Source organism: Bacteroides sp. ET489, from assembly GCF_030518095.1.
Taxonomy (GTDB): domain Bacteria; phylum Bacteroidota; class Bacteroidia; order Bacteroidales; family Bacteroidaceae; genus Bacteroides; species Bacteroides ndongoniae.
Map to the genome: position 1 here is coordinate 1 of NZ_JAULLJ010000030.1, position 48,392 is coordinate 48,392.

42 protein-coding genes and 1 riboswitch are annotated in these 48,392 nt (G+C 47.8%); of the genes, 15 read left to right on the forward strand and 27 right to left on the reverse strand.

Going from position 1 to position 48,392, the window contains the following annotated elements:
- The 8 genes from Q3C19_RS14150 to Q3C19_RS14185 form a co-directional block, all read right to left on the reverse strand.
- The coding region (locus Q3C19_RS14150; protein ID WP_302730197.1) for a site-specific integrase at nucleotides 1–1,054 on the reverse strand (1,054 nt) is incomplete at its 3' end.
- Between the two features lie 99 nt (nucleotides 1,055–1,153).
- A complete protein-coding gene (locus Q3C19_RS14155) occupies nucleotides 1,154–2,059 on the reverse strand; it encodes a helix-turn-helix domain-containing protein (protein WP_277120865.1) in 906 nt (301 codons plus the stop codon).
- Between the two features lie 251 nt (nucleotides 2,060–2,310).
- Nucleotides 2,311–3,711, reverse strand: coding sequence for a tRNA uridine-5-carboxymethylaminomethyl(34) synthesis GTPase MnmE (mnmE, locus tag Q3C19_RS14160; RefSeq protein WP_277120882.1), 1,401 nt, complete (start codon nucleotides 3,709–3,711; stop codon nucleotides 2,311–2,313).
- An 87-nt stretch (nucleotides 3,712–3,798) separates the two neighbouring features.
- On the reverse strand, nucleotides 3,799–4,293 hold the full coding sequence (locus Q3C19_RS14165; protein WP_071149455.1) for a GAF domain-containing protein: 495 nt from the start codon (nucleotides 4,291–4,293) through the stop codon (nucleotides 3,799–3,801).
- A 22-nt stretch (nucleotides 4,294–4,315) separates the two neighbouring features.
- On the reverse strand, nucleotides 4,316–5,194 hold the full coding sequence (locus tag Q3C19_RS14170) for a nucleoside phosphorylase (RefSeq protein WP_022162499.1): 879 nt from the start codon (nucleotides 5,192–5,194) through the stop codon (nucleotides 4,316–4,318).
- A gap of 167 nt (nucleotides 5,195–5,361) precedes the next feature.
- Nucleotides 5,362–6,363 carry a flotillin-like protein FloA gene (floA, locus tag Q3C19_RS14175; protein ID WP_022162500.1) on the reverse strand — a complete coding sequence of 334 codons (1,002 nt, stop codon included), beginning with the start codon at nucleotides 6,361–6,363 and terminating at the stop codon, nucleotides 5,362–5,364.
- Between the two features lie 52 nt (nucleotides 6,364–6,415).
- Entirely contained in the window at nucleotides 6,416–6,883 is a 468-nt protein-coding gene (locus Q3C19_RS14180) for an NfeD family protein (RefSeq protein WP_022162501.1), read from the reverse strand.
- A 25-nt stretch (nucleotides 6,884–6,908) separates the two neighbouring features.
- Entirely contained in the window at nucleotides 6,909–8,339 is a 1,431-nt protein-coding gene (locus Q3C19_RS14185) for a tetratricopeptide repeat protein (RefSeq protein WP_302730161.1), read from the reverse strand.
- 141 nt (nucleotides 8,340–8,480) lie between these two features.
- Here Q3C19_RS14185 and Q3C19_RS14190 point away from each other — a divergent pair, with 141 nt between their 5' ends.
- From Q3C19_RS14190 to Q3C19_RS14215, 6 genes are all read left to right on the forward strand, one after another.
- Entirely contained in the window at nucleotides 8,481–9,236 is a 756-nt protein-coding gene (locus Q3C19_RS14190; protein WP_302730163.1) for an ATP-binding protein, read from the forward strand.
- A gap of 63 nt (nucleotides 9,237–9,299) precedes the next feature.
- The gene (locus Q3C19_RS14195; protein WP_022162504.1) at nucleotides 9,300–9,668 is read left to right on the forward strand and encodes a DMT family protein; all 369 of its coding nucleotides are present in this window, start codon (nucleotides 9,300–9,302) and stop codon (nucleotides 9,666–9,668) included.
- Nucleotides 9,669–9,714: 46 nt separating this feature from the next.
- Nucleotides 9,715–10,887 carry an iron-containing alcohol dehydrogenase gene (locus Q3C19_RS14200; RefSeq protein WP_071149458.1) on the forward strand — a complete coding sequence of 391 codons (1,173 nt, stop codon included), beginning with the start codon at nucleotides 9,715–9,717 and terminating at the stop codon, nucleotides 10,885–10,887.
- A gap of 13 nt (nucleotides 10,888–10,900) precedes the next feature.
- The gene (locus Q3C19_RS14205; protein ID WP_022162506.1) at nucleotides 10,901–11,341 is read left to right on the forward strand and encodes a DUF6078 family protein; all 441 of its coding nucleotides are present in this window, start codon (nucleotides 10,901–10,903) and stop codon (nucleotides 11,339–11,341) included.
- A 534-nt stretch (nucleotides 11,342–11,875) separates the two neighbouring features.
- Nucleotides 11,876–13,804 (forward strand): site-specific DNA-methyltransferase, encoded by a 1,929-nt coding sequence (locus Q3C19_RS14210; protein ID WP_302730167.1) that lies wholly within the window; start codon nucleotides 11,876–11,878, stop codon nucleotides 13,802–13,804.
- Between the two features lie 20 nt (nucleotides 13,805–13,824).
- Nucleotides 13,825–16,710 carry a DEAD/DEAH box helicase family protein gene (locus tag Q3C19_RS14215; protein WP_302730169.1) on the forward strand — a complete coding sequence of 962 codons (2,886 nt, stop codon included), beginning with the start codon at nucleotides 13,825–13,827 and terminating at the stop codon, nucleotides 16,708–16,710.
- A gap of 53 nt (nucleotides 16,711–16,763) precedes the next feature.
- Here the strand turns inward: Q3C19_RS14215 and Q3C19_RS14220 are convergent, their stop codons facing one another.
- Nucleotides 16,764–18,338, reverse strand: coding sequence for an Rne/Rng family ribonuclease (locus tag Q3C19_RS14220; protein WP_022162507.1), 1,575 nt, complete (start codon nucleotides 18,336–18,338; stop codon nucleotides 16,764–16,766).
- 330 nt (nucleotides 18,339–18,668) lie between these two features.
- Nucleotides 18,669–18,944, reverse strand: coding sequence for an HU family DNA-binding protein (locus Q3C19_RS14225; protein WP_022162508.1), 276 nt, complete (start codon nucleotides 18,942–18,944; stop codon nucleotides 18,669–18,671).
- Between the two features lie 152 nt (nucleotides 18,945–19,096).
- On the opposite strand from Q3C19_RS14225, the gene mutY reads away from it, so the two are divergent.
- The 4 genes from mutY (at nucleotide 19,097) to Q3C19_RS14245 (ending at nucleotide 22,657) form a co-directional block, all read left to right on the forward strand.
- A complete protein-coding gene (gene mutY / locus Q3C19_RS14230; RefSeq protein WP_302730171.1) occupies nucleotides 19,097–20,137 on the forward strand; it encodes an A/G-specific adenine glycosylase in 1,041 nt (346 codons plus the stop codon).
- Between the two features lie 74 nt (nucleotides 20,138–20,211).
- Nucleotides 20,212–20,643: a single-stranded DNA-binding protein gene (locus tag Q3C19_RS14235; RefSeq protein WP_277120889.1), complete on the forward strand. Its 432-nt coding sequence runs from the start codon at nucleotides 20,212–20,214 to the stop codon at nucleotides 20,641–20,643.
- Nucleotides 20,644–20,666: 23 nt separating this feature from the next.
- Nucleotides 20,667–22,016, forward strand: coding sequence for a gliding motility-associated protein GldE (locus tag Q3C19_RS14240; protein WP_302730174.1), 1,350 nt, complete (start codon nucleotides 20,667–20,669; stop codon nucleotides 22,014–22,016).
- 14 nt (nucleotides 22,017–22,030) lie between these two features.
- Nucleotides 22,031–22,657, forward strand: a complete 627-nt coding sequence (locus Q3C19_RS14245) for a 4'-phosphopantetheinyl transferase superfamily protein (protein WP_302730176.1) — start codon at nucleotides 22,031–22,033, stop codon at nucleotides 22,655–22,657.
- 86 nt (nucleotides 22,658–22,743) lie between these two features.
- Here Q3C19_RS14245 and Q3C19_RS14250 read toward each other — a convergent pair whose 3' ends face one another.
- From Q3C19_RS14250 to Q3C19_RS14305, 12 genes are all read right to left on the reverse strand, one after another.
- A complete protein-coding gene (locus tag Q3C19_RS14250) occupies nucleotides 22,744–24,117 on the reverse strand; it encodes a tryptophanase (protein ID WP_302730178.1) in 1,374 nt (457 codons plus the stop codon).
- 285 nt (nucleotides 24,118–24,402) lie between these two features.
- A riboswitch (cobalamin riboswitch) is annotated at nucleotides 24,403–24,602 on the reverse strand.
- Nucleotides 24,603–24,666: 64 nt separating this feature from the next.
- Nucleotides 24,667–26,460 (reverse strand): cell wall metabolism sensor histidine kinase WalK, encoded by a 1,794-nt coding sequence (locus tag Q3C19_RS14255; RefSeq protein ID WP_071149463.1) that lies wholly within the window; start codon nucleotides 26,458–26,460, stop codon nucleotides 24,667–24,669.
- Nucleotides 26,435–27,124 (reverse strand): response regulator transcription factor, encoded by a 690-nt coding sequence (locus Q3C19_RS14260; protein WP_022162516.1) that lies wholly within the window; start codon nucleotides 27,122–27,124, stop codon nucleotides 26,435–26,437. The genes Q3C19_RS14255 and Q3C19_RS14260 overlap by 26 nt, the downstream gene beginning before the upstream one ends.
- Before the next feature lie 279 nt (nucleotides 27,125–27,403).
- Nucleotides 27,404–28,501: a GDP-L-fucose synthase gene (locus Q3C19_RS14265; RefSeq protein WP_022162517.1), complete on the reverse strand. Its 1,098-nt coding sequence runs from the start codon at nucleotides 28,499–28,501 to the stop codon at nucleotides 27,404–27,406.
- 45 nt (nucleotides 28,502–28,546) lie between these two features.
- Nucleotides 28,547–29,644 carry a GDP-mannose 4,6-dehydratase gene (gene gmd / locus Q3C19_RS14270; RefSeq protein WP_071149464.1) on the reverse strand — a complete coding sequence of 366 codons (1,098 nt, stop codon included), beginning with the start codon at nucleotides 29,642–29,644 and terminating at the stop codon, nucleotides 28,547–28,549.
- 48 nt (nucleotides 29,645–29,692) lie between these two features.
- Nucleotides 29,693–31,021: a nucleotide sugar dehydrogenase gene (locus tag Q3C19_RS14275; protein ID WP_277120892.1), complete on the reverse strand. Its 1,329-nt coding sequence runs from the start codon at nucleotides 31,019–31,021 to the stop codon at nucleotides 29,693–29,695.
- 1,046 nt (nucleotides 31,022–32,067) lie between these two features.
- Nucleotides 32,068–32,523, reverse strand: a complete 456-nt coding sequence (locus Q3C19_RS14280; RefSeq protein WP_071149467.1) for an arsenate reductase ArsC — start codon at nucleotides 32,521–32,523, stop codon at nucleotides 32,068–32,070.
- Nucleotides 32,524–32,606: 83 nt separating this feature from the next.
- A complete protein-coding gene (locus Q3C19_RS14285) occupies nucleotides 32,607–33,575 on the reverse strand; it encodes a permease (RefSeq protein ID WP_302730183.1) in 969 nt (322 codons plus the stop codon).
- Between the two features lie 108 nt (nucleotides 33,576–33,683).
- Nucleotides 33,684–33,917 (reverse strand): thioredoxin family protein, encoded by a 234-nt coding sequence (locus Q3C19_RS14290; protein WP_022164237.1) that lies wholly within the window; start codon nucleotides 33,915–33,917, stop codon nucleotides 33,684–33,686.
- Nucleotides 33,918–33,954: 37 nt separating this feature from the next.
- On the reverse strand, nucleotides 33,955–34,662 hold the full coding sequence (locus tag Q3C19_RS14295; protein WP_277120894.1) for an aromatic aminobenezylarsenical efflux permease ArsG family transporter: 708 nt from the start codon (nucleotides 34,660–34,662) through the stop codon (nucleotides 33,955–33,957).
- Between the two features lie 5 nt (nucleotides 34,663–34,667).
- Nucleotides 34,668–35,108, reverse strand: coding sequence for a nitrophenyl compound nitroreductase subunit ArsF family protein (locus Q3C19_RS14300; RefSeq protein WP_277120895.1), 441 nt, complete (start codon nucleotides 35,106–35,108; stop codon nucleotides 34,668–34,670).
- A gap of 62 nt (nucleotides 35,109–35,170) precedes the next feature.
- The gene (locus Q3C19_RS14305) at nucleotides 35,171–35,497 is read right to left on the reverse strand and encodes a helix-turn-helix transcriptional regulator (RefSeq protein WP_022164234.1); all 327 of its coding nucleotides are present in this window, start codon (nucleotides 35,495–35,497) and stop codon (nucleotides 35,171–35,173) included.
- 142 nt (nucleotides 35,498–35,639) lie between these two features.
- On the opposite strand from Q3C19_RS14305, the gene Q3C19_RS14310 reads away from it, so the two are divergent.
- From Q3C19_RS14310 to Q3C19_RS14325, 4 genes are all read left to right on the forward strand, one after another.
- The gene (locus Q3C19_RS14310; protein ID WP_302730186.1) at nucleotides 35,640–36,851 is read left to right on the forward strand and encodes a hypothetical protein; all 1,212 of its coding nucleotides are present in this window, start codon (nucleotides 35,640–35,642) and stop codon (nucleotides 36,849–36,851) included.
- An 80-nt stretch (nucleotides 36,852–36,931) separates the two neighbouring features.
- Nucleotides 36,932–37,738: a DUF3805 domain-containing protein gene (locus Q3C19_RS14315; RefSeq protein ID WP_277120896.1), complete on the forward strand. Its 807-nt coding sequence runs from the start codon at nucleotides 36,932–36,934 to the stop codon at nucleotides 37,736–37,738.
- A 27-nt stretch (nucleotides 37,739–37,765) separates the two neighbouring features.
- Nucleotides 37,766–39,637, forward strand: a complete 1,872-nt coding sequence (gene abc-f, locus Q3C19_RS14320) for a ribosomal protection-like ABC-F family protein (protein ID WP_277120897.1) — start codon at nucleotides 37,766–37,768, stop codon at nucleotides 39,635–39,637.
- A 77-nt stretch (nucleotides 39,638–39,714) separates the two neighbouring features.
- On the forward strand, nucleotides 39,715–40,614 hold the full coding sequence (locus Q3C19_RS14325) for a histidinol-phosphatase (RefSeq protein WP_302730188.1): 900 nt from the start codon (nucleotides 39,715–39,717) through the stop codon (nucleotides 40,612–40,614).
- Nucleotides 40,615–40,627: 13 nt separating this feature from the next.
- On the opposite strand, the gene Q3C19_RS14330 is transcribed toward Q3C19_RS14325, so the two are convergent.
- The 5 genes from Q3C19_RS14330 to Q3C19_RS14350 all read right to left on the reverse strand — a co-directional run bounded on the left by Q3C19_RS14330 (nucleotide 40,628) and on the right by Q3C19_RS14350 (nucleotide 47,335).
- The gene (locus Q3C19_RS14330) at nucleotides 40,628–41,047 is read right to left on the reverse strand and encodes a co-chaperone YbbN (RefSeq protein WP_302730190.1); all 420 of its coding nucleotides are present in this window, start codon (nucleotides 41,045–41,047) and stop codon (nucleotides 40,628–40,630) included.
- Nucleotides 41,048–41,205: 158 nt separating this feature from the next.
- Nucleotides 41,206–41,505 carry a thioredoxin gene (gene trxA / locus Q3C19_RS14335; RefSeq protein WP_022164228.1) on the reverse strand — a complete coding sequence of 100 codons (300 nt, stop codon included), beginning with the start codon at nucleotides 41,503–41,505 and terminating at the stop codon, nucleotides 41,206–41,208.
- A gap of 68 nt (nucleotides 41,506–41,573) precedes the next feature.
- Nucleotides 41,574–43,736, reverse strand: a complete 2,163-nt coding sequence (locus Q3C19_RS14340; RefSeq protein ID WP_302730192.1) for a S46 family peptidase — start codon at nucleotides 43,734–43,736, stop codon at nucleotides 41,574–41,576.
- A gap of 103 nt (nucleotides 43,737–43,839) precedes the next feature.
- The gene (locus Q3C19_RS14345) at nucleotides 43,840–45,999 is read right to left on the reverse strand and encodes a S46 family peptidase (protein ID WP_277120900.1); all 2,160 of its coding nucleotides are present in this window, start codon (nucleotides 45,997–45,999) and stop codon (nucleotides 43,840–43,842) included.
- 103 nt (nucleotides 46,000–46,102) lie between these two features.
- Nucleotides 46,103–47,335 (reverse strand): anaerobic sulfatase-maturation protein, encoded by a 1,233-nt coding sequence (locus Q3C19_RS14350; protein WP_071149478.1) that lies wholly within the window; start codon nucleotides 47,333–47,335, stop codon nucleotides 46,103–46,105.
- A 132-nt stretch (nucleotides 47,336–47,467) separates the two neighbouring features.
- On the opposite strand from Q3C19_RS14350, the gene Q3C19_RS14355 reads away from it, so the two are divergent.
- Nucleotides 47,468–48,214, forward strand: a complete 747-nt coding sequence (locus Q3C19_RS14355) for a DUF4369 domain-containing protein (protein WP_071149479.1) — start codon at nucleotides 47,468–47,470, stop codon at nucleotides 48,212–48,214.
- Nucleotides 48,215–48,392 lie beyond the last annotated feature (178 nt).

Sequence of the window (48,392 nt, forward strand, 5' to 3'; positions counted from 1 at the left end):
CAGCATAAATCTGTGTGGTCGAAACATTTTTGTGAGTAAGCATTTTCGATACTGTATAAATATCTGTGCCTAAAGAGATTTGTATGACGGCGTACGAATGACGGAAACAGTGGAAGGTTATGTGTTTTTTGATTCCGGCTTCCGAAATCCATTGCTTGAGAGGCTGATTCGTCATAGCTCTGGTCAGTCCTTTGAATACGCGGCCTGAACCAGGGATACCACATAGTTCCAATGCTTCGTTACTAATGGGGAGAGTGGCTTCAGTTTCTGTCTTTTCCGTACAAATTCTGATGTAATAACCATTGTCAGGACCGACTTCAATATTATCCCATGTAAGCTGTAAAATATCGCTGATACGAAGACCGGTCATACAGGAGAATAATGAAGCTTGTTTCAGTACAGGAATCTTGCATGGTGTAGCCGCCAGTTTCTTAACTTCTGCTAATGTGAGATACTGCTTTTTGACTTCTTTCCATTCAATCTTGTCTATGAAGTCATTCAGATTTTCACGTAGCATTTTCTCTTGATAAGCTATTTTCAGTAATGCACGGAAAGTCGAAAAATAGCCAGCTGCCGAATTCCTCGAAACACTGATATTAGGATGACGGATCTGTTTACAGTTCAGTAGATACTGCCTAAACTTCTGGCAAAGCTCCACCGTTACATCGCCGAAAGTGCAATAGCCGTTTACAAACTTTTCAAAATGCTGGTAAACGCAGTCCCATTTGTGATACTTCAGTTTTGCTTTTTCACGAAAATAGGCAAGGAAGTCAGCTTTCATTTTGTGCTTGTCAAGAAATCCAAACTCCTCATTGACGATTGCCTGTACTCTGATACAACGAATGGCTTCAGCCTTACTCAGCATCTCATTGTTGAAATCACGTTCAATCTCATTTTTAGGACGGGCATAGATATAAATGCCAAGATATTCCCTGCGACTCATTTTCATTGTGTACGGATTGCGAATAGCCGGATAATAGTCCAGGTAGAGAGAAATTCTGCTGTTACTGATAACTCTTTGTCTCAATGTTACGTTAGTACATGTAAGTGCCATAAGATTAATGTTTTTGGTTGATAAATTATTATTATCGGTACAAATTAAACTGGTGTTTTCTTGGTGAATACTCACACCGGGAAATAACTTATACCGGGATTATTCAATGATAGGATCTTCGAACAAATTATCGAGCTCAGGTTTGGATATAAGAGTATATTTTCCCTTTTTAATCTTGGGAATTTGATGATACTTGGTATAATGGTATAACTGGTCTCTTGTTATTTTGAATTTTTCCATAGCCTCTCGAACTGTATAGTATTTGGGTTCTTCAGCCTGACGTATTCCCTTTGCTATATCGAAGTGCTTTTTTGAATAGTATACAGTAATACCAACCTTCTTTTTCGGAATGGCATTTTTATAAACAAAAGAGTATATAGCATTAAGACTCATTTGAAATTTGTCCTGTACTTCTTGCACACTATACCATTCTGTAATGTCTGCATCTGGAGCCTTCGAGGAAAAATAAGCATCAACATGCTTTTTACTCCAGTAAGTCTTACCACGATTGAACGTTTTGGGAATTTTATTTTTCCTAGCCATCACAAATATCCATGATTCGCTAACATTGAATTTTTCTATAATTTCAGCTGTAGTATAAAATTCTGTGATTGCTTGTTTTTCCTTAGGTGGCAACTTAAAATCTGCAGGATGGTTAAACATATTGTTTATGTCATCTTTGCTTAAAAGAAATTTAGTTCCTATACGTGTTGCTTTTAGATCGCCTCGTTTAAGGTAACCATATATTGTTGGTCTTGTTACTCCAAGGTAAATTGCAGTTTCTGTAATAGTCAGAAAAGGTTTGTCTTTAATCTTCTCAATAGGTTTTTCTGTAACAATTTTTTCAGTTAAATTATTATTGGCAATTATTGCTGCATCACGCTTACGTTTCTTATATAATGCGTTTCCACACTTATGGGAACAACAATTTGTCGTCGTTTTGTAGGCAATAAATTCTTTACCGCACCAGGCACAAATTCTTTTAATTTCAATTCTACTTTTCATTTTATTTCGCTTTATTTCACCCAATAATCTGTATAATCCCGTAAAATTCTGTAAAATGGCGTAAACTCACTCCACAATCTGTCCAGCGTAAAATGCCGGAATTTTGCTTCGTGGTACAAAAACGGTACAAAAAGATGATGTACAAAGCTTATAAATGACTAATATTGACAGTAGAGCAACAAAAAAGGCGCCCTGTAAAGAGCGCCATATTAATCGATTATAATCAATTTAATTCATTGATAATCATATAGTTACTTGCCGATGCAGAAATTTCTAAATATATTCCCCAGCACCTCATCCGTCTCAATAGTTCCTCCCACAATTTCGCCAAGGTGGTATAGGCATTCGCGTAGATCCTGACTGACGAAGTCACCGGAGAGGCCGATGGAGAGTCCGTCTTGTACGCGGTGGATGGCTGCGAGGGCGTGGGTCAGGGCTTCGTAGTGTCGGATGTTGCTTACAACGACGTCGGTTTGCGAGAGGTCGGGTAGGGCGGCAAAACCGATGAGTAACTGCTGGAGGGCGTCAAGGCCCTCTTTCTGTTTAGCAGCAAGGGTAAGGATGTGGGTATCTTGGGGCAATCTGTCGAAGGTGATGGAGGAAGCCTGAGGTGCGAGATCGGCTTTGTTTATCACTAACACAAGGTGTTTACCTTCGCATCGGGGCAGTATCTTTTCGGCTAGTTGCTGGTATTGTTCGTGGGCACAGGTAGCATCGATCACCCACAGGACGATATCGGCCTGCTCCAGCTTTTGGAAGGTACGTTCGATACCTAGGCTTTCAATGGTGTCGTGGGTGTCGCGTATACCGGCCGTGTCGATAAAGCGGAAAGTGATACCGCCCAGGTTCAGGGTATCTTCGATAACATCGCGCGTGGTACCGTGGATGTCACTAACGATGGCACGTTCTTCGTTTAGCAAGGCATTCAGCAAGGTAGACTTGCCGGCATTGGTTTCGCCTACAATAGCTACAGGGATACCATTTTTCAACGCATTGCCTACACTGAACGAGTCGGCCAGGCGGCTGATAACCGTTTCTATTTGGGAGGCGATGGCTTGCAGTTCCGAACGGTCGGCAAACTCCAACTCTTCGTGGTCGCTGAAGTCCAGTTCCAGTTCCATAAGAGAGGTGAGGTGCAGAAGCTTATCACGTAACAGGGAGAGTTCGTGGCTGAATCCTCCCCGCATCTGGTTCATAGCCATGCGGTGGGTGGCAGCCGAGGTCGAAGCGATAAGGTCGGCTACAGCTTCTGCCTGACTCAGATCCATTTTACCGTTCAGGAAAGCCCGTTGGGTGTATTCTCCCGGGCCTGCAGCACGGCATCCGTTTTTAAGGAGGAGTTGCATTACCTGCTGAAGAATATATGACGAACCGTGGCATGAAATCTCTACGGAATCTTCTCCTGTATACGAATGGGGAGCACGGAATAGGCTGATTAGTACTTCGTCTATAATTTCGCCTGTATTCGTGCGGATCTGGCCGAAAGCCAATGTATAAGCAGGACGTTCGCTCAGGGACTTCCCTGTGGCAGGTGTGAAGATCTTATTGGTGATGCTGATGGCTTGTGGCCCGGACACACGGATGATGCCGATAGCACCGCCTTGGGCAGTGGCTATGGCACAGATGGTATCGTTGGATAGTTGTATGTTCACGTTGTTTATCTCTCTGAAAAATCTGTTCTTTTTATGGCTTGCAAAGATACGTCATTCGGATTACATCGCGAAATGTAGTTTGGAGAATTATGATTGCGGATAGAGGACTTGGGTAAGAATGAGTACTGTTTGCTCCAGATATTTTCGGTCGGTTTCGTCGAAAGTGTTCAGCTGGTCGCTGTCGATATCAAGCACACCTTTTACTTCGCCGTTGGCGATGATGGGCACTACTATTTCAGATCGTGAGAGCGAACTGCATGCGATGTGTCCGGGGAAAAGGTCGACATCAGCCACGACCTGAGTCTTTGCTTCGGCCCATGCGGTGCCGCATACCCCGCGTCCTTTCCTGATGCGGTAACAGGCTACGCTTCCCTGAAAGGGACCTAAATGCAGTTCGTTGTCATTTACCATATAAAATCCTACCCAAAAGAAACCGAAAGCTTCTTTTAAGGCTGCTGATGTGTTGGCCAGTATGCTTACAGCATTGGTCTCGCCTTCAATCAGCGGCGCATATTGGGTGAGGAACGCCTGATAGCGTTCCTCTTTACTCATATTTTCATTCGTTTTGAAACTTGCTTCCATTTGATCTGTTTTAAGGAAACTGTTAGATGCGGTCTAATACTGTTTTGATCAGGTCGTCTATCTGATTTTTGTAGCCCGTATTGGCTTCCTTGATCAGTCGGTTGGCTATAACCATACATACGGTAGTAGCCTTGTGCCCCATCAGGCGGCTCAGTCCAGCCAGGGCTGAACTTTCCATTTCGAAGTTGGTGATGCGGTGTCCCTGATATTCGAAACATTCAATTTTCTCGTTCTGATGCGGGTCGGCCAAAGGAATACGGAGTTGGCGTCCTTGCGGACCGAAAAATCCGCCGCATGCCACCGTTACCCCGCGTACCATGTCCTGACGGGCAATGCGTTCTACCAGTTCCTCGTCAGCATGGATAACGTATGGAGCAGGTGCGCAAAGGTTGCCGCTCCATCCCAGGTGGTTCAGCAAGGCGCGTTCCATGGGCAGGTCGCATACGGCATTACGTCCGGCATAGAAATTGAGCAGGCCATCGAAGCCGACAGAGATTGCAGAACAGATGAAAGTACCTACGGGAGTATAGGGTTGCAGACCGCCGCATGTGCCGATACGTACGATTTCAAGCTGGCGGAAGTGGTCGTTCTCCTCGCGCGTTTGGAAATTGATATTAGCCAGTGCGTCAAGTTCGTTCATTACGATGTCTACATTGTCGCATCCGATACCGGTAGACACTACAGTGATACGCTTGCCCTGATAACTGCCGGTAATAGTACGGAATTCACGGCTCTCAACTTCGCACTCTTTATTTTCAAAATGCGAAGCAACGAGGGCTACGCGGCCAGGGTCGCCTACAAGGATTACTTTGTCTGCCAGCCATTCAGGCTTTACATGCAAGTGGAAAACGGAACCGTCTTCGTTGATAATCAGTTCGGAAGAAGGAAAATACTTTTTCATAAGCGTAGGTGTTTTTTAGCTGCGAGTTATAAGCTCCGAGCTGTTAGTTTTTAGATTATGAGTTTTTGAGTCTTGGATGACGAGCCATAAGCTATAAGTTCAGATTTTAGTAATTTGTTGGTGAAGAAAGGGGGATGAACTTACAACTTATGACTTGTCATTTCGCCTTATTTATTCATTGGCTGACTGCTTCCGCCAGCAGTGGGACGGGCGATGGTTTCGCGCATGTCGGTATCAGCCTGAATATTTTTCATGCGGTAGTAATCCATGATACCCAGATTGCCGTTTCGGAAAGCTTCGGCCATGGCTTTAGGCACTTCGGCTTCAGCTTCTATCACCTTGGCGCGGGCTTCCTGAGCCTTGGCTTTCATTTCCTGTTCGCTGGCTACGGCCATGGCACGGCGCTCTTCGGCCTTGGCTTGGGCGATGTTCTTGTCGGCGTTGGCCTGATCCATCTGAAGGGCGGCACCGATGTTCTTACCTATGTCGATATCGGCGATGTCGATGGAGAGAATCTCGAAAGCGGTGCCTGCATCCAGTCCTTTGCGGAGTACGAGTTTAGAGATGGAGTCGGGGTTTTCGAGCACCGACTTGTGGCTTTCGCTCGAACCGATGGACGATACGATACCTTCGCCTACACGGGCCAGTACGGTGTCTTCGCCGGCACCACCTACCAGCTGGCGGATGTTGGCACGAACGGTGACGCGTGCCTTGGCGATGAGCTGGATACCGTCCTTGGCTACGGCGGTGACAGGCGGAGTGTCGATCACCTTGGGATTTACGGACATCTGTACAGCTTCGAATACGTCACGTCCGGCCAGGTCGATGGCAGTAGCCATCTGGAAGGGCAGGTCGATGTTGGCTTTGGCTGCCGATACCAGTGCGTGAACAACTTTTTCTACGTGTCCGCCTGCCAGGTAGTGGGCTTCGAGTCCGTCGCGGGTAATGTTGTTCAGTCCGGCTTTGTGGGCCTCGATCAGTCCGGGCACGATGACATAAGGCGGTACGTTACGGATGCGCATCAGGAAGAGTTGCACTAACGAAATGTTCACTCCTGACACCTTGGCCGAAAGCCAGAGGAAGAAGGGTACGTAATGGAAGAAAAGTACCAGAAAGATGATGCCTCCTACCACGAGGAAAGCAGTCAGATACAGAGAGCTTGTGTCCATTGCTTTAGGTTTTAAGTTATTGAGTTTTTAAGTTTTTGAATCTTTTGTAATTTCATTTTTGTTTTTCCACCAGTATGACGCCGTCGGTGATGCGGGTCACTACGATGGGAGTCTTCTCGTCCAGCAGACCGTCGGCCGACTTTACTTCGACGATGTCGCCTCCTATTTCGGCATATCCGATCAGGGCCAGACGGGTGGTGCAAATGCCCGTATCGCCTACCTTGACTTTCGCTTCGGCCGTACGGTCGATTTTCGACGAGATGTCTTCCTTCAAGGCCAGCTTGTCGAGGGTTTTCGATCGCATGAACAGTATCAGCGACCCTATACATCCCAGTGCTGAAATAACCAGGGTGATGAAGCCGGCCATCGTTCCCATGTGGGCAAAGGCGTAGTAGTTGGCAAAGACGATGCAGCCTCCTGCCAGAATGCCTGCGATACTGATGCCGGGTACGACAAACAGTTCCACCAGAAAAAGGATAATCGCGGCGACAATAAGTACGGCAATGATAAGTATGTCCATAGTGTTTTTCGTAATATAGTTTTTGTTATTTGATTCCTTTCTCCTGCTGGCGTACCAAGATGGCCGTCTGGTCTATTTCATTGGCAAGCTGTTCGATACGCTTTTCCAGATCGAGCATGCCCGGAGCCATTTTTCCTCTTTCAGCTTGTGGAGCCGACGCGTAGCGTTTACGCAGATCGTCCAGTTTATTGCTCTGCTGGGCATAGCTGTTCTCCAGCTGACGGTATTTCTGGAATGTCTTTTTAGCCTGTGGCGAACGGAAGTCGGCCATCTTATAGTATACAGTCTGGTCGTCGATGATGAATTCGAAATCGTGCTTCTGTTTTACTTCCTTCTTCTCGGTAGAAACATCTTTGAGCCGTTGCAGGGCTTCGGTGACGAGGTCGTTGTCTGCCCAGGTCTGTTTGATAGAGCTCAGGCGTGCCAGGGCGAGGAGCTTTTCGTGTTCCATGTTTTCGTAGCTGTACACCTGTTTGGAGGTGTTGGGGATGAAGACATAGACGCATACCTTGCCTTCGGGCTGGTGGCGGTCGGAAGCAAACCATCCCAGATTGTTGTATTCGTCGACAACGTACATGTAGTCGTTATAAGGCGAGTTGAAAGGCATACCGACGTTTTGCGGATTCAGATAGGTTCCGTTCTGAGTGTTGTAACGGGTGACGAAGATGTCGTATCCGCCTATTGACTCAGGGCCGTCGGCTGCATAGTAAATGGTAACTCCGTCGGACATGACGTAGGGATAGTTGGCATTTACCTCTCCGTTGATAGAGCCGGGCAGGGGAGTGCCTTTGCTCCATCCGTCCTGACGTTTGTTGCTGGCCAGAATATTCAGGGTACTGTTGGCCGGCTGGTATTCGGAATAGTAGATTTTGGTGCCGAGTTCGGTTTCGTAAACCGTTGTTTCGCTGGGCTGCCGGTCTTTGAAATATTCGTTGTACATGAACAGCTTGCCGGCTTCCGAACCTATTTTATAGGCTTTCAGGAAGTCTTTCTTGTCTACGACGAAGCTGTCGACGATGCACACTTCTTCTACACCCCTTAGCTGGCGTAATCCGATTCTGCTTTGTTGAAGCAGGCTTTCGGCCTGAACGGTCGAGCGTTTGCGCTTCTGCAGTTCGGCAATGTATTCTTCGTACACTTCGACGGCCTCTTCGAAACGGTACACCTGATGGTAGGCTTGCCCCAGATAGAGCTGGCCGCTGGGGGTGCGCCGCTTCACAGCCATCTCCAGAGGCTTCACAGCCTTTTCAGCCTCGCCGGTCTTCAGGCAGCACACGCCGTACCACAGATTGTAGTTACCGTTCGAGGGGTTCGACTTGACAAGGCGTTGGAATGCCGGTTTGGCCTGTTCGTATTCGCCTTTCTCGTACAATTCTTTGGCCTTGGCCAGTGTCTGTGCGTAGGCACCGGTGCCCAGCAGGCAGGAGAAAAGCAACAGGATATATTTCTTTTTCATATTTTTATTGTATTCTTTATGCTATCAAAAGTTCAAAAATACAAATTAATCGCGAATAAAGCCCTTTTCGCTGATTCTATTATGTTAATTCTTCTTTAAATCATTCTTTTGCGTTATTTTTGTGCCCGATTTTCACAGGTTATGGCAAAGTATACAGAAGAAGAAAAAATGCTCCGCCGCATCGAGAAACGGTTTGCCAAAGGAGTGGTGGAATACGGGCTGATTGAAGAGGGAGACAAGATTCTCATCGGTCTCTCGGGCGGGAAAGATTCGTTGGCACTGGTCGAGCTGCTGGCGCGCCGTGCACGCATCTACAAGCCAAGGTTTTCGGTTGTGGCTGCCCACGTGGTGATGAAAAACATTGCTTACGAAAGCGATACCGACTACCTGCGCCGCTATGCCGAGTCGTGGGGCGTGCCTCTGGTGATATATGAAACAGAGTTTGACGCTTCGACCGATGCCCGCAAGTCGCCCTGTTTTCTTTGTTCGTGGAACAGGCGCAAGGCGCTCTTCACCGTGGCCAAGGAGCAGGGATGCAACAAGATTGCCCTGGGGCATCACATGGATGACATTCTGGAAACGCTGCTGATGAATATCACCTTTCAAGGGGCGTTCGGTACGATGCCGCCCCGGTTGGTGATGAAGAAGTTCGATATGACCATCATCCGTCCGATGTGTCTGGTTCACGAGTCCGACCTGGAAGAACTGGCCTCTGCGCGCGGTTTCAGAAAGCAGGTGAAGAATTGTCCTTACGAGCATGACTCCCACCGCAGCTCGATGAAAGACGTGCTGAAGCAATTGGAAGCAATGAACCCCGAAGCACGCTACAGTCTTTGGGGGAGTATGTCCAATGTTCAGGACGAGCTTCTGCCCCGCAAGGAGCAGCCGATGCCTTGATGAGGCTTTCCCATACCCAATGCAGAAATCAAAGAAAAATCGAAATAAAATAAGGAAAACAACATGAAAGGATTTTACACTATTCTACTTCTGGTCGTGTCTAACATCTTCATGACCTTTGCCTGGTACGGGCACCTGAAGTTGCAGGAGACGAAAATCATCTCCAACTGGCCGCTCTATGCGGTGATTCTGTTTTCGTGGGGCATTGCACTGGCCGAATACTCGTGTCAGGTGCCGGCCAACCGTATCGGCTTTGTAGGCAACGGCGGACCTTTTTCGTTGATGCAGCTCAAGGTCATTCAGGAAGCCATTACGCTCATCGTGTTCACGGTCTTTACCACGGTGCTGTTCAAGGGCGAGGCTTTACACTGGAATCACTTTGTGGCATTCATCTGCCTGGTGCTGGCCGTTTATTTTGTATTCTATAAGTAAGTTGCATGCTTTCTTTTACTAAAACTAATACCATATTATTTCAGCTATGAACAATTTTGTTTTTTATAGTCCTACCGAATTTGTGTTTGGCAAGGATACGGAAGCGCAGACAGGTAGTCTGGTGCGCAAGTACGGTGGCACCCGTGTGATGATAGTCTATGGCGGCGGCTCGGTGCAACGTAGCGGCTTGCTTGCCCGTGTTGAAGAGTCGTTGCAGGCAGCCGGTGTAGCCTATTGCGAACTGGGAGGCGTGCAGCCCAATCCTACCGAACCCAAAGTGTACGAAGGCATCCGCCTTTGTCGCGAACAGGGAGTGGACATGCTGCTTGCCGTAGGCGGCGGTTCGGTGATTGATACAGCCAAGTCCATTGCAGTAGGTGCGCTTTACGAGGGTGACTTTTGGGATTTCTACATCGGCAAGGCCAGCATCACCAAGGCTTTGAAGGTGGGCGTGGTCCTCACCATTCCTGCTGCCGGAAGCGAAGGCTCGGGCAATGCGGTCATCACCCATTCGGTTACCCTGCAGAAGCTGGGTATACGTGCCCCCGAAGTGCTTCGTCCGGTGTTTGCCGTTATGAATCCCGAGCTGACCTATACGCTGCCTGCTTATCAGACAGCCAGTGGCATTGCCGACATGATGGTGCACATCATGGAGCGTTACTTCACCAATACCGAAGGTGTTGAGGTGAGCGACCGCCTGTGCGAAGGCACCCTGGTGGCCATCATCAAGGAAGCTTATCGGCTGAAAGCCAATCCGAACGATTACGATGCGCGCGCCAACATCATGTGGTGTGGCACCATTGCCCATAACGGTACGTGCGGAGTGGGACGCGAGGAAGACTGGGCTTCGCACTTCCTGGAGCACGAAGTCAGTGCCCTTTACGACGTCACTCACGGTGCCGGTCTGGCAGTGATCGTACCTGCCTGGATGGCTTTTGTGGCCGAACGCAACCCGAAGAAGGTGGCTCAGTTTGCCCACCGCGTATTTGGTGTGCCCCAGTCGGACGATTTGCTGGAGATGGCGTTGAGCGGCGTGTCGCAGCTGAAGTTCTTCTTCCGCTACATCGGACTGCCCGTCAGCTTCAAGGAGCTGGGCATCGAACAGCCCGACATTGATACGCTGGTGGCCAATCTGCACCGCAACAAAGGCCTCACTGTAGGTAGTTATGTGAAGCTGACTTCGGCCGATACGGAAGAAATCTATCGCATGGCCTTATAAAAAAAGAAAGATTATGAGCGACGATTCTTTCGACTATACCAAAGTGCCTCATGGCTTTCTGCATTGCGGCGCTTCGCACTGTGCCAAGTCGGCGACGTGTTTGCGCCATTTGGCCTATTGTCACCTGCCGTCGCGGTTGGAGTCTTTCCGGATGCTGAACCCTTGCCGGACGGTCGAGGGCGAAGCAGCGTGCAAGTACTTTTTGCCCGACGAGCCCGTGCGCTATGCCCGTGGCTTTATGCGTACGGTGAAGGCGTTGACATTGGGCGTGGCAGGAACTTTCCGCAACCGTGCCATCAGTTGCCTGGGACGGAAAAACTATTACCTGACTCGCCGCGGAGAACGTCTGCTGTCTCCGTCGGAGCAACAGCAGATTGTACATATAGCCCGTTCGCTGGGTGTGGAGCTTGACGAGTATTTCGACGATTATGTCTTCGAACACCGTTGGGCGTAGATGCTTATCCGTTTAGCCCGATAACGGTCGATTTTATATTCAGGTTAAGTCTTTGTAAATCAGATAACGGCAGTTTCCTCCTGTTTCTATAAGAGGAAACTGCCGTTTCCTCATTAGGGAACGCGCGTTTCCTGCTGAGGGAATTCCCGTTCCCTTTAATGGTTACGGCCGTTTCCACGGGAGGAAACGGAGAGGATATCTTTTTCTGTATTTATTGTTCTTTTTTTGATGTAGAAAAGCAAAATACTCTTATATTTGCAAGCAAGGAAACTGGTCACGGTGGTGACAGTCTCCTGATAGTTTTATTGAATTATTAATCAGCGTTTGCTGTTTGTTCTTAGTTAAAGTGAAACGTAGGAAATTTCATAATGCAAACCGAGAGCAGATGTGCGAATGCTCGCGTATATGCGTGGGCGTTCTTGTCTGTTTGCATCGGTTTCCTACGACCGCACTTTAGGGGCAAGAATTAGCCCACGCAGTGTGTTCGTAGGGATTAGGGCGATGGCACAACGCATTAAAAACAGAGGAGAGCGTATGCCAAAGTCCTTGATTTTTGAATTGCCCAAAATCGTTGAGGAAGGCCGAAGAGAAGCACAACGGGTATTGGAGCGGATTGGTAGCGGCACGCACATCGGGCTGCAGACCAACGAACTGGTGCTGCCTTCCAAAGACGTCAGCGGTCTGTGGAAGGGACAAACGGCACAACTGAATTTTGGAAAAGAGTGGATTAACCGATTAATTTATGGTGATAACCTGCTGGCCATGCAGGCGCTTATTGCCGGCGACGAGGCCACGGGACTACCGTCGATGCGCGGCAAAGTAGATCTGATATACATAGACCCGCCGTTTGATAGCAAAGCCGATTATCGGACTAGAATCAATCTGCCGGGGGTGGATATAGAACAGAAGCCTACTACAATCGAACAGTTTGCTTATGCAGATACTTGGAAGGATGGAACGGTGTCTTATTTGAAGATGCTTTACCCACGGTTGGTTTTGATGCGCGAATTGCTTTCCGATAAGGGGAGTATCTATGTGCATATTGATTGGCATGTAGGGCATTATGTGAAGGTGTTGATGGATGACATCTTCGGGAAGGAAAATTTAGTTAATGAAATAGTATGGCATTATCAAAGTGGGGGAATTCCACAAAAATGTTTTGCGAGGAAACATGATATAATATTTTTCTATTCGAAAGGGAATAATTCTCACTTTAATTTGAATGAGGCAAATTATCCAAGAAACAAATGTCAAGCTTGTGGGCATGTGATTGAAAAATGGAATAATCTTAAAAAGGAGATAGATGTAAATGGGCGCATTTATCGTACCATAAAATCGAATGGGCGCATTTATCGTTATTACGACGATGAGCCTGTTTTGTTGCCTGATGTATGGTTTGATATTAGCCATATTCAACAAAAGGATCCTCAAAGAACCGGTTACGCTACTCAAAAGCCCGAAGCCCTTCTTGAACGTATCATCAAAGCATCTTCCAATGAAGGTGACCTCGTTTGTGATTTCTTTGGCGGTAGCGGTACTGCGGCCGCGGTGGCAGAACGTTTGGGACGCCGCTGGATAACGACTGATATTGGTAAACCTGCTACGCTTGTCATGCGCAAACGATTTATCGACCAAAAGGTTAAGCCATTTCTTTATCAGTCTATCGGAGATTATCAGAAGGAAGTATTCGGTTCCAACAGACTTTACAGACGGATCGGTGACTTAAGTCGTATTGTCATGCAGCTTTATGGTGCCATCCCTTTTACGGAAGAACAACTGAACGACCGGAATTGGGGACATGTAAAGGCCGAACGTGCACTGGTGCTGGTTGACAGCCCGAACAAACTTACCGGTATGGCTACTGTCCGTCGGGCTTACGAAGCCCGGAATACCCTGCTGGGTGGCGGTTGGCGTAAGGCAGTCGTATTGGGGTGGAACTTTGCTTTTGATGTAAGCCGTGCCATCGTACAGTACAAGAATGAGGTGGATGTGCTTGTCATTCCACCCGACTTGCTCGATAAGCTCTCGAAGAAAGGTTATGAAAAACTGGTGCGCGAAGGTTCCGTGCGGTTCAGTACATTGCAATACCTGGTTTGCAAGCCTATACAGATACGTTCTTTTTCGGAGGAATTGGACGAATTGCATGTAACTCTTGACAACTACATCCTGCTTTCGCCCGATAACATCCCGTTGGACGAGAAAGACAAGGTAAAGCTGCAGCAGGTAATCCGTCTCGACCCTCTGGCCCTGATAGAATACTGGAGCATTGACCCCGATTACGACGGTATAACCTTCCGGAGCCTTTGGCAGGATTATCGTGAAAATACAGCTAACGACGATGATCCTTTGCATTGTGTTTATCGGACCATACTTCGTGTGCCGCATAAAAAAGGGCAGAGGACAGTTTGCGTCAAGGCCGTTGACGTCTTTGGCTTCGAAAGCATGGTAACCGAAACTTTATAAATCAGGAAAAGCGAATCAACATGAAAACAGATATTTCTCTTGATTTGGCAGCACGACTCTCGGAACGGGTGATCCGGGCTTTCGAAAGCGGCGAGATGTTGCAGGCAGTATCGCCTGTTACGGCAGACTTACTGAAATATTGGTTTATGGAACCTTATGTCAGCGAGCGGCTCTACAATTTCCATTCAGGCCAGCGGCAGGCTATTCTGAATATCATCTATTTGCATGAGGTCTTGAAAATCGATTCAGTGACAGACATCTATCAGAAAGTGGCTCCTGATTTGTTGGCTCAGGCTGACCTGCATCTACTGGCAGCTGACAAATATGACCTGCCCAAGTATGCTGTAAAGATGGCTACCGGTACGGGCAAAACCTGGGTGATGCACGCCCTTCTGCTTTGGCAGCTGCTCAATGCCCGGCACGAAAGCGACCCTCTCGGGCGATATACCCGCAATTTTTTGATAGTGGCTCCCGGTCTGGTGGTGTACGACCGTCTGCTCGATGCCTACATGGGGCGTCTGGATCCGGAAACCGGTACACGCGATTTTGAAACCAACGATTTGTATCGCAACAGCGATTTGTTTCTTCCTTCTGCCTATCGGGATGAGGTATTCAGCTTCTTGCGCAACAATGTGGTGAGCAAAGAAGAAGGGATCGGGCGGAAGACAACAGCCGACGGCCTGGTTGCCTTGACTAATTGGCACCTGTTCCTTTCGCAGGAGGAGGAAGCGGAAGAATGTGATGAGGCATCTCCGGCAGCAATTGTTCAGAGCCTGTTGCCTTTGCGGCCGGGAGTTAGTGCGGGCAATTCGCTCGACACACTCGACCGTAAATTCTTGCGGGGAGAAGAGATGGACTATTTGGCTTCTTTGCCCGGTCTGCTAGTCATCAATGACGAGGCGCACCACATTCACGAAAATAAGGTGGGCGGCGAGATACAGGAGGTAGAATGGCAGAAAGGGTTGGATTATATTGCCCATGACAAGGAAGGAACCTTTTTCCAAATTGACTTCTCGGCAACTCCTTACGATACCAGTGGAAGCGGTAGCAGGAAGGTGAAGCATTACTTTCCTCACATCGTGACCGATTTTCCTTTGGCTGAGGCTATGAAGCTGGGGTTGGTGAAAACACTGTTGTTGGACCGGCGTCAGGAACTGACCGAGTTGGAGGGACTTGACTACAAAGCTGTACGTGACGAGCGTAATAAGGTGGTTTCGCTGAGTGAAGGACAACGTCTGATGCTTCGTGCCGGCTTGGCCAAGCTTCGCATCCTTGAGAAGGATTTTGTGAAACTGGATGCCGACAAGCATCCTAAAATGCTGGTTGTGTGCGAAGATACATCGGTAACACCTTTTGTTGAACAGTTTCTATATGAAGAAGGGCTGTCGGCAGAAGATGTGTTGCGCATCGACAGCAACCAGAAAGGAGACATGAAAGATAGTGAATGGTCACGTGTGAAAGAGCGGTTGTTCAATGTAGACCGTTATGCCTCGCCCAAAATTATCGTGTCGGTGCTGATGCTTCGTGAGGGATTCGATGTTAACAATATCTGTGTCATAGTTCCGCTCCGTTCGTCGCAGGCTTCCATTTTGTTGGAGCAGACGGTAGGGCGCGGACTCCGGCTGATGTGGCGGGAACCTGTTTATTGGGAAAAGAAAGAAGAAGATCGGCGGAGGGTGTTGGTAAAGAAATTGCAACCGACGTCGTATATCGACATGCTTTCCATCATTGAGCATCCGGCTTTCTGTGCATTTTATCGTGAGTTGATGGACGAGGGGCTGGCCGGCATGGATGAAGGTGAGATGCTTTCCTGTGGTAGTTCAGTTGGCGATTTTATAAAGGTGAATCTGAAAGAAAACTACAAAGAATACGATCTCTTTTGGCCGATAGTGATGCGTGATGCCGAGGAAGAAATTACTCCGACTCAGATAGATACAGCTTCTCTTTATCCATATACTGATTTTACGTTGGAGCATTTGCGTAGTTTTCTGGCTACTACCAGTGAGGCTTTTGTGTCGGAAACTGTTATGACAGAAACACGTTTCGGCAAGTATGAAGTGAAAGCCGACTTGTTTACAGCAACGAGTTATAATGAATATTTGCAGAAGTTGTTGCGTGTTGTGACAACTCGTATGGATAGGGTGGGAATACGCTCGACCCGTCCATTTCCTACTCTGCAAATCAATCAGCCGTCCATTATCCGTGTTTTGGATGACTATATCCGTACAAGCTTGTTCGGTCAGCCGTTCAACCCCTTCGAAGGTAACGATTGGAAAATTTTGTTGGCGAAAAATGGAGTTGTGACTTCGCATATCATCCGCGAAATGAGCGTTGCCATTCATAGGATGCAGGAAAACGTGATGGTCAGCGAGGCGGTGGTCGAAAAAGTCTGGTTTTCGTCCGTGCAGTTTTTGCGTATCCGCGAGAGTTATAGTATGGCGTTGCAAAAAGTGATTTATGAGAAAGTGGGTTATCCCAGCAACCGGGGTGGTTTTGAAAAGGCCTTTTCTGAATTTCTGGATAGAGACGGAGAAGTGGAGTGTTTCCTGAAGATCAATGAAAATCAGCATGCTTTCGCGTCGTTGTTTTACTTACGCAAGGATGGTTTGTTGGCTTCTTATCATCCCGATTTCATCGTGCGTACCGCTACACATCTTTATATTATAGAGACGAAAGCAGATGATCGTATGGCCGATGCCAATGTCAGGCAGAAACAGAAAGCTGCGGTGGAGTGGTGTAGGAAGATAAATACGTTGAATGCTACAGACCGAATGGATAAGGAGTGGGAGTACGTTCTTCTACCGGAATCATTTTTCTATGCTTTGGCACGAAACGGGGCAACATTGGAAGAAATGTGTCAGCTGAATAAAATTACGTCAGCGAATGTCAATGGGGAATTGTTCTAATAAAGACCGAAAAGCGGCTATGTCCTTTTTGGGGAGAGACATAGCCGCTTGTTTCATTTGATTTCTACTTCCTCTTTCATATCTATCTCTTCGCCTTGCGGGTCGTAGAAGATATATTGCAGAAACGCGAGTTTCTGGTTGGGAATGATTTTAATGCCAAATCCGTATTTCATCTGCCATTTCCGTTTCAGGGACATCAGCCCTTGGTTGACGTAGGCGGCGATGTACGGGTGGATGTGTAACGAGAATTTCTTTATCTTCAGCTTGTTTACCAGATAGTCTATTTTACTTTCCAGGGCATCGGTAAAGAGGATGGACGACTTGATGGTGCCTTTCCCGAAGCATGTGGGGCAGGTTTCTGTCGTATTCACGTCCATGGCGGGGCGTACCCGCTGGCGTGTGATTTGCATCAGCCCGAATTTGCTCAGGGGCAGGATGTTGTGGCGTGCCCTGTCTTTTTGCATGTTCTGGCACATGCGCTCGTAGAGTTTCTGCCGGTTCTCGGCTTCGTTCATGTCGATAAAGTCCACGACGATGATGCCTCCCATATCGCGAAGTCTCAGTTGGCGTGCCAGTTCGTCGGCAGCTCCCAGATTCACTTCCAGTGCGTTGGCCTCCTGCCCGTTGGCATTCTTGGTGCGGTTACCGCTGTTCACGTCTACTACGTGAAGCGCCTCAGTATGCTCAATAATCAGGTAGGCACCACTTTTGTATGAAACGGTCTTACCAAAAGAGGATTTAATCTGCTTGGTGATGCCAAAATTGTCGTAGATGGGGAGAGGGCCTTTATACAGTTTCACGATTCCTGCCCGTTCAGGGGCAATGAGAGTTACGTAATCCTTGATTTCGTGGAACACGGCTTCGTTGTTCACATAGATGTTCTCGAACGATGGATTGAACAAGTCGCGCAACAGTCCTACGGCGCGGCTGGTTTCTTCGTAAATCAGAGTGGGGAATTTGGTGGCTTTCTGTATTTTTACTACGGCGTCTTCCCAGTGTTTCAGCAATACTTTAAGTTCTCCGTCGAGTTCGGCTACCCGTTTGCCTTCGGCTACGGTGCGGACGATAACGCCGAAGTTTTTCGGCTTGATGCTCATCAGCAGTTGCTTAAGGCGGGCCCGTTCTTCGCTCGATTTAATTTTTTGCGATACGGAAACCTTATCGTTGAAAGGTATCAGTACGAGGTATCTTCCGGCAAAAGACAGTTCGGACGTCAGTCGGGGGCCTTTGGTCGAAATAGGCTCCTTGACAATCTGAACCACAACTTCCTGTCCTACCTTGAGGGTATTGGCTATGGTGCCGTCTTTTTCAAGGTCGGGGAGTATGGTTGCCTTGGTGATAGGGTTGATTTTCTTCTTGTCGCTTAAAGTTTGCTTTACGTATTTTTCTAACGAGTTGAATTGCGGACCTAAGTCCAGATAGTGAAGAAAAGCGTCTTTCTCGTAACCCACGTCCACGAAGCAGGCATTCAGGCCGGGCATCAGTTTCCTGACACGCCCCAAATACATATTGCCCACGGAGAAAGAAATGTTTCTTCCTTCGCTCTGAAGTTCCACCAGTTGCTTGTCTTCGAGCAGGGCGATGGAGACTTCTTTGGGCTGTACGTCTACAACGAGTTCGCTGGTCACAGTCGTTACTTTTGTTTTTGTTTGATAATACAGGGTTTCATTGTGGACAAGCTGGCAGGAAACAAGTCGGGAGATGTATATATGCTCCGTTTTTTCTTGCCGGCTTGTTGCTGGCACAATACATTACTTAAACAAAGAACAAACCCGCGAGACCTTTTGTTTCACAAGTTTGTTCTTTTGTCTTGTCTTTCAGACTAAGATTTACTTTTTGCTTTTATGTCTGTTCTTTCTTAGTCTTTTTTTACGCTTGTGCGTAGACATTTTATGTCTTTTTTTCTTCTTTCCGCTTGGCATAGCTTCTAAAATTTTATGGGTTAATACTATTGTTTATTATTTTTTCACTGAAAGAGTGAATGTCTTTGCAGGCTTAAACGCCGGAATATTGTGTTCCGGAATGATAATCGTTGTATTCTTAGAGATATTACGGGCAGTTTTCTGTGCTCTCTTCTTTACAACAAAACTACCAAACCCGCGGAGGTAAACATTTTCCTCTCTTGACAAGGATGCCTTTACTGCTTCCATGAATGCTTCAACGGTTGTAAGTACGGTGGTCTTATCAACTCCGGTGTTTTTTGCAATTTCGTTTACAATGTCAGCTTTAGTCATTTTTTCTACAAATATGGTTATTACTGTTTCTTAATTTTTTGGACTGCAAATATATAGCTTTTCCGCGTCTCTGAAAAATATATTTCGGACTATTTTTTGAAAAAGTCGCTGCATTAGGCTTTATCGGGCGGGAAATGTACTATTTTTGCGGCATGAATATTTTTAGCGAAACATTGCTTGGGTGGTACGCGGATAATGCTCGCGAACTGCCATGGAGGAATACAAAGGACCCTTATCTGATCTGGGTTTCGGAAATTATTTTGCAACAGACCAGGGTGGCGCAGGGGTACGATTATTTTTTGCGCTTTGTGCAGCGCTTTCCCGACGTACACGCTTTGGCCGAAGCCTCCGAAGACGAAGTCATGAAGTACTGGCAAGGGCTGGGCTATTACTCGCGTGCACGCAATCTGCACGAGGCGGCACGTAGCATGAACGGAGTATTCCCCAGTACGTACGAGGGAGTACGGGCTCTGAAGGGAGTAGGGGATTATACGGCTGCCGCCATCTGTTCGATAGCTTATGGCATGCCTTATGCTGTGGTTGACGGAAATGTCTATCGTGTCTTGTCGCGTTATTGGGGCATTGAAGTTCCGATTGATTCGACCGAAGGTAAGAAACTGTTTGCGGCTTTGGCACAGGAGATGCTTCCAGTCTCCCGACCGGCGGAGTACAATCAGGCCATCATGGATTTCGGAGCCATACAATGTACGCCGCAATCGCCTTTGTGCATGTATTGTCCTTTGTGCGATACGTGCGCAGCACTGGCACAGGGAAGGGTGGACCAATTGCCGGTGAAACAGCATAAGACGAAGACTACCGATCGTTTTTTCAATTATATATATGTACGTGCAGGCGCGTACACGTATATAAATAAACGTACCGGGAATGACATCTGGAAGAATTTGTTCGAACTTCCGCTGGTCGAGACCGAACGCGATATGCCGGAAGCTGAGTTTGTGCAGTTGCCCCAATTCCGTGACTTGTTTGCTGCAGAGGATAAGCCGCAGTTGCGTTGTTTGCGTCGTGGGGTGAAGCATGTATTGTCCCACCGTGTGATCTATGCCAGTTTCTATGAAGTGGTGTTGCCGGAAGAAACGCGTTCGTTTTCAGCTTATCGGCGGGTGTCCCAGGAAGAGCTTGGACAATATGCAGTGCCCAGGCTGATACATGCGTTCCTGGAAAAATACGAGTGAAAAGTAGGTGCCGATTCTTGCATTGTGTAATTATTCTTGTTACTTTTGGCGGCGAATTGATAAAATAGAAGTCTATGTCGGTAAATAAGGTAATATTGTTGGGCAATGTCGGACAGGATCCGAAGGTGACATACTACGACGGTGGCGCATGTGTGGCGCAAGTATCTTTTGCAACTTCCGAGAAAGGATATACCTTGCAGAATGGTACGCAGATACCCGACCGTACGGAGTGGCATAATCTGGTATTCCGTAACCGTCTGGCCGAGATTGTGGACCAGTATGTACATAAAGGCGACAAGCTTTATGTGGAAGGAAAAATCCGCAGCCGTTCGTATGATGACCAGGCAGGCATCAAGCGCTATGTGACCGAGATTTTTGTGGACAACATGGAGATGCTTTCGCCCCGAAACACCTCAGCGGCTCCAACTCCACAACAGCCCCAGCAACCAGCTTCATCTCCGACAGCTTCTGTTCAGAATAACCAGGCGGATGATTTGCCGTTCTAATTGTTTAACTAAAACCCGATTCTTTGGACCCAGACGCTTTTTTATGCCAGTTGGCAGACGTATTTAACGGAATTTCCGTACATACACCTTCTGTTTCGGCTATTATAGCCATTGTTTTGGCAGGACTGCTCCTGCTTGTTTCCGGATTTGCATCTGCATCCGAAATAGCTTTCTTTTCGCTTTCTCCGGCAGACTTGAGTGCCATTGCCGAGAAGAAGAACCCTTCCGATGAAAAAATCAGCCGATTGCTGGATGATACCGAGCGGTTGCTGGCTACGATTTTGATTACAAACAACTTTGTGAATGTGACCATTATCATGCTTTGCAACTTCTTCTTTATGACTGTCTTCGAATTTCACTCGCCTGTTGCCGAGTTTCTGGTGCTGACAGTCATACTTACTTTCTTGCTGTTGCTGTTTGGCGAGATTATGCCTAAGATTTATTCTGCTCAGAAGACCTTGGCATTCTGCCGTTTTGCAGCTCCGGGCATTACGATGTTCCGTTCGTTCTTCTATCCGCTGGCTTCTGTTCTGGTACATTCCACGGCGTTTCTGAACAGGCATGTTACCCGTAAGAACCACAACATTTCTGTCAATGAACTGTCGCATGCGTTGGAACTGACGGACAAAGCTGAGTTGAAAGAAGAAAGCAATATACTCGAAGGCATTATCCGTTTCGGTGGCGAGACGGTGAAAGAAGTTATGACTTCCCGTCTGGATGTGGTCGACCTTGAAATACGTACCCCATTTAAAGATGTGCTGAAGTGCATTGTCGAGAATGTATATTCTCGCATTCCTGTATATGCCGAAACGCGTGATAACATCAAGGGAGTACTCTATATCAAGGATTTGCTTCCGCATCTGAATAAAGGTGACAATTTCCGTTGGCAGTCGCTGATCCGTCCGGCTTATTTTGTGCCCGAGACAAAGATGATTGATGATCTGCTGCGTGACTTCCAGGCTAATAAAATACACATTGCCATCGTTGTAGACGAGTTTGGAGGTACGTCGGGCATTGTGACAATGGAAGACATCATTGAGGAAATTGTAGGTGAAATACGTGATGAGTACGATGACGAAGAACGTACATACACGATATTGAATGACCATACATGGGTATTCGAAGCCAAAACACAGCTGACCGATTTCTATAAGGTAACTCACATTGACGATACTGCTTTTGACGAGGTAGCCGGCGATGCCGATACGGTAGCCGGGCTGTTGCTGGAGCTGAAAGGCGAGTTCCCGGCTTTGCATGAAAAGGTTAGTTATGAGCGTTATGAATTCGAAGTGCTCGAAATGGATAACCGACGCATTCTGAAAGTCAAGTTCACAGTCAATCCCCCTACGGACGAGGCCGAAGGTAATGCATAAACGGAGGGGGTGTCTTGAGTCTTTTTATACAGCATAAGGAGGACGGATTTCTGCTGGGAGTATGGCGGATGGATGAATCGTACGAGGAATTGTGCCGTCAGTTGGCCGACACGGATCTTTGCCGTCAGGCGTCCGAACGTTTCCATGCAGTGCAGCGTAGGCATGAATGGCTGTCGGTCCGGCTTCTGCTGCGTACTCTGTTGGGAGCCGACAAAGAGATTGCTTATTTACCTTCCGGCAAGCCCTATCTGGCTGACGGCAGCTTTCACATCAGTATTTCGCATACACGGGGTTATGTGGCTTTGTTGCTGGCATCGACACCTGCAGGTATCGATATTGAGCAATATGCTACTCGCGTGCATCGGATTTCGTCGAAGTTCATGCGTGCCGACGAACAGCCGGTTCCTTATCAGGGCGATGACACGTGGAGCTTGCTGCTTCACTGGTCGGCTAAGGAAGTGATGTTTAAATGCATGGACTGTTCCGAAGTCGATTTGCGCGATCATTTGCAGGTACTGCCGTTTGTTCCGCAAGAAAGGGGAGAGTTTCGTGCTTGTGAATATAAGACGGAGCAGCAACGAACGTTTCTCATCCGTTATCTGCTCCATCCTGATTTTGTATTGACGTGGACGGTGTACTGATTCCGTCCCTCCCCAAGTGCTTGTCTTATTCTTCAAAGCCAGTAGACTCTGGCTGATACGTTTACTTACTTCAAACAATAAGTTGTTTACAGTCTTTCTAATTGCACGGTGAAATGCCGCATCAATGGTGCTTCCCATGCAATGCGTACGCCTCGTGTCACGCTTTCGCGTCGGTCGTATACATTCTTCAGTGCAGCTGCTACTACGTTCATGTGGTTGTCTGTGTACACTCTGCGTGGTATGGCAAGGCGCAGGAGATCCAGGCCGGTGAATCGGTTTTCGCGCGTCACAGGATCACGGTCGGCCAGCAGATAACCTATCTCGCATCCCCGTATGCCAGCCTCCAGATATAACTCTACTGTGAGTGTCTGGGCCGGAAATTCTTCTTTAGGAACGTGAGTCAGCACTTTGGGGGCATCGATGAAGATGGCATGTCCGCCAGCTGGACGTTGGTAGGGAATACCGTATTCGTCCAGTTTGTAGGCCAGATATTGCACTTGCCGGATGCGGGTTTCCAGATTGTCGAATTCGGTATTTTCGTCCAGGCCGATGGCCAGTGCGTTCATGTCGCGTCCGTTCATGCCTCCATAGGTCAGGTAACCTTCGAACTGTACGCAGAAGCCTTTGGCGCCTTCGTACCAATCCTTCCGATTGGTTGCGATGAAACCACCCATGTTGACAATGCCATCTTTTTTCGCACTCATGGTCATGCCGTCGGCCAGGCTGAACATCTCACGGGTAATTTGTTTGATGGTCTTGTCCTGGTAGCCCTTTTCGCGTGTCTTGATGAAATAGGCGTTTTCGGCAAAACGGGCCGAGTCGAACAGAACGGGTTTGCCGTATTTGTCAGCTATGGCACGTACTTCACGCAGGTTCTGCATGGATACGGGTTGTCCTCCTGCCGTATTGTTGGTGATGGTGACGATGATGAAAGGAATCCGGTCGGCGTGTTCCTGCAAGGCTTTCTCCAGTTTGGCAGGATCGACGTTTCCCTTGAAAGGAACCTCAAGCTGTGTTTGCTTAGCCTCGTCGACAGTACAGTCCAGTGCGAAAGCTTTGCGTCCTTCAATGTGTCCTTTGGTCGTATCAAAGTGTGAGTTGCCAGGCACGATGTCTCCTTCATGCACCAGATAGGAGAAGAGTACGTTTTCGGCGGCTCGTCCCTGATGGGTGGGGATGATGTATTCGAATCCGGTCAGTCTGGTAATGGTATCTTTAAGTTTAAAGAACGATGAAGCACCTGCGTAACTTTCATCGCCCAGCATCATTCCGGCCCATTGGCGGTCGCTCATGGCGCCTGTACCCGAGTCGGTGATCAGGTCAATGTAGACTTGTTCAGATTTCAGTTGGAATACATTGTAATGGGCTTCTTTCAGCCATTGTTCACGTTCTTGTCGGGTGCTTTTGCGGATGGGTTCTACCATCTTTATTTTCCAGGATTCGGCAAAGGGTAATTCCATAGTTGATTAGTTTTTCTTTTTTTGAGGGTTTGACATTTGGTTAACGGAATAAGTCTATGACTTATTGCTCAGGAGTCGAAGATAGTGATTTTTCTTCTATAAAGCAAGAAGTTTGTTTCCCTTTGTAAAAAAACAAATGTCCGGGCGAAATCACTTCGACCGGACATTCTCAATAAACTTGGCAGAGTTCATTTACCTTTTTACTTTCTTTGAATCAGTTGAAATGATTTGGACAGGAAATAGTTGTCCGGTTCATCAAACTCAACGCTTTTTCCTCGAAAGCAATGATAAAGTGTGTTGCATGGCAGGTCTTCTGACTTGTTTCTGTGGCAGACGCCTTCCCGGACGTATCCAGTGGCTTAAGAGGTATGTGCCTGTCACACTTCACGAAACTTACAGCAGCGGGACTGTTCAGGATTCTCACCTGATTCCCTTTTAATTGCTTTCCCGAAAGAGGATTGCAAACCAATGCAGCGCAAAGATAAGAAAAAGCCGGGGATTTACAAGGGAAATCTCCGGCAAATTAATACATGTTACGAAGGTAATATTTTATTTTTCCTTGGCCAGTGTGAATACAAACTCCAGTCCTCCTCCTTGCCTGTTTTTGGCCGAGATGGTTCCTCCGTGTATCAGAACGGCGTTTTTCACAATGGCCAGTCCGAGGCCGGTTCCGCCCAGCTTGCGCGAACGGCCTTTGTCTACCCGGTAGAAGCGTTCGAACAGGCGGTTCAGGTGTTCAGGAGCTACGCCTACCCCTGTATCTGCAAAGCTGAAATAATAGAAGTTCTCGTCTTCGCGGAAACAGCCGATGTGTATATATATGTTGGTACCAGCGTAGGCGATGGCGTTGTCCATCAGATTCCGGAAAATGGAGTAGAGTAGTGAATAGTTGCCTTTCAGCTGTATTTTGGGTTGCAGCGAGTTGACTACTGTAATATGCTTTTCTTCCAGTTCCAAAGCTACTTCGTTGACGATGTTTCCAACCAGCAGGCTGATGTCTACCTTTTCCATATCGATCATGTTGGCTGCTTCGTCCATACGTGTCAGCACGGAGATGTCGCGTAGCAGTCGGCTCAGGCGGTTGCTTTGGGCATAGCAGCGCTCCAGGAAAGTCTGTATCTTTTCGCGTGGGATGCTGTCGTTGCTGACGATGGTTTCCAAATAGCCCTGTATACTGCTTACCGGGGTTTTCAGTTCGTGAGCTATATTTTGGGTCAGTTGCCTCTTTAGTCTGATTTGCTCTTCTTCCTGGGTTATGTCGTTAATCGAGATTTCGAAGCTACGGTCTTGGAAGATGATGCATTCGATGATAAAGATACGTCCGTTTTTGTTGATGTTGAGCGACATGCGCTTTTCTTCCGTTGCATTAGCCGGACGTTTCTGCGACTTGTTGATAAAGTCGGTTATTTTCTGAAACTCACAGATAGAGAATATCTCTTCGGTAGTTTGCAGATTCTGGTCCGAAATAAGGTTCCCGTATTGTGTGAAGAGGTTGTTGACGAGTATTTCCTTTTTGTCTTTGGTAAATACACCTAGTCCCTCTCGCGATGTCTGTAAGTGTGTGATCAGTTTTTCTCTTTCGATGTAAAGAGCCTCCTTTGTCTCTCGCAGGCGTCGGTATATCTGGATGATGTGTTGCGAGATTTCTCCCAACTCATTATGGGGGAATGCAGCCTGTATATCCATTTCAATCGGTTCATTGCGGTCGGCCCGTTTGGCAAATTCGCGAAGATTGGTGATGGCTTTTCCAAGTTTTGCTGTAAACTTGTAAAAGATGAATATCAGCAGTAAGGTTACGATAACGGTAAACCAGATGTAATGAGGGTCGGCAGCCAGGTTATGAATCAGATTCAAGTTGTATGGCAGTGCCGAACGTATGATATAATTGTCTTGTAGAGTTGCCGAATAGAAGTAGGGCATTCCGGTAGTTTCTGACATACGGCGTAAGTCGTATCCTTTTCCTTGCCGAAGTGCTTGTTGTATTTCCGGGCGTCCAAGGTGATTGCCTGGTTCCTGTTTACCTTTGTAACTGTCGTATATCACTTTCCCGTTCAGACTGATAAGAGTGACACGCAGGTTATTGTTTACTCTATTGATATAATTGTCCAAAGTGCTGGTCCACAGACTGTCGGGAACAATACGCAGTTCGAACGACAAACGCTCGTTATAATCCTGCAATTGTGTGTTGAGCAATTCTATTTTGTAGCTTTTTTCACGTTGGTACTGATAAGCGATGAAGCAAGCTGCGAATGCAAGAAACAGCGAGATAACCGAAAGAAATAACTTCCGGCTGAATGACAGAAAATGCCGTTCATCTTTATTCGGCTTCAAAGCAGTATCCATATCCCAAGCGAGTTACAATGCATTTTCCGTAAATACCGATTTTTTTGCGCAGGCGGGTGATGTTAACGTCTATGGTACGGTCGAGCACATAGACTTCCTCGCTCCAGATACGTCCCAAAATATCTTCGCGCGAGAAGACACGTCCTTTGTTTTGCAGCAACAGCAGCAGAATTTCGAATTCTTTTTTGGTCAGCGGAGCTTCCTGTCCATCAATGGAAACTTTTTTCTTCACAATGTCAAGAACCAGCGTTTTATAGACCAATTGCTCGGGCATCCGTTCGCTTTCCCCCTGTCCTGTACGTCTCAGTACGGCTTTAACCCGTGCTGCTACTTCACGCAGTGAGAATGGTTTCGATATGTAGTCATCCGCTCCAAGATTGAATCCTGTTACAGTATCGTTTTCCGTGTCTTTAGCTGTGATGAAGATTATGGGCACTTGTGCTGTCTTTTTATCCTTTTTGAGCATACTTGCCATTTTGAATCCCGATATCTCTCCCATCATTACGTCAAGCAGTAGCAGGTTGTAACTGCTGATGTCCATTCGCAGGGCTTCTTCGGCCGAGTTTGCAGTATCCACTTCGTATCCTTCGTTCTCAAGGTTGAACTTCAGGATTTCGCACAAATCTTCTTCATCGTCTACTACTAAGATTCGGTAATTGTTCATTGTTTCCTGGTTTTAAGTTGCAACTGGGAAGCACTTTTCCCGTCTGTAACGGTACGTCCTCTTCCTGTTACAAAGTTATACTTTATTTCTTTTCGCAGGCAAAAGTGAGGCATTTTTATTACGGACGCATGAAACAAGTATTACGATTCTGTTACATTTTGCATCTGAACATCTATTGCCAGGAACACAGAGAGGGAATGCGGTAATACAAAAACACACCGATGATGCTGTGGCAGTCTCATCGGTGCGTCATTTGTACGGTATACGTATCTTAGGGGTTTACACAGTCTGATGGTTGATGCAGATTCCTTGTTTGTACCATTCGTACAGACGGTGTATTCCTTCGTCTATTTCTACCTTGTGGTGCCATCCCAGTCCGTGCAGCTTGCTTACGTCGGTCAGCTTTCTCATTGTGCCGTCCGGCTTGCTGGCATCCCACTTCAGTTCACCCTTGAATCCGATTTCGGCAACAATCTTTTCGGCCACTTCGCGGATACTCAGTTCTTTTCCAGTTCCAACGTTGATGTGGCAGTTACGAATCTCTTTTTCACCTTCACGGTAAGTGTCCTTGAAGTCCACGTTCAGCAGTACGTGCACACTGGCGTCGGCCATTTCTTCGCTCCACAGGAATTCGCGCATGGGTTTTCCGGTTCCCCACAGGGTGACAGCTTCGGCTGTGATGCCGTATTTGGCCAGAATCTGTCTGATTTCTTCTTCTGTCCGGCTGCCGTCTACTCCCTCTACCGGGCGCAGGTTAATGTCTTTTCTTACAGCTTCCCAGTTTCCTTCGTTCAGGCATTTGGCCAGATACACTTTTCTCATCATAGCTGGCAGAACATGGCTGTTTTCCAGATGGAAGTTATCGTTCGGACCATACAGGTTGGTGGGCATCACGGCAATGTAGTTGGTACCATATTGCAGATTGAAGCTTTCACACATTTTCAGTCCGGCAATTTTGGCTATGGCGTAAGGTTCGTTGGTGTATTCCAACGGCGATGTCAGCAAGCATTCTTCTTTCATGGGTTGCGGTGCCTCTCTGGGGTAGATACAGGTACTTCCCAAAAAGAGCAGCTTCTTGACTCCGTGGCGGAAACTTTCGCCTATGACGTTTTGCTGAATTTGCAGATTTTCATAGATAAAGTCTGCTCTGTATTGCAGATTGGCCATAATGCCTCCCACATGAGCGGCTGCCAGCACTACAGCCTCGGGTTGCTCTTCATCGAAGAATTTCTTGACGGCTACTCCATCCAGCAGATTCAGCTCCTTATGTGTGCGTCCTACCAGGTTGTGGTATCCTCTTTCCTGTAGGTTGTTCCAAATGGCCGATCCTACCAGTCCTCTGTGACCGGCTACATAGATTTTAGTATCTTTATCCATTTTCATTCTTACTTATATATACTATGTAAAAAGGTAATTTACCGTTTACTTCACAATGCCTTTCTCCAGATATTCTGCCAGATTGGTTCTTACCTGCTGAGCTGCATGGTCGGCAGCTACTTTGGCCATATCTGCTTCCACCATAATGCGTACCAGTTCTTCAAAGCTGGTGCTGTTGGGATTCCAGCCCAGTTTGGCTTTTGCTTTAGTCGGGTCTCCCCACAGGTTCACCACATCGGTCGGACGGTAAAAGTCTTCGCTTACCTCTACCAGGCATTTGCCCGTGGCTTTGTCGTAGCCTTTCTCGTCAATGCCTTCACCCTTGAATTCCAGTTCGATACCTGCATATTTGAAAGCCAGATAGCAGAATTCTCTTACCGAATGTTGCACGCCGGTAGCTATCACGAAGTCTTCCGGTTTCTCCTGTTGCAGAATCAGCCACATACATTCCACATAGTCTTTGGCGTATCCCCAGTCGCGCAGCGAATCCAGGTTACCCAGATACAGACGATCCTGCTTACCTTGTGCGATGCGCGCTGCTGCCAGCGTGATTTTCCGCGTTACGAAAGTTTCGCCACGGCGTTCGCTTTCGTGGTTGAACAGGATGCCCGAACAGCAGTACATGTTGTATGCCTCGCGATACTCTTTTACAATCCAGTAACCGTACAGTTTGGCAACAGCATAAGGTGAGTAAGGGTGGAAAGGTGTATTCTCATTTTGCGGTACCTCTTCCACTTTGCCGTACAGTTCCGAAGTCGATGCCTGATATATGCGGCAAGTATCAGTCAGGCCCGCTAGGCGCACAGCCTCCAATACACGCAGTACGCCTGTAGCATCTACGTTGGCTGTAAACTCCGGAGAGTCGAAACTTACCTGCACATGACTTTGTGCAGCGAGGTTGTATATTTCGGTCGGTCTCACTTTTCCTACGACTTGCAGGATGCTCATCGAGTCGCTCAGGTCGGCATAATGTAGGTGGAAATTGGGTTTTCCTTCCAGATGCGCGATGCGTTCGCGATAGTCTACCGACGACCGTCTGATGGTGCCGTGTACATCATATCCTTTGCTTAGCAGCAATTCGGCCAGAAACGACCCGTCTTGTCCGGTGATACCGGTAATTAAAGCTACATTTCTCTTTTCCATTGTCTTTGTTATGGTTGCACTTTATTAAAGTTGATGACTTTGTTTTTCTCAGTCTCTTCGGAAAATATCCCGGGTATAGACTTTCTCTTTTACATCGTCCAGACAGCTGTCGTAGCGGTTGGCAATGATGGCGTCGGACTGTTGTTTGAAGTTCTCCAGATTGTTTACGACTACCGATCCGAAGAAGGTACTGCCATCTTCCAGTGTGGGCTCGTAGATGATGACGCTGGCACCTTTGGCCTTAATGCGTTTCATGACGCCCTGAATGGAACTTTGGCGGAAGTTGTCGCTGTTCGACTTCATCGTCAGCCGGTATACTCCGATGACGCACTTCTTTTCGTTCGACGGATCGAATGCACCACGATTGTAATAGTCGTAATATCCTGCCTTGTGAAGCACCTGGTCGGCGATGAAGTCCTTTCGGGTGCGGTTGCTCTCCACAATGGCATGGATCAGGTTTTCGGGCACATCCTGATAGTTTGCCAACAGCTGTTTCGTGTCTTTGGGCAGGCAGTAGCCGCCGTATCCGAAGGAAGGGTTGTTGTAGTGTGTTCCGATACGCGGATCCAGACAGATGCCGTCGATGATGGCTTTCGTGTCGAGTCCTTTCACTTCGGCATAAGTGTCGAGTTCGTTGAAGTAGCTTACCCTCAGTGCCAGGTAAGTATTGGCAAACAGTTTCACGGCTTCTGCTTCTTTCAGTCCCATGAACAGGGTAGGAACGTCTTCTTTCAAGGCTCCTTCCTGTAGCAGTGCGGCAAATTCGTGAGCCTTTTCTTCCAGCCGCTCTCCGGCGATGGCTCGGATGGCTTCGTTTTCTTCCTCTCGTCCTTCTATCATCTTGGGATATCCTACAATGATGCGGCTGGGGTAGAGGTTGTCGTACAGTGCCTTGCTTTCGCGCAGAAACTCGGGCGAGAACAGCAGATTCAACCGCTTGCCTTGCAGGGCGGGTGACGATTGGAAGCGCTCGGCATACTTTACGTACAGGCTTCGGCAATAGCCCACGGGGATGGTACTTTTAATCACCATGACGGCATCAGGATTCACTTCGAGTACCAGATCGATTACTTCTTCCACATGGCTTGTGTCGAAGTAGTTCTTCATCGGGTCATAATTGGTCGGTGCGGCTATCACGATGAAGTCGGCTTCGCTATAGGCTTTCCATCCGTCGAGGGTGGCGCTCAGATTCAGTTGCTTCTCGGCCAGATACTTTTCGATGTACTCGTCTTGTATGGGGCTGATATGTTGGTTTATCTTTTCCACTTTTTCAGGTATTACGTCCACAGCTGTTACCTGATGGTGTTGCGACAGTAGGGTTGCTATCGAAAGTCCTACGTAGCCGGTTCCGGCTACAGCAATTCTGTAATCTTTCATAACGTTGCTCTCCTTCCTTGAAATCGTTTTTGTTTTTTTCTGAGTCCGTTTACTGTTTTTGTACTCCTTTTATTTATTCAGTTGTAGAATACAGCTTTCAACTGATAACCTATGATTTGTTCCAATCGGAAACAGGTTTGATTTTATATAAAGGATGTGACAAAAAGTCCTTACAGATTCTTTCTGCAAAGATAGATAAACGTATGAGGTTAAAGAAAGCTGATGGGGCTTATTTACATTTATTTCACAAATGAAAGCCGGTCGGTTTTATGATTTTACTTCCGTTTTGCTCCACAAAATCCCCATGCTCATACTTCGTATATATCCTGCGCCCAGCTGCGCTAACAGGTCGGCGGACGACGTACACGAACAATCCTTCAGCACTGCAGCATTTTTGTGTTTTACTGTGGCATAGATTTCAGCAGCAGACATCAAATGGGTATCTATTTGGGTGACGTTTCACCATAAGCGTATGAATATGAATAGATTGTAGTGAAAGATAAAACAGTTGTTGAGCCGGTTAAAGCGGATGATACAGGCAGAGCGAATTTTCAGAAAGGGGTGTGAAAGCTAATGCTACTATTGCAATTTTTTTTCCTAGTTAGGAAAAAATATTTGTCTAGTTAGGAAAAAATTTTTTCCTAACTGGGAAAAAATTAACGGGTTGTACAGCCATCCCGATTTGTGTTTCACCGAATGTCGGTGAAACTTTATCTTTCACCATATCTTTCTGTATATCAATGAAAAATAACGTTTTGAAAGCGTGAACCCGATTTCCCCTTTTCTTATTTTTATCCGTGTTAGTCTGCCCCATCCGCTTCGTTCGCGTATCCATCTTTCACCCGGTTTTTCATTTTTAATCATTCACTTTCCTTTCTTAACTACTTACTTTAGCCGCATAACATTGGTAGTTAGCTGGCGTAACAAGCAATGCTGTGAGTATGGCCTGCAACTCTCGTGCGTATTGCAAGCACGGCTCGTGAGCCGTGCAAGTGTCGCTCGCGAGCCGTACAAGTGTGGAACGTGGATTATTTATGCTCGTAATGTTAGCAATTGCCTCCACAAGAGCATTGGGGCAATGCTTCTTTTCTGATTTCAGTGATGTAAAAGCGGGCAAAGGATTTTCTGATTTCGTCGCGTACACGGCGGAATTCCGAATCGATGAATTCTGGTGTACCTCTAGCATGTGACGGATCATCAAAGCCTATATGTAGACGTTTTCCTACTTTGCCGCTGAATGTAGGGCAATTTTCGTTTGCTCCTCCGCATACGGTTATCACGTAATCCCATTCTTGATCGAGATAAGTGTTTACGTGCGTGGGTACATGCGAACTGATATCTATTCCAACCTCTTTCATCATTTCCACAGCCTTGGCATTTACTTGTGCAGCAGGTTCTGTTCCTCCTGAATATACTTCTATCGTGTGGTCGAATGACTGTAAAAAGCCGTGTGCCATTTGGCTGCGGCAACTGTTTCCTGTACAAAGAATCAATACTTTCATTTTTTTATTGCTAATTACATTTATAGTAATCGGATTGTAGACTTGATAATAAATACTGTTTTGAATGTTTTTGTGGGAGATGTTTACAATATATAGTTGAACAGATAGCCCGACAGAATGATGAAAAAGGTCACTGTGCCGAAGAATATGCCAATCAGTCGCCAGGTCATCACCTTTTTGAGCAGTGTGGCTTCCGGTAGCGAAAGGCCTACAACAGCCATCATGAAAGCGATGGCCGTACCCATGGGGATACCTTTGGCCACAAATACCTCAATGATGGGCACAATGCCTGCGGCATTGGCATACATTGGTACGGCCAGAATGACGGACAGGGGAACCGCATACCAATTATCTTTCGACATGTGCTGTGCGAAGAAGCCTTCGGGAACAAAGCCGTGCATAAAGGCACCGATACCGATACCTATCAGGATGTAGACAAGTACGCCGCTGACAATCTTCCAAGCGTCACGGATGATGGTCGGAAGCCGCTTGAAGAAAGTAGTATGCTCCTTTTCCCATTCGCCAGCCTGGACCGAAGCCTGTGCTTGTATCTGTTTTACCCAGTCGGTCAGGTAAGGTGCCAGTCTCATCCGTCCCAGCACAACTCCACCTATAACGCCCAGCAGGATGCCGCTGATGACGTAGATCAGTGTCACCTTCACTCCGAAAGAACCAAGGAACATCGCAACGGCTACTTCGTTGACCAGCGGCGAGGTGATAAGAAAGGCAAAAGTCACTCCCAAAGGAATGCCGCCTTTGACGAAACCGATGAACAGCGGGATGGAAGAGCAGGAGCAGAATGGAGTAATGGCACCGAATACGGATGCCAGCAGGTATTGCAAGCCATACATCTTGTGCGTCATCAGGTAGTTTCTCAAACGTTCGATCGGGAAATAAGCATTGATGATTCCCATCAGCACGCTGATAAAGAATAACAGGATGAGAATCTTGATTGTATCATAAAAGAAGAAATTTACGGCCACTCCTAACGGTGTATCGGCACTCAGTCCGAACAGCCCGTAAACAAGCCAGTCTGCAAAATCTTGTATCATGTTTTACTGTTTTTTTAATTCGTATAAATACGAACAATGTTTATATAAAAAGAACGGCAGATTCAATAACGGTTGTTTCTGCCGTTCGCAGTTAAATAATCTGGGTTGTCAGATGCCCAAAAGTTTTTTTACGTCACTCTCGGTCGGAACCTGTCCTTTCATTTTTACCACCTCGTCGACAACAACGGCGGGAGTAGTCATGATATTGTAGTTCATCATTTCCATGATGTCGTCCACTTTGGTCAGTTTTACGTCCAGATTGTTTTCTTTGATTACTTTTTCGATTACATTGTAGGTTGTCTTGCATTTGCAGCAACCCGGTCCTAATACTTTAATTTCCATATTCCTAAAATTTTTGTTTGTTAGTATCAATAGTGTTTTATAGGTACATTGTCCAGCAATAATATAAGCCTATTACAATGAATATCCATCCGACAATGAGGTTCATCCATTTCTGTACCACTTTCATTTGACCGTAAAAACGTCCCATCTGCTGTACGCTGAATGCCAGTATCCAAGCTACGGCAAGTACTGGTATGGCGGTAGCGATGGCAAATACGGCGGGCAGCAGGTAGCCTGCTGTAGCTGTGGCCGACATGGGTATCAGCATGCCGAAATAGAATACGCCGCTTGTGGGGCAGAACGCCAGTGCAAAGAGGATGCCTATCAGCAGTGCACCCCATCCGCCTTTTCGGGCAAGTCCTTCTGCCTGGCCGTTGAAGCCAAACTTAGGCAAGTTGAGTTTGTCTCCCCAAAGCATGAACAGGCCGATGATAAGCAGTAGCGGCCCTATGGCTAGTTCGCCCCATGTGCCGATAGTCTTCTGGATGCCGAACATGCTTGAACCTTCTTTCAGAATCATAATCAGCACAATGCCAAGCAGGGTGTATGACAGGATGCGCCCCAGTGTATAGAGCAAGCCGTTGCGGAAGATCCGTTTCCTGTTCTCCATGTCTTTTCCGATGAATCCGATGGCGGCGATGTTGGTTGCCAGCGGACAAGGCGAAAGTGCCGTCAGCAGTCCGAGTAGAAATGCCGTCAATACAGGTGTGGAGCTGTTATCGAGCAGTGTCTGTAGCCAATCCATAAGCTTTAGTTCAGCATGTCTGTTACTGATTTTACTACTCCGGCTTTGAATACATCCGGCGACTTGCGGGCATTGCCGAATGCAAATTCGGTCATATTCTCCCTGGTTTCGTGCCCGTTTTTGTATTTGACAACAAACAGCGACGACCATGTTACTTTGTACTTTTCAGCAATTTCCTCGTTCTCCTTTTGACTGATGTCTATCACTCTGAATACTACATCGCCATTCTTTATCTGCGAGGCAAAGTTTTCTTCTATTGCAGCCTTGGTATTGTTTTCAATGGCCATGCAGGTAGCACAGCGCTGTTTCCCATGGAAATACAGTACTTCCACGTGGTCGCTGACAGCGACTTCTTTTTGAGCTTGTGCGGTTGCTTCGTTCTTTACATTCGTCTGGCATGAGGCAAATGCGAAACAGGCGGCAACCAGAAACAGAATCGTTTTCATGTTTATAATATATTAATGTTAGTAATTCGCAAAACAACGAACATCTATTGCAAAAAAAGAGCTTAACCGCAGCAGCTCTCTTTTTTGCATACCGGCTGTCCGAAGAAGTCGGCAAACATTCTTCTGGCTATTTCCCAGTTCTCCTTATTGATGCAGTATCTTACTTTAGGTGCCTCAATTTCTCCTTGGATCAGTTCGGCTTCCTTCAGTTCCTTCAGGTGTTGCGATACCGTAGCTTTGGCTATAGGCAGTTCTTCGTGGATGTCGCCGAAAAAGCAACATTCCTGAGCTGCCAGAAACTGGAGTATGGCTATGCGTGCGGGATGCCCCATGGCTTTGGCAAAACGAGCTATCTTTTCCTGTTCTTCTGAATATTTCTTTTGAGTCATTGCTGTCTTTTTTCTTGTTTGTTGTTCGCAAAAATACGAATAATATATTTCTTGCCAAAAGAATTTTCATTTTTCTTCTTTTGAAGAAGATAATTATGCATGGAAAGTGCTAATTTTGTCAGGTACCAATGATGTAAAAGAGATGAAATCGTTTCCTATTGTAGATTGGAATAAAGGACAGCAACACCGTTGGCGGTTGCCGTTGATAGTGGGCTTACTGGTTCTTGTGGTGGGTGGCTCGGTGTGGCTGAACACTTCTCCTTTCCGTTCGGGATTTGAGATAACCGATGAATTGGGAGGAAATATTTTTCCTTCGAGTATATTGTCTGTAGCTACGACCGATGCACAGGTCATTGTGCCTTCCGATTCTTTGTATGTAGGCAATCCGAAGTCGTGTATCAGCATACGAGTCCGTTCGGGCAAGGCATATAGCCGTGTGCGTATCGAAGTGGCCGAAACACCTTTCTTTTCGCTCTCGGTGTCGGAGTTCGTATTGGCCAAGCCACATACGGAGTATACCATTTATCCCGATATTATCTGGAATTACGAAGCGTTGAAGAACAACAAGCAGGCAGAGCCTATCAACGTGGCAGTAACGGTCGAACTCAACGGTAAGGAGATGGGGCAGCGGGTACGTACTTTTTCGGTGCGCAGCATCAACGAATGCCTGCTGGGCTATGTGACCGACGGTACTAAGTTTCACGATACTGGCGTTTTCTTTGCTGCTTACGTCAACGAAGAAAACCCCATGATAGACCAACTGCTGCGTGAGGCGCTGAATACACGCATCGTCAATCGTTTCTTGGGTTATCAAGGTGGTACGGCCGGGTCGGTGGACAAGCAAGTATACGCTTTGTGGAATGTGTTGCAGAAGCGGAATTTTCGTTATAGCTCGGTATCGAACACAAGCTTGTCGAGTAATGTTGTCTTTTCACAGCGGGTACGTACATTCGATGATGCCCTCAATTCTTCACAAATCAACTGTGTGGACGGTAGTGTACTGTTTGCCTCGCTGTTACGTGCTATCAACATCGAGCCCATTCTGGTGCGTATACCCGGCCACATGTTTGTGGGTTACTATACCGACAACGGGCATAAGAATATGGATTTTCTGGAAACTACGATGATTGGCGATGTCGATTTGGACGATTTCTTCCCCGACGAGCGGCTCGACTCGACTATGGTGGGCAAGACGCAGAACCAGATGTCGCGCATCACCTTTGACAAGTCGAAAGAGTATGCCAACCGTAAGTATAAACAACATGAGGAAGGTATCCATTCGGACAAGCTAAATTACATGTTTTTGGAAATATCGAAGGACGTCCGGCGTAAGATTCAGCCCATTGGCAGATAGGCTGCTTTTTGCGGGCTTCGCTTGCAAATGAGCTGCGGGAATGTTACCTTTGCCCAACCAACTCTGAATGGAATCACATTATGGAACAACAGAAAAAGTATATTTCGCCGGGAGCCTGGTTCTCCATGCAATATCCGGCAACATGGAACGAATTCGAGGACGGTGAAGGTTCGTTCCTCTTTTATAATCCCGAAGAATGGACTGGAAACTTCCGCATTTCGGCTTATCGGGGTCAGGAAGGGTACGGACGTGAGTGCGTCAGCCTGGAACTGAAAGAAAATCCTGCCGCACGCCGGGCCAGGGTAGGAGCCTTGGACTGTGCCTACAGCCGTGAAACGTTCGAAGAAGATGGCGAACATTACACTTCGCACATCTGGATAACGGGTATCGACGATGTAGCATTCGAATGTTCGTTTACCGTTCGCAAGGGGCAGCCTGTGGCCGAAGCCGAACAGGTGATTGCTTCGTTGCAAGTGCGGAAGCAGGGTGTGAAATATCCGGCCGAGCTGATACCTGTGCGTGTTTCGGAAATCTGCCAGATTAACGAAGCTTATGAATGGGTGTCGAATACGGTGAAAGACTTGCTGAAGAAAGATTTCCAGGGAGTGGAAGCCGATGTGGAAAACATGCAGCAGGTGGTAGACCGTGGTGTGATAGGGCCTAAGAAAAAGGACCATTGGCTGGCTATGGGTATTACTCTTTGTGTCATTATGGCAAACGAGGAAGACGGAATGGAGTGGCGTACGTTAATTGACGGCAACCGTGAAGCTCCCGTATTGTTCAACACTGCCACCGGGCAGTGGGTCGATCCCATGAAGCTGGCATGGAGCAAGGTGAAAGCGGGCGAGAAAGTCAACCTGGCCGAAGCCTACTGTAACAATGGTTAATTCATTTATCATTCTTCATTTTAAATAATGTCTTCAATATTACAAGTAGAAAACCTTACCAAGTCGTTCGGCGATTTGGTCTTATTTGAAAATATATCCTTCGGGCTGGCCGAAGGGCAGCGTGTGGGACTGATTGCCAAAAACGGAAGCGGAAAGTCCACTTTACTGAGTATCCTGTCGGGTAAGGAAGGTTACGACGAGGGAAAGATAGCCTTTCGTCGAGACCTTCGTGTGGGCTATCTGGAGCAAAGTCCGCATTACCCCGAAGAACTGACGGTGCTCGAAGCCTGCTTTCATCATGGCAACAGCACCGTGGATCTGATTAAGGAGTACGAACGATGCTTGGCAACCGAAGGTCATCCCGGTATGGATGAACTCTTGCTTCGCATGGATCAGGAGAAAGCTTGGGATTATGAGCAGAAAGCCAAACAGATACTTTCTCAGCTGAAGATACGCGACTTCGACCAGCAAGTAAAGCACCTTTCGGGCGGACAGTTGAAACGTGTGGCGCTGGCCAACACCTTGATTACCGAACCCGATTTGCTGATTCTGGATGAGCCCACCAACCACCTTGATCTCGACATGACCGAGTGGCTGGAAGAGTATCTGCGGCGTACGAACCTGACTCTGCTGATGGTCACCCACGACCGTTACTTCCTCGACAGGGTATGTTCCGAGATTATCGAAATAGATAACCGCACGATTTATTCGTACAAAGGAAACTACAGCTACTATCTGGAGAAACGACAGGAACGGATCGATGCCAAGACGGTAGAAATTGAACGTGCCAACAACTTGTATCGTACCGAGCTGGAGTGGATGCGCCGTATGCCGCAGGCACGCGGACACAAGGCGCGTTATCGCGAAGATGCTTTCTATGAACTGGAGAAGGTGGCAAAGCAGCGTTTTTACGATGCCAACGTCAAACTCGATGTGAAGGCTTCGTACATCGGCAACAAGATATTCGAGGCCGACCACCTGAGTAAGTCTTTTGGTGATCTGAAAATACTGGATGATTTCTCTTATATCTTTGCCCGTTACGAGAAGATGGGTATTGTCGGTAACAACGGTACCGGAAAATCGACCTTTATCAAGATACTGATGGGACTGGTGAAACCAGACAGTGGCACACTGGACATTGGTGAGACGGTGCGTTTTGGGTACTATTCGCAGGACGGACTTCAGTTTGACGAACAGATGAAGGTGATCGACGTAGTCCGTGACATTGCCGAAGTTATTGAACTGGGCAACGGCAAGCGGCTTACTGCTTCGCAGTTTTTGCAGCATTTTCTTTTTACTCCCGAAACTCAGCACAGTTACGTCTATAAACTGAGCGGCGGAGAACGCCGGCGGCTTTACCTCTGTACGGTGCTGATGCGCAATCCGAACTTCCTGGTGCTCGACGAGCCGACGAACGATCTGGACATCGTTACCTTGCAAGTGCTCGAAGAGTATCTGCAAAGCTTCAAGGGGTGTATTATCGTCGTGAGCCACGACCGTTACTTTATGGATAAGGTAGTAGATCATCTCTTGGTGTTCAACGGTGGAGGTGATATCCGCGACTTCCCCGGTAACTATACCCAGTATCGGGAATGGAAGGAGGCAAAGGCGCGTCATGACAAAGAGCAGCAGGCAGCCGTTAAACCACAGGAAGCTAAGACTGCCAAGGTACGCCTGAACGATAAGCGTCGTATGACTTACAAGGAACGTCGCGAGTTCGAACAACTGGAACAGGAGATAGCCACTCTGGAAGCCGAAAAGAAAAACATAGAAGAAGCGTTGTGCAGCGGAGCGCTGTCGGTGGAAGAGCTGACGGAGAAGTCGAAACGTTTGCCACAGTTGACGGAGCTGATTGACGAGAAGACGATGCGATGGCTGGAGTTGAGTGAGATAGAATAAAAGCCTCACCCCCGGCCCCTCTCCCAAGGAGAGGGGAGTAGAAGTTTCCTTTTATTAAAAAATAGTATGTATATAATATGCAATCGATAACTGATAACCAGACCCGTCCACTTCCCCCTCTCTTTGGGAAAGGGGGGCAGGGGGGTGAGGCTAACTACCACAGCCATTCTCTCTACTGCGACGGCCGTGCCGGAATGGAAGACTTTGTACGTTTTGCCGTAAGCCGTGGTTTTGTTTCTTACGGTTTCTCGTCGCACGCTCCTCTTCCGTTCTCTACAGCTTGGACGATGGAGTGGGATCGTATGGAGGATTATCTGGCCGAATTCCAACGATTGAGACAGAAGTATGCCGGACAGATTGAGCTGTATATCGGGTTGGAGATAGATTATCTGAACGAAGAAAGCAATCCGGCAGCCGAATGTTTCCAGCGTTTGCCGTTGGATTATCGCATCGGGTCGGTTCACTTGTTATACGATGAAACGGGCAAGGTGGTAGATGCCGATCTACCCGCTGGAAAGTTCCGGCAGATGGTTGACGAACATTTTCATGGTGATGTGGAACAGGTGGTACGCCAGTATTACGAACGCTCGTGGCGGATGGTGGAACTGGGTGGTTTCGACATTGTAGGTCATGCCGACAAGGTGCATTACAATGCAGCTTGTTGTCGTCCCGGCATCATGGATGAACTTTGGTACGACCAGTTGGTATGCGATTACTTTGCCGAGATTGCCCGTCGGGGATATCAGATGGAAGTCAATACGAAAGCTTATGAGGAGTTGGGTGTTTTCTATCCGGACGAACGTTACTTCCCTCTGCTGCGCGAGTTGGGAATCCGTATTCAAGTAAACAGTGATGCCCACTATCCCGAACGTATTAGCAGTGGCATGTCCGCTGCTTTTCGGGCTTTGCGGAATGCAGGCTTTGCATCTGTGATGCAATTGCGTGCGGGTCAGTGGGCAGAAGTTCCGTTAAGGTAGCCGGTCTGAAGGTTTATTCCTTCTTCAGCAGGAAGTCGTCGATGGCTTTCTTGTATGTTGTCTTGTCGGCAGCTCCGCTGAACAGTTGAGGTTTCTCGTTCATCGGAATGAGCACAAAGAGAGGAATGCTGGTAGCATTGAACAAGGCAGCCAGCTCTTTCTCCTTATCTACATTTACTTTATAGATGGTGATTTTGCCGGCATACTCTTTGGCCAGTTCTTTCATGATGGGAGCTACCTTGCGGCATGGACCGCACCAGTCGGCATAAAGGTCAATGATGGCGGGTTTGTCGCCTTTGTATTTCCATTCTTTTTCATTCTGATAGTCGAATACTTTGTCGATGAACATGGCTTTGTCCATCACAACGACTTCCTGGGCGTAACCCAGAAGTGTGGTGGCTGCGAGAGCCAGCGTTAGCAATAGTTTCTTCATATCTTTATTAGTTTTAGTTATTAGCTACGAGCTACGAGTTACGAGCTACGAGTGATGAGATATGGGCTACGAGTAGTGAGCTATAAACTTATAAATCGTGAATTATACCCTCATCATACACTTGTCACTCGTAGCTTGTAGCTCGTCACTCGCAGCTATCATACATATTGTTCAATCAGGCTGACCAGTTCGTTGCTTTGTACCACTCCGGACTGTCGCCATACCTGCTGTCCGTTCTTGAAGAGCATCAGGGTGGGTACGGCCTGTATGCGGTACTGCATGGCCAATGCCTGTTGTTCGTCTACATCTATTTTAACGATGCGTGCCTTGTCGCCCACACGGCTTTTTACGTTTTCCAATATGGGGTGCATCATCTTACAGGGACCGCACCAGGTTGCGTAGAAGTCTACAAGTACGGGCACTGTTGTGCTGTTGATCAAGTTTTCAAATTTTTCCATAATTGTTCTGAATAAATAGTTCTTGATACTTCTAACAAACAGTGTGCCGTTTTTGTTCTTCCAGTCAATTATTCAGCAATGTCGAGTTCGTCGATAAGGTGTGAGGCACCTGCATATTTCTCGATGATGAAGAGCGTATAGCGGATGTCTACACAGGCTGCACGCTGCGACGAAGGACGGAAAGCGATATCGCCTGTCAGACCCTCATAGTTGCGGTCGAAACCGGTACCGATGAGTTCGCCTTTGGCATTGAACACGGGGCTACCCGAGTTGCCGCCCGTGTTGTCGGTATCGACGATGAAGCAGACTGGCATGCGTCCGTCGGGCAGGGCATAGCGGCCGAAGTCTTTAGCCTTCCATAGTTGCTTCAATTTGTCGGGGACAACGAATTCCCAGTTTGTCGGATCTTCTTTCTGCATCACACCGTCCAGAGTGGTATAGTAGTCGTATACCGTTCCGTCAGCCGGTTCGTACGAAGCCACCTTGCCGTAGGTCAGGCGCAGGGTAGAGTTAGCATCAGGATAGATGGGCTGTCCGTTAGCCTGACGCATGTCCATCATGCCTTTTACCCAAATTTTGTGAGCGTTGTTGTAGTCGTGGTTGGCGTCCATCATGGCAAGGGCTGTCTGTAACAGACCGTCGGTGATGGAGTATTTGAACAGCACCATCCAGTCGCCCGTCAGCTTGTAGAGTTTGGGCTTGCGGATGAACTTGTCGAAATTCTCGCGGCTGCCGAAGATAGAATACTTGAAGCAGGCATCGATGAAAGCATCTGTATCTCCCTTGAACCGGCGGTCGATGACTTTAAAGATGCCGATGCGTTGATCCTCGGGAATGTAGCGGGCGTATGTGCGCAGCATTTCCTTGCCTACCAGTTTCTCAACCTCGGGGTAGGGAATAGAGGCGAAATATTTGTCGGCAGCTTTTTTCAGGCTGTCGCTGGCTGCCTGAATGGCAGCTTTGTCTTTGTTCTTCAGGGCTGTGGTCAGGGAAGTGGTGTTGGGGATGCGCATGAAGTCGAGTGCGGTGACCAGTGCTTCCTGAATGGCTTGCTGATGGTAGAGGGCCGGACGGCGTTGCTTCACGATGGCCTGGATGCGGTCGAAAGCAGCCTGATAGGAGGTATCGCCTGTCTGGCGACCACGTTCCAGCAAAGCTTCCTGCTGGGCACGCTTGGTGTCGAGCACCTTGAGGCGTACGAGTCCTTCGTTCATGCCGATGGCATTCTTCCAGTAGTTGGCACTGGAGGCATACTTGCTGGCGTAGTGGATGCGTACGGCATCGTCCTTTAACATCTGTTCCATGAGAACGCGCTGGCGGGCATCGCGTACGTGGTGGCGCATGAAGTTGGTGGTCTGCATGCGCTCTTCCACCTCGTCGGCTATCATGTAGCGCCAGTTGCGTCCGGGGAAGCCCATGACGAAAGCGAAGTCGCCTTCCTTGAAGCCAGCCAGGCTGATGCGCAGGTGTTTCTTGACATGCAGGGGCTGGTTGTCGGGACTGTAGGCGGCCGGTTGTCCGTCACGGTCGGCATAAATGCGGAACAGGGAGAAGTCGCCCGTGTGGCGTGGCCACATCCAGTTGTCGGTGTCGGCTCCGAACTTGCCGATGCTCGAAGGCGGTGCGCCCACCATGCGGATGTCGTTGTAGACGGTTTTCAGAAACAGGTAGTGGCGGTTGCCGCCGTAGAAGGCCTTCAGTTCAGCCTTGCCGCCTTTGCCCAGAGTGATGTTCTGGTCTTTCAGGAAGCGTTCGCATACCTGAGCCAGGTATTTGGGCGAAAGATAGTTGGTTCCCTGTGGGTCGGGATCTTTCTTCAGCTGTTGCTGCACGTAGTCCGTCACGTCCAGTATGCGGTCGATAAAGGTGATGGTAAGGCCTTTGCAAGGCAGTTCTTCCTGGCGGTTCATGGCCCAGAAACCGTCGGTCAGGTAGTCATGCTCTACGCTGCTGTGCTGCTGGATGGCGCCGTAGCCGCAGTGATGGTTGGTCAGCACAAGGCCTTCGGCCGAAATGACTTCGCCCGTGCAACCTCCGCCGAAGTGTACGACGGCGTCCTTCAGGGCAATGCCTTCGGGGTTGTAGATGGAATCGGCTGGGATGAGCAGGCCCAGTTCCTGCATGGCTACTTCGTTCTGCCGCTTCAGGTCGGTCAGCATCCACATGCCTTCGTCGGCCAGTGCGGGGAGTGTCAGGGCAGACAGGGCTGCCGCAAATAACAGTCTTTTCATAATGAATGGGGCTTAAGGTGAAAAAACAGGCACGGATCTTGCGGAAGGTTCACGGTTGTTTCTATTGCCGTGATTGTCCGTGTAATCCGTGCCTTTTATTTTATTACTCTACGATGGTCATCTCGTTGATGAGGTGGCCGCAGCCGCCCAGCTTTTCAAGGATGAAGAGCACGTAGCGGATGTCGAGGGCGATGCAACGTTGCAGGTTGTTGTCGAAGTTGATGTCGCCGCTCAGTGATTCCCAGTTGCCGTCGAAGGCGCAGCCGATGAGGCGGCCTTCGCCGTCGATGACGGGCGAACCGGAGTTACCGCCGGTAATGTCGTTCGTCGTCAGGAAGCAGACAGGCATGGTGCCGTCGGCCATGGCATAGCGGCCGAAGTCTTTTTTCTGGATGAGCTCTTTCAGCTTGGCAGGCACTACGAATTCCGGATTTTCGGGATCTTCCTTCTCCAGAATACCGTCGGTGGTAGTGAAGTACTTGTAGTGTACACCGTCCTTCGGGTTGTACGACTTCACGTTGCCGTATGTCAGACGGATGGTGAAGTTAGCATCGGGATAGGAGGGCACTGGCTGCTTCATTTCACCCAGTCCGCGGATATAGGCTTTGTGCAGCAGGCTAAGTTCTTTGGACGGTTGGCTGTATTCGTTTGAGGCAGCTTTGATGGCTTCGAGCTTGGCGCGGCTGTAGGCGGTGGCCATGTCACGGTCGATGGCTTTCACGCTGGGCTTCTTCAGGAACTTGTCGAAGTTGGCACGACTGCCCATGGTGGATGTATCGAAGAGATCGTTCACGTAGGCGTCATAGTTACCCTTGTACTCTTTTTCGATGGTCTGGTAGAAAGCGGGCAGTTCTTCGGGTGTCAGCGCCTTGGCCAGGGCAGGCAGGATGGCTTTGGCTACGGCACGGTCTACTTGCTGGTCATAGTCTTTGTTGTAGATGCCTTCGTATACCGATTCTAGCTGTCTCTTGGTAGCCTGCAGCAGGGAGTCGTTCTTCGTTTCGATGGCTTCCTTCATCTTGTCCATCAGTGCGGGCGGGCAGCCGAACTCGATGGCTCCGTTCAGGGCTTCGTACAGATATTCGGTACGGCGCAGTGCGGGGGTCATCTTTTCAACGAGGGCGTCTATCTTCTCTACCACACCTTCGTATTCGGGCTTACCTTGGGCAAAGGCGGCAAAGCGCTTTTCCTGTTCAGCCTTGGTTTCGAGTACGTTGTTGTCTACAATGGCCTTGTTCATACCGATGGAGTTTTTCCAGTAGTTGCTGCTGCCAGCAAACTTATTGGCATACTGGATGCGGGTCTTGTCACTCTGGCGCATGTACTTCTTCAGCACGTCCAGGTAGACGGTACGCATGTCTATCATGGCCTGGTTGATAGCCGTCATGCGCTGGCGTACTTCGCTTTGGGTGAGGTAACGTTCGGTAGAACCGGGGAAGCCCATAATCATGGCATAGTCACCTTCGTTCAGACCTTTGAGTGAGATGCTGAGATACTTGGGAGTCTTCAGGGGAACATTGTCCTTGCTATACTCGGCCGGTTCGCCGTTCTTGTCGGCATAGATACGGAACATGGAGAAGTCGCCCGTGTGGCGCGGCCACATCCAGTTGTCAGTCTCACCGCCGAACTTACCCACGCTCGAAGGGGGAGCGGCTACCATACGTACGTCGGTATATACCTTATAATAGATAAGGTAGTATTTGTTTCCGGCATAGAAAGGCAGTGCAAGAGGCTCGATGCCCGGCTTGCCTTTCAGATCGCTCTTTTCCATCTCTTCTTTGGCCAACTGGTTGAGGAAGGGGCGGGTCATGGCTTTGTATTCGTCTGTCTCACCAGCTTTTATTTTGGCATTCACCAAGTCGGTGATGTCGACAATACGATGTACGAAACGGAATTTCAGTCCCGGAGTGGGCAGTTCCTCGGCACGGCTCTTGGCCCAGAAACCGTCAGTCAGGTAATCGTGCTCCACACTGGAATGTTGCTGAATGGAGGCATATCCGCAATGGTGGTTGGTCAGGATGAGGCCTTCTGGCGAGATGATTTCACCAGTACAACCACCTCCAAAGATGCCGACAGCATCTTTCAGCGACACGCCGTTGGGGTTGTACAAGTCTTCGGCTTCGAGCTTCAGTCCCTGTTTTTTCATCATTTCAATGGAATTCTGCTGCTTGATGAGTTGGAGCAGCCACATGCCTTCGTCGGCCTGTGCCGAGAAGGTGAATGCTGCGGCAAGGGCCGCAACAAGGTACTTTTTGATTCTCATAAAGTGATTAAGTTATTTGGTTTAAAGTTATTTAGTAAACGAGTTAACGAGTTGACGAGTTGATGAAGAAATGGTCTCCTGCTTCTTGTCAGTTGCCTTCTTGTCAACTCGTAAACTTTCCCTCACGGATGGCTTGCATCACATTGGCGGGAGCACGTTCGGCCAGCAGTTCCTTTTTCATATAGTCCATGTATGGAGCTACGTGGCTAAAGAACTTCCTGTATCCAGCGCAAAGATAATTCAGTCCCGGCTCACCGTCTGCTGTACGGGCAAAGCGGTTCTTGGGGCAGTCACCGTTGCAGGCAAAGAGCCATTCGCACTCTTTGCATTGGCGGGGAAGAGAGTCGAACTTGTTTTGTCCGAAGCGCTGCTGGCGTTCGCTGTACATCATTTCCACCAGCGTCTGTTGGTAGATGTTGCCCAGCTTATATTCGGGGAAGACAAAGTGGTCGCACGCATAAACGTCGCCGTTGAATTCCATTACGCCGGCATGTCCGCACGTACGTGCCATGGAACAGACACCCGGTTGTTGCCCTACCCAGTTGGCCAGGGTAGAGTCGAACAGCTGTATGTAATAAGTTCCTACATCTTCTTTTACCCATTCGTCGAACAGACGGCAAAGGAAGTTGCCCCATTGTTCCGGCGTAACGGAAAAGTCGGCCAATGGTATCTCGCCGCTATCGGCCAGCGATGCAAGATGGCGTCCGTCGCCGTGAGGCATGATGCGTTCTACAATAGGAGCAAACTGGATGTAATGGCAACCAATCTCTTTAAAGAAGCGGTAGAATTCTTCAGGATAATCGGCATTGTAGTCGTTGACTACAGCCATGCCGTTCCATTCTACTCCGTGCTTTTTCAGGAGGTTGATGCCTTGCATCACCTTATGGAAGGAGGGACGTCCCTGTTTGTTTTTACGATATTCATCGTGAAACTCTTGCGGTCCGTCGATGGATACACCTACCAGCCAGTTGTTTTCTTTGAAGAACTCACACCATTCGTCGGTGAGCAATGTGCCATTGGTTTGTATGCAGTTGTCGATGGTACGCCCGTTGGCATATTTTTTCTGCAACTCCATGGCCCGTTTATAGAAGGAAAGGGGACGCATCAAGGTTTCACCACCGTGCCAGGTGAAAAGAACCTGTGGCATGGTTTGCGAATTGATATATTGCTCGATGAATTTTTCCAGCAGTTCTTCACTCATCACATGCTTGGGATTTTCTTTGTACAGCTTGGACTTTTCCAAGTAATAACAGTAGTCACATGCCAAATTGCATACGGCTCCTACGGGCTTCAGCATCACATAGAGCGGTTTGGCAAAAGGTGCATAAGTGGACATATTTAGTTTTTAATGCTTTTGATTAATTAATGTGCAAAAATACGTAAAGCAAATGAAAATACGTTTTTTACCTCTTTCTTTATAAGGATTATTAATACCTTTGCACCTCAGAAAATCATAAATCTTTGATGTATGGTTAGGAAAGAGATAAGCTATATTTTACCTTTTTTGATTACATTGTTACTGTTTTCTTCCTGCGGACGCAACAAGTATAAAGTTGAGGGTACCTCTTCTATTACCAGTCTTGATGGAAAAATGCTGTTTCTTAAAGTCTTTCAGAATGATGGACAATGGATTACGGTTGATTCGGCCGAGGTGATTCACGGTTTTTTTCATATGGAAGGGCCTGTGGACTCGGTTAGGATGGTAACCCTGTATATGGACGATGAAGGCATTATGCCGGTTGTTTTGGAGAGTGGAAAAATTAAAGTGACTTTATCCAATGAACAATTGATGGCTAAAGGAACTCCTTTGAATGATGCCCTTTATGAGTTTATAGAAAAGCGTAACTCGCTTGAATTGCAACTTGATGAGGTAGACCGGAAAGAGGCACGTATGGTACTTGATGGTGCTAATCTGGAGGATATTCACGAACAGCTGAATAAGGAAAGTGAAGACTTGCTGAAGGAAATGAACGATTATGTGAAAGGTTTTATTGCCGAAAACTACGAGAATGTACTAGGTCCTAGCGTCTTCATGATGTTGTGCAGTACACTGCCTTATCCAATGATGACTCCGCAGATAGAAGATATTATGAGAACAGCTCCTACCAGCTTTAAGGAAAACTTCTTTGTGAAAGATTTCCTGTCAAAGGCGAAGGAGAACATGCAGCTGATCGAAGAACAGAAAAGACTGAGTGCGGCAGGAAGCGCTAACTGATATTTTATTTATTTATATTTTCCCGTATCACAGGAACGGAGTGGATTGCATTTCGGATGAAAGTGATACGGGATTTTTTTTACTTGAAGCGGACGTAGCTGTATATGCACTATATTATTTTCCCCAGTTGGGAAAAAATCTTTTTCCAACTGGGGAATATTTTTTTCTAATAGGCACT

Excerpts from the sequence above, each read along its gene's own strand:
- Q3C19_RS14155 (WP_277120865.1), bottom strand. The coding sequence starts at position 2,059 with ATGAAAAGTAGAATTGAAATTAAAAGAATTTGTGCCTGGTGCGGTAAA.
- Q3C19_RS14165 (WP_071149455.1), bottom strand. The coding sequence starts at position 4,293 with ATGGAAGCAAGTTTCAAAACGAATGAAAATATGAGTAAAGAGGAACGC.
- Q3C19_RS14170 (WP_022162499.1), bottom strand. The coding sequence starts at position 5,194 with ATGAAAAAGTATTTTCCTTCTTCCGAACTGATTATCAACGAAGACGGT.
- floA (WP_022162500.1), bottom strand. The coding sequence starts at position 6,363 with ATGGACACAAGCTCTCTGTATCTGACTGCTTTCCTCGTGGTAGGAGGC.
- Q3C19_RS14180 (WP_022162501.1), bottom strand. The coding sequence starts at position 6,883 with ATGGACATACTTATCATTGCCGTACTTATTGTCGCCGCGATTATCCTT.
- Q3C19_RS14185 (WP_302730161.1), bottom strand. The coding sequence starts at position 8,339 with ATGAAAAAGAAATATATCCTGTTGCTTTTCTCCTGCCTGCTGGGCACC.
- Q3C19_RS14190 (WP_302730163.1), top strand. The coding sequence starts at position 8,481 with ATGGCAAAGTATACAGAAGAAGAAAAAATGCTCCGCCGCATCGAGAAA.
- Q3C19_RS14195 (WP_022162504.1), top strand. The coding sequence starts at position 9,300 with ATGAAAGGATTTTACACTATTCTACTTCTGGTCGTGTCTAACATCTTC.
- Q3C19_RS14200 (WP_071149458.1), top strand. The coding sequence starts at position 9,715 with ATGAACAATTTTGTTTTTTATAGTCCTACCGAATTTGTGTTTGGCAAG.
- Q3C19_RS14205 (WP_022162506.1), top strand. The coding sequence starts at position 10,901 with ATGAGCGACGATTCTTTCGACTATACCAAAGTGCCTCATGGCTTTCTG.
- Q3C19_RS14210 (WP_302730167.1), top strand. The coding sequence starts at position 11,876 with ATGCCAAAGTCCTTGATTTTTGAATTGCCCAAAATCGTTGAGGAAGGC.
- Q3C19_RS14215 (WP_302730169.1), top strand. The coding sequence starts at position 13,825 with ATGAAAACAGATATTTCTCTTGATTTGGCAGCACGACTCTCGGAACGG.
- Q3C19_RS14225 (WP_022162508.1), bottom strand. The coding sequence starts at position 18,944 with ATGACTAAAGCTGACATTGTAAACGAAATTGCAAAAAACACCGGAGTT.
- mutY (WP_302730171.1), top strand. The coding sequence starts at position 19,097 with ATGAATATTTTTAGCGAAACATTGCTTGGGTGGTACGCGGATAATGCT.
- Q3C19_RS14235 (WP_277120889.1), top strand. The coding sequence starts at position 20,212 with ATGTCGGTAAATAAGGTAATATTGTTGGGCAATGTCGGACAGGATCCG.
- Q3C19_RS14250 (WP_302730178.1), bottom strand. The coding sequence starts at position 24,117 with ATGGAATTACCCTTTGCCGAATCCTGGAAAATAAAGATGGTAGAACCC.
- Q3C19_RS14255 (WP_071149463.1), bottom strand. The coding sequence starts at position 26,460 with ATGGATACTGCTTTGAAGCCGAATAAAGATGAACGGCATTTTCTGTCA.
- Q3C19_RS14260 (WP_022162516.1), bottom strand. The coding sequence starts at position 27,124 with ATGAACAATTACCGAATCTTAGTAGTAGACGATGAAGAAGATTTGTGC.
- Q3C19_RS14265 (WP_022162517.1), bottom strand. The coding sequence starts at position 28,501 with ATGGATAAAGATACTAAAATCTATGTAGCCGGTCACAGAGGACTGGTA.
- gmd (WP_071149464.1), bottom strand. The coding sequence starts at position 29,644 with ATGGAAAAGAGAAATGTAGCTTTAATTACCGGTATCACCGGACAAGAC.
- Q3C19_RS14275 (WP_277120892.1), bottom strand. The coding sequence starts at position 31,021 with ATGAAAGATTACAGAATTGCTGTAGCCGGAACCGGCTACGTAGGACTT.
- Q3C19_RS14280 (WP_071149467.1), bottom strand. The coding sequence starts at position 32,523 with ATGAAAGTATTGATTCTTTGTACAGGAAACAGTTGCCGCAGCCAAATG.
- Q3C19_RS14285 (WP_302730183.1), bottom strand. The coding sequence starts at position 33,575 with ATGATACAAGATTTTGCAGACTGGCTTGTTTACGGGCTGTTCGGACTG.
- Q3C19_RS14290 (WP_022164237.1), bottom strand. The coding sequence starts at position 33,917 with ATGGAAATTAAAGTATTAGGACCGGGTTGCTGCAAATGCAAGACAACC.
- Q3C19_RS14295 (WP_277120894.1), bottom strand. The coding sequence starts at position 34,662 with ATGGATTGGCTACAGACACTGCTCGATAACAGCTCCACACCTGTATTG.
- Q3C19_RS14300 (WP_277120895.1), bottom strand. The coding sequence starts at position 35,108 with ATGAAAACGATTCTGTTTCTGGTTGCCGCCTGTTTCGCATTTGCCTCA.
- Q3C19_RS14305 (WP_022164234.1), bottom strand. The coding sequence starts at position 35,497 with ATGACTCAAAAGAAATATTCAGAAGAACAGGAAAAGATAGCTCGTTTT.
- Q3C19_RS14310 (WP_302730186.1), top strand. The coding sequence starts at position 35,640 with ATGAAATCGTTTCCTATTGTAGATTGGAATAAAGGACAGCAACACCGT.
- Q3C19_RS14315 (WP_277120896.1), top strand. The coding sequence starts at position 36,932 with ATGGAACAACAGAAAAAGTATATTTCGCCGGGAGCCTGGTTCTCCATG.
- abc-f (WP_277120897.1), top strand. The coding sequence starts at position 37,766 with ATGTCTTCAATATTACAAGTAGAAAACCTTACCAAGTCGTTCGGCGAT.
- Q3C19_RS14325 (WP_302730188.1), top strand. The coding sequence starts at position 39,715 with ATGCAATCGATAACTGATAACCAGACCCGTCCACTTCCCCCTCTCTTT.
- Q3C19_RS14330 (WP_302730190.1), bottom strand. The coding sequence starts at position 41,047 with ATGAAGAAACTATTGCTAACGCTGGCTCTCGCAGCCACCACACTTCTG.
- trxA (WP_022164228.1), bottom strand. The coding sequence starts at position 41,505 with ATGGAAAAATTTGAAAACTTGATCAACAGCACAACAGTGCCCGTACTT.
- Q3C19_RS14340 (WP_302730192.1), bottom strand. The coding sequence starts at position 43,736 with ATGAAAAGACTGTTATTTGCGGCAGCCCTGTCTGCCCTGACACTCCCC.
- Q3C19_RS14345 (WP_277120900.1), bottom strand. The coding sequence starts at position 45,999 with ATGAGAATCAAAAAGTACCTTGTTGCGGCCCTTGCCGCAGCATTCACC.
- Q3C19_RS14350 (WP_071149478.1), bottom strand. The coding sequence starts at position 47,335 with ATGTCCACTTATGCACCTTTTGCCAAACCGCTCTATGTGATGCTGAAG.
- Q3C19_RS14355 (WP_071149479.1), top strand. The coding sequence starts at position 47,468 with ATGGTTAGGAAAGAGATAAGCTATATTTTACCTTTTTTGATTACATTG.